The sequence below is a fragment of the Pseudomonas sp. H1h genome, from assembly GCF_000633255.1.
GTDB lineage: Bacteria > Pseudomonadota > Gammaproteobacteria > Pseudomonadales > Pseudomonadaceae > Aquipseudomonas.
Map to the genome: position 1 here is coordinate 115,343 of NZ_AYMJ01000014.1, position 57,671 is coordinate 173,013.

General features: G+C 57.6%; 49 protein-coding genes and 2 pseudogenes (2 of these 51 running past the window's edge). 23 read left to right on the forward strand and 28 right to left on the reverse strand.

Annotation, left to right across the window (positions count from 1 at the left end):
* A protein-coding gene (locus tag U862_RS0111285; RefSeq protein WP_025110494.1) for a GNAT family N-acetyltransferase crosses the window boundary here: on the forward strand, nt 1-441 show its 3' portion. The gene continues 60 nt to the left of window position 1, outside the view; 441 of the gene's 501 nt are visible here — the last part of the coding sequence; its start codon lies off the left edge, out of view; it ends in the stop codon at nt 439-441.
* A gap of 310 nt (nt 442-751) precedes the next feature.
* Here the strand turns inward: U862_RS0111285 and U862_RS0111290 are convergent, their stop codons facing one another.
* The 4 genes from U862_RS0111290 to U862_RS0111305 form a co-directional block, all read right to left on the reverse strand.
* A complete protein-coding gene (locus U862_RS0111290; protein WP_025110495.1) occupies nt 752-2,263 on the reverse strand; it encodes an efflux transporter outer membrane subunit in 1,512 nt (503 codons plus the stop codon).
* A gap of 14 nt (nt 2,264-2,277) precedes the next feature.
* Nucleotides 2,278-5,463: an efflux RND transporter permease subunit gene (locus tag U862_RS0111295; RefSeq protein ID WP_025110496.1), complete on the reverse strand. Its 3,186-nt coding sequence runs from the start codon at nt 5,461-5,463 to the stop codon at nt 2,278-2,280.
* A gap of 176 nt (nt 5,464-5,639) precedes the next feature.
* The gene (locus tag U862_RS0111300; RefSeq protein ID WP_025110497.1) at nt 5,640-6,815 is read right to left on the reverse strand and encodes an efflux RND transporter periplasmic adaptor subunit; all 1,176 of its coding nucleotides are present in this window, start codon (nt 6,813-6,815) and stop codon (nt 5,640-5,642) included.
* Nucleotides 6,816-6,978: 163 nt separating this feature from the next.
* Entirely contained in the window at nt 6,979-8,253 is a 1,275-nt protein-coding gene (locus U862_RS0111305; protein WP_025110498.1) for an MFS transporter, read from the reverse strand.
* 356 nt (nt 8,254-8,609) lie between these two features.
* On the opposite strand from U862_RS0111305, the gene U862_RS0111310 reads away from it, so the two are divergent.
* From U862_RS0111310 to U862_RS0111325, 4 genes are all read left to right on the forward strand, one after another.
* Nucleotides 8,610-9,599 carry a GlxA family transcriptional regulator gene (locus U862_RS0111310; protein WP_025110499.1) on the forward strand — a complete coding sequence of 330 codons (990 nt, stop codon included), beginning with the start codon at nt 8,610-8,612 and terminating at the stop codon, nt 9,597-9,599.
* A 263-nt stretch (nt 9,600-9,862) separates the two neighbouring features.
* Nucleotides 9,863-10,603, forward strand: coding sequence for an SDR family oxidoreductase (locus U862_RS0111315; protein WP_025110500.1), 741 nt, complete (start codon nt 9,863-9,865; stop codon nt 10,601-10,603).
* Nucleotides 10,604-10,970: 367 nt separating this feature from the next.
* Nucleotides 10,971-11,576 (forward strand): SCO family protein, encoded by a 606-nt coding sequence (locus U862_RS0111320; RefSeq protein ID WP_016973810.1) that lies wholly within the window; start codon nt 10,971-10,973, stop codon nt 11,574-11,576.
* Nucleotides 11,576-12,058 (forward strand): copper chaperone PCu(A)C, encoded by a 483-nt coding sequence (locus tag U862_RS0111325; RefSeq protein ID WP_025110501.1) that lies wholly within the window; start codon nt 11,576-11,578, stop codon nt 12,056-12,058. The genes U862_RS0111320 and U862_RS0111325 overlap by 1 nt, the downstream gene beginning before the upstream one ends.
* A gap of 337 nt (nt 12,059-12,395) precedes the next feature.
* Here the strand turns inward: U862_RS0111325 and U862_RS0111330 are convergent, their stop codons facing one another.
* The gene (locus U862_RS0111330; RefSeq protein ID WP_025110502.1) at nt 12,396-12,782 is read right to left on the reverse strand and encodes a nuclear transport factor 2 family protein; all 387 of its coding nucleotides are present in this window, start codon (nt 12,780-12,782) and stop codon (nt 12,396-12,398) included.
* 308 nt (nt 12,783-13,090) lie between these two features.
* Nucleotides 13,091-13,822, reverse strand: a complete 732-nt coding sequence (locus U862_RS0111335) for a DJ-1/PfpI family protein (protein WP_025110503.1) — start codon at nt 13,820-13,822, stop codon at nt 13,091-13,093.
* A gap of 54 nt (nt 13,823-13,876) precedes the next feature.
* Here U862_RS0111335 and U862_RS0111340 point away from each other — a divergent pair, with 54 nt between their 5' ends.
* The 6 genes from U862_RS0111340 to radC all read left to right on the forward strand — a co-directional run bounded on the left by U862_RS0111340 (nt 13,877) and on the right by radC (nt 19,431).
* On the forward strand, nt 13,877-14,890 hold the full coding sequence (locus U862_RS0111340; protein WP_225422449.1) for a GlxA family transcriptional regulator: 1,014 nt from the start codon (nt 13,877-13,879) through the stop codon (nt 14,888-14,890).
* Between the two features lie 486 nt (nt 14,891-15,376).
* The gene (locus U862_RS31145; protein WP_025110505.1) at nt 15,377-15,706 is read left to right on the forward strand and encodes a hypothetical protein; all 330 of its coding nucleotides are present in this window, start codon (nt 15,377-15,379) and stop codon (nt 15,704-15,706) included.
* 66 nt (nt 15,707-15,772) lie between these two features.
* On the forward strand, nt 15,773-16,741 hold the full coding sequence (locus tag U862_RS0111350) for a DUF932 domain-containing protein (protein ID WP_025110506.1): 969 nt from the start codon (nt 15,773-15,775) through the stop codon (nt 16,739-16,741).
* A gap of 111 nt (nt 16,742-16,852) precedes the next feature.
* Nucleotides 16,853-17,857 (forward strand): YqaJ viral recombinase family protein, encoded by a 1,005-nt coding sequence (locus tag U862_RS0111355; RefSeq protein WP_025110507.1) that lies wholly within the window; start codon nt 16,853-16,855, stop codon nt 17,855-17,857.
* 106 nt (nt 17,858-17,963) lie between these two features.
* Entirely contained in the window at nt 17,964-18,887 is a 924-nt protein-coding gene (locus U862_RS0111360) for a hypothetical protein (protein WP_025110508.1), read from the forward strand.
* Nucleotides 18,888-18,933: 46 nt separating this feature from the next.
* Nucleotides 18,934-19,431 (forward strand): DNA repair protein RadC, encoded by a 498-nt coding sequence (gene radC, locus U862_RS0111365; protein WP_025110509.1) that lies wholly within the window; start codon nt 18,934-18,936, stop codon nt 19,429-19,431.
* Between the two features lie 99 nt (nt 19,432-19,530).
* On the opposite strand, the gene U862_RS0111370 is transcribed toward radC, so the two are convergent.
* On the reverse strand, nt 19,531-20,187 hold the full coding sequence (locus U862_RS0111370) for an inovirus Gp2 family protein (protein WP_025110510.1): 657 nt from the start codon (nt 20,185-20,187) through the stop codon (nt 19,531-19,533).
* Between the two features lie 357 nt (nt 20,188-20,544).
* Nucleotides 20,545-20,745 (reverse strand): AlpA family transcriptional regulator, encoded by a 201-nt coding sequence (locus U862_RS29560; RefSeq protein ID WP_025110511.1) that lies wholly within the window; start codon nt 20,743-20,745, stop codon nt 20,545-20,547.
* Nucleotides 20,746-21,065: 320 nt separating this feature from the next.
* On the opposite strand from U862_RS29560, the gene U862_RS0111380 reads away from it, so the two are divergent.
* The 3 genes from U862_RS0111380 to ptuB all read left to right on the forward strand — a co-directional run bounded on the left by U862_RS0111380 (nt 21,066) and on the right by ptuB (nt 24,527).
* Entirely contained in the window at nt 21,066-21,917 is an 852-nt protein-coding gene (locus U862_RS0111380; RefSeq protein ID WP_025110512.1) for a hypothetical protein, read from the forward strand.
* A 512-nt stretch (nt 21,918-22,429) separates the two neighbouring features.
* The gene (locus U862_RS0111385; RefSeq protein ID WP_025110513.1) at nt 22,430-23,887 is read left to right on the forward strand and encodes an AAA family ATPase; all 1,458 of its coding nucleotides are present in this window, start codon (nt 22,430-22,432) and stop codon (nt 23,885-23,887) included.
* Nucleotide 23,888: 1 nt separating this feature from the next.
* Complete coding sequence (gene ptuB / locus U862_RS0111390; protein WP_025110514.1) at nt 23,889-24,527, forward strand: retron Ec78 anti-phage system effector HNH endonuclease PtuB; 639 nt, start codon at nt 23,889-23,891, stop codon at nt 24,525-24,527.
* 320 nt (nt 24,528-24,847) lie between these two features.
* Here ptuB and U862_RS0111395 read toward each other — a convergent pair whose 3' ends face one another.
* A complete protein-coding gene (locus tag U862_RS0111395) occupies nt 24,848-25,888 on the reverse strand; it encodes a DMT family transporter (protein ID WP_025110515.1) in 1,041 nt (346 codons plus the stop codon).
* Between the two features lie 261 nt (nt 25,889-26,149).
* On the opposite strand from U862_RS0111395, the gene U862_RS0111400 reads away from it, so the two are divergent.
* Nucleotides 26,150-27,556 (forward strand): DUF2252 domain-containing protein, encoded by a 1,407-nt coding sequence (locus U862_RS0111400; RefSeq protein WP_025110516.1) that lies wholly within the window; start codon nt 26,150-26,152, stop codon nt 27,554-27,556.
* A 90-nt stretch (nt 27,557-27,646) separates the two neighbouring features.
* Here U862_RS0111400 and U862_RS0111405 read toward each other — a convergent pair whose 3' ends face one another.
* Nucleotides 27,647-28,219 (reverse strand): GNAT family N-acetyltransferase, encoded by a 573-nt coding sequence (locus U862_RS0111405; RefSeq protein WP_025110517.1) that lies wholly within the window; start codon nt 28,217-28,219, stop codon nt 27,647-27,649.
* A 317-nt stretch (nt 28,220-28,536) separates the two neighbouring features.
* Between U862_RS0111405 and rimJ the strand changes: the two genes are divergently transcribed.
* Complete coding sequence (rimJ, locus tag U862_RS0111410; RefSeq protein WP_025110518.1) at nt 28,537-29,124, forward strand: ribosomal protein S5-alanine N-acetyltransferase; 588 nt, start codon at nt 28,537-28,539, stop codon at nt 29,122-29,124.
* Between the two features lie 69 nt (nt 29,125-29,193).
* A complete protein-coding gene (locus tag U862_RS0111415) occupies nt 29,194-30,633 on the forward strand; it encodes a glycosyltransferase family 39 protein (RefSeq protein ID WP_256214667.1) in 1,440 nt (479 codons plus the stop codon).
* Nucleotides 30,634-30,710: 77 nt separating this feature from the next.
* Here U862_RS0111415 and U862_RS0111420 read toward each other — a convergent pair whose 3' ends face one another.
* On the reverse strand, nt 30,711-31,382 hold the full coding sequence (locus U862_RS0111420; RefSeq protein ID WP_025110520.1) for a histidine phosphatase family protein: 672 nt from the start codon (nt 31,380-31,382) through the stop codon (nt 30,711-30,713).
* Between the two features lie 287 nt (nt 31,383-31,669).
* Here U862_RS0111420 and U862_RS31470 point away from each other — a divergent pair.
* Nucleotides 31,670-32,698, forward strand: a pseudogene (locus U862_RS31470) (methyl-accepting chemotaxis protein); the annotation flags it as partial.
* Nucleotides 32,699-32,959: 261 nt separating this feature from the next.
* Nucleotides 32,960-33,556, forward strand: a pseudogene (locus U862_RS31475) (methyl-accepting chemotaxis protein); the annotation flags it as partial.
* A 250-nt stretch (nt 33,557-33,806) separates the two neighbouring features.
* Here U862_RS31475 and U862_RS0111430 read toward each other — a convergent pair.
* From U862_RS0111430 to U862_RS0111460, 7 genes are all read right to left on the reverse strand, one after another.
* Nucleotides 33,807-34,232, reverse strand: a complete 426-nt coding sequence (locus U862_RS0111430; RefSeq protein ID WP_025110522.1) for a hypothetical protein — start codon at nt 34,230-34,232, stop codon at nt 33,807-33,809.
* Nucleotides 34,233-34,374: 142 nt separating this feature from the next.
* Nucleotides 34,375-35,748, reverse strand: a complete 1,374-nt coding sequence (locus U862_RS0111435; RefSeq protein ID WP_025110523.1) for a DUF1329 domain-containing protein — start codon at nt 35,746-35,748, stop codon at nt 34,375-34,377.
* Between the two features lie 150 nt (nt 35,749-35,898).
* Entirely contained in the window at nt 35,899-37,854 is a 1,956-nt protein-coding gene (locus U862_RS0111440) for a DUF1302 domain-containing protein (protein ID WP_029977618.1), read from the reverse strand.
* Between the two features lie 47 nt (nt 37,855-37,901).
* On the reverse strand, nt 37,902-39,197 hold the full coding sequence (locus U862_RS0111445) for a phospholipase (protein ID WP_025110525.1): 1,296 nt from the start codon (nt 39,195-39,197) through the stop codon (nt 37,902-37,904).
* Nucleotides 39,198-39,358: 161 nt separating this feature from the next.
* Nucleotides 39,359-40,927: an FGGY-family carbohydrate kinase gene (locus tag U862_RS0111450; protein WP_029977620.1), complete on the reverse strand. Its 1,569-nt coding sequence runs from the start codon at nt 40,925-40,927 to the stop codon at nt 39,359-39,361.
* Nucleotides 40,928-40,947: 20 nt separating this feature from the next.
* Nucleotides 40,948-42,543, reverse strand: a complete 1,596-nt coding sequence (locus U862_RS0111455) for a glycerol-3-phosphate dehydrogenase/oxidase (RefSeq protein ID WP_025110527.1) — start codon at nt 42,541-42,543, stop codon at nt 40,948-40,950.
* Nucleotides 42,544-42,548: 5 nt separating this feature from the next.
* A complete protein-coding gene (locus U862_RS0111460) occupies nt 42,549-44,144 on the reverse strand; it encodes an FAD-binding oxidoreductase (RefSeq protein ID WP_025110528.1) in 1,596 nt (531 codons plus the stop codon).
* Between the two features lie 211 nt (nt 44,145-44,355).
* Here U862_RS0111460 and U862_RS0111465 point away from each other — a divergent pair, with 211 nt between their 5' ends.
* Complete coding sequence (locus U862_RS0111465; protein WP_025110529.1) at nt 44,356-45,372, forward strand: AraC family transcriptional regulator; 1,017 nt, start codon at nt 44,356-44,358, stop codon at nt 45,370-45,372.
* A 175-nt stretch (nt 45,373-45,547) separates the two neighbouring features.
* Here U862_RS0111465 and U862_RS0111470 read toward each other — a convergent pair whose 3' ends face one another.
* The 7 genes from U862_RS0111470 to U862_RS0111500 all read right to left on the reverse strand — a co-directional run bounded on the left by U862_RS0111470 (nt 45,548) and on the right by U862_RS0111500 (nt 53,179).
* Nucleotides 45,548-45,916, reverse strand: coding sequence for a glyoxalase superfamily protein (locus tag U862_RS0111470; RefSeq protein ID WP_025110530.1), 369 nt, complete (start codon nt 45,914-45,916; stop codon nt 45,548-45,550).
* A gap of 118 nt (nt 45,917-46,034) precedes the next feature.
* Complete coding sequence (locus U862_RS0111475; protein WP_025110531.1) at nt 46,035-47,492, reverse strand: amidohydrolase family protein; 1,458 nt, start codon at nt 47,490-47,492, stop codon at nt 46,035-46,037.
* 1 nt (nt 47,493) lies between these two features.
* Nucleotides 47,494-48,354, reverse strand: a complete 861-nt coding sequence (locus tag U862_RS0111480) for a MurR/RpiR family transcriptional regulator (protein WP_025110532.1) — start codon at nt 48,352-48,354, stop codon at nt 47,494-47,496.
* Nucleotides 48,355-48,369: 15 nt separating this feature from the next.
* Nucleotides 48,370-49,719: a GntP family permease gene (locus U862_RS0111485; RefSeq protein ID WP_025110533.1), complete on the reverse strand. Its 1,350-nt coding sequence runs from the start codon at nt 49,717-49,719 to the stop codon at nt 48,370-48,372.
* A gap of 811 nt (nt 49,720-50,530) precedes the next feature.
* The gene (locus tag U862_RS0111490) at nt 50,531-51,424 is read right to left on the reverse strand and encodes an NAD-dependent epimerase/dehydratase family protein (protein WP_025110534.1); all 894 of its coding nucleotides are present in this window, start codon (nt 51,422-51,424) and stop codon (nt 50,531-50,533) included.
* Between the two features lie 103 nt (nt 51,425-51,527).
* A complete protein-coding gene (locus U862_RS0111495) occupies nt 51,528-52,439 on the reverse strand; it encodes a LysR family transcriptional regulator (protein ID WP_025110535.1) in 912 nt (303 codons plus the stop codon).
* A 149-nt stretch (nt 52,440-52,588) separates the two neighbouring features.
* Nucleotides 52,589-53,179: an NAD(P)H-dependent oxidoreductase gene (locus U862_RS0111500; RefSeq protein ID WP_025110536.1), complete on the reverse strand. Its 591-nt coding sequence runs from the start codon at nt 53,177-53,179 to the stop codon at nt 52,589-52,591.
* A gap of 182 nt (nt 53,180-53,361) precedes the next feature.
* Here U862_RS0111500 and U862_RS0111505 point away from each other — a divergent pair, with 182 nt between their 5' ends.
* A complete protein-coding gene (locus tag U862_RS0111505; protein ID WP_025110537.1) occupies nt 53,362-53,676 on the forward strand; it encodes a putative quinol monooxygenase in 315 nt (104 codons plus the stop codon).
* Here U862_RS0111505 and U862_RS0111510 read toward each other — a convergent pair.
* Nucleotides 53,666-54,430, reverse strand: coding sequence for a sulfite exporter TauE/SafE family protein (locus U862_RS0111510; RefSeq protein ID WP_025110538.1), 765 nt, complete (start codon nt 54,428-54,430; stop codon nt 53,666-53,668). The two genes, U862_RS0111505 and U862_RS0111510, sit on opposite strands and share 11 nt — an antisense overlap.
* Before the next feature lie 214 nt (nt 54,431-54,644).
* Between U862_RS0111510 and U862_RS0111515 the strand changes: the two genes are divergently transcribed.
* Both U862_RS0111515 and U862_RS0111520 read left to right on the forward strand, forming a co-directional pair.
* Complete coding sequence (locus U862_RS0111515) at nt 54,645-55,526, forward strand: LysR substrate-binding domain-containing protein (RefSeq protein ID WP_025110539.1); 882 nt, start codon at nt 54,645-54,647, stop codon at nt 55,524-55,526.
* A gap of 265 nt (nt 55,527-55,791) precedes the next feature.
* Nucleotides 55,792-56,142 carry a cupin domain-containing protein gene (locus tag U862_RS0111520; protein ID WP_003221437.1) on the forward strand — a complete coding sequence of 117 codons (351 nt, stop codon included), beginning with the start codon at nt 55,792-55,794 and terminating at the stop codon, nt 56,140-56,142.
* Between the two features lie 94 nt (nt 56,143-56,236).
* Here U862_RS0111520 and mmsB read toward each other — a convergent pair whose 3' ends face one another.
* The gene (mmsB, locus tag U862_RS0111525) at nt 56,237-57,124 is read right to left on the reverse strand and encodes a 3-hydroxyisobutyrate dehydrogenase (RefSeq protein ID WP_025110540.1); all 888 of its coding nucleotides are present in this window, start codon (nt 57,122-57,124) and stop codon (nt 56,237-56,239) included.
* A gap of 9 nt (nt 57,125-57,133) precedes the next feature.
* Nucleotides 57,134-57,671 carry the 3' end of a CoA-acylating methylmalonate-semialdehyde dehydrogenase gene (locus tag U862_RS0111530; RefSeq protein WP_025110541.1) on the reverse strand. 989 nt of this gene lie beyond the right edge of the window, so the window shows 538 of its 1,527 coding nt (coding positions 990-1,527); its start codon lies beyond the right edge, outside the window; the stop codon is at nt 57,134-57,136.

Below are 57,671 nucleotides of genomic sequence, written 5' to 3' on the forward strand. Positions count from 1 at the left end.
ACCTTTTCACTGGCGTGCCCAGCAGACACTCCAGCAGAAGAACTGGAGCGCTACATCAGCGAAAATCTGACCGCGCGTTGTTTTCAGATCGCGCTGGATACGTCAAGCCAAGAGGTGCGAGTGTTGGAGAAAGCCGGAGATATCGTGGGTTTCAGTTTGGTCGACTACAAACCAGATCGATTAAGCATCCCACTGGCGGATGGCATCCCTGAGTTGACGCGATGCTATGTCGATTCAAAACACCATGGAACCGGTGCCGCACAACTCCTCTTAACTGCGACGCTTACTGGTATTTCAGATCGTATCCGGCTCACGGTGAATGATCAGAATGCCCGCGCAATAGGCTTCTACCAACGTAATGGATTTTTGACAGTTGGAGAAACCAGTTTTCAATGCGGCGATGATGTCCACCGAGACTTGGTGATGGTACGTGAACTATAGGGTCGCGGTTTTTGCGTAAGCGTTCCGGGAAAACAGATTGCGAGACTCCTGCATTCAGGCAATCGGTGCCGAGTACCCAGGTCAGGTCGCCGGACGCTCACAATTAAGGTCAAATCGAATGCAAACACGTAGTCAACTGGAGTGCAATCTTACGACAGGTAGGCACCCGTCTAATTAGGCAAGGTGTGTTGAGCGGACGCTTAATGCGGTTTGGCTCTGGCCAGGAAATTTCCGTTGGGTTTGAAGCATAAAGAGCGGGTCAAGTTGACCCGCTCTTTATGAGCAATTCAAAGCTGTCCAGGCTACGTGATCACCGCTTACGGCCATTGGAGGCAATGCTAGTGTCGGCTCGGTTCCACCCACCACCTAGGGCTCTAATCAGGTTCACCGTTGCAATGGCCTGAGTACCCGTCAGACGGCTCAGTTGCAGTTCGGTTTGTAAGACTTGGCGCTGAGCATCGATAACGTCCAAGTAGCTGATCTGCCCCTCTTCATACTGAGTTTTAGAAAGTCGCTCTGTCCGTATTGATGCTGCAACAGCTTCGCTTTGATTACCTTTCTGATCATCGAGCAACCTCAGATCTGCCAGGTTGTCCTCTACCTCTCTAAACGCCACCAATACTTGCTCCCGATACTTCGCAACCTGCTCGTCGTATCGAGCCCTTGCAGAGGCGAGATCTGCTTTCCTCCGACCACCATCAAATATCGGTAACGTCAGCGCCGTTCCCGCAAGGGGGCCTAGTAGAAAAGACCGAGTCGACCAGTCGAACAGATTCCCCAGCGATGACGACTCGAAGCCGGCGGAGGCATTTATGTTAAGCCGCGGGAAAAATGCTGATTTCGCCAATCCGATTTGTGCATTAGCCGCGGCCATAGCTCTCTCGGCGGCAGCAATATCTGGACGGCGCTCCAGTAGGGCTGATGGTAACCCGATAGGCACCTGGGTCGCGATGGGCTCTATAGGTGAGTCAGGGAAGCCGAAGTCGGCAGGAGACTTACCCAACAACACGGCAAGACTATGTTCTGACGTCGCGCGAAGCCGTGCGATCCCTACCGAGTCCGCCCTCGCGGTCGATAGTTCGTTGCGAGCTCGCGAGAGGTCAAGTTCGCTTATGTCACCTTCTTTGAATCGCCCCTCTACTAATTTCAGGGTGTTTTCACGCAGGGTGACCGTGCGACGAAATAGTCGAAGTTGGTTGTCGTACTCACGCAGCTCGAAATAATTTTTAGCCACATCAGCTTGGAGGGCTAACAGCACAGAACGATACAGCGCCTCGTTCTGTGCTTGATTAGCGAGCGCAGTGTTCACTTGTGAATCCACCTTCCCGAACAGGTCTACCTCGTAAGAGGCCGTCGCCTGCGCCCGCCAAAGAGTCTGCGTGGACCCATTCGCATCGTCAGACAACAATTGTGAGGCAGGAGACAGGCGTTCACGCGTAGGACCAAATCCCGCATCTAGGGACGGGAACCATCCCGCTCGGGCTGATTGGGTCAAGGCTCTCGATTGCTGGACTCGTGCGGCAGCCGCCTTCAGATTCTGATTAGCCTCTGCGGCTTGCCGCTCCAGGTCGTTTAGCACCGGATGGCCAAAGACTAGCCACCATTCCCCACGATGCTCGGCATCGGCCGGTTCAGCGTTTTTCCAGGCGCTATCTTTAAGCAATGATGCTTGCTTCTGTTCAGCCGAAGCTTCCTTGAACGCCTGTGGAGTCGGGACGTCGGGGCGGTTGTATGTCGGCTCCACAGAGCATGCTGATAGAAGCGATAGCAGCGCTGAGGAAGTTAGCAGTCCAAAAATAGACTTTTTGGGTAATTGGATCATTCGTTTGGCTCCGATCATGAGTCCAATGCTTCCGTTGTCAGGTGAGGCGCGTCTTTTTGAGCCACGTGTATTTTGCCACCTGCCAGCGTACGCAGGACCACGTAGAAGACAGGTGTTAGTGCGAGACCGAACAGGGTCACGCCTAACATGCCGAAAAACACCGAGATCCCCATGGCTTGGCGCATTTCTGAGCCCGCCCCAGTGGAAAACACGAGTGGAACAACGCCCATGATGAAGGCGATCGAAGTCATGAGAATCGGCCGGAGACGCAAGCGGCTCGCTTCAATGGCAGCCTTCAGCGGCGAGTACCCGTCGTGCTCTAGTTCTCTGGCGAACTCGACTATCAAGATGGCGTTTTTGGAAGCCAATGCGACCAATACCATCAACCCGATCTGGGTAAAGATGTTGTTGTCTCCCTGCGTGAGCCACACCCCCGTGAGTGCGCACAAGATGCTCATGGGAACGATCAGGATTACCGCCAAAGGGAGGGTCAAGCTTTCGTACAGTGCGGCCAGTACGAGAAATACGAGCAAGACGCTGACAGGGAAGACCCACATACCGGCATTACCTGCCAAAACCTTTTGGTAAGTCAGCTCAGTCCACTCGAATTTTACGCCTTGAGGCAATACCTCGGCTGCAATGCGCTCTGCAGCTGCTTGGGCCTGGCCAGACGAATAGCCTGGCGCTGGGCTGCCGTTAATATCCGCTGCGGTGTAGCCGTTATACCGAACCACCATGTCCGGACCGTAGGTTGGGGTGATACGAACCAGAGACGATAGGGGCACCATTTCTCCACGGTCGTTTCTGGTTTTTAGCTGAAGGATGTCATCTGCTCGCTGACGAAACGGTGCGTCGGCCTGCACTCGTACCTGATATACACGGCCAAAACTGTTGAAGTCATTCACATACAAGGAGCCAAGGTATACCTGCATGGTCTTGAATACATCGGTAACAGACACGCCCAGCTGTTTGGCTTTCACACGGTCTAGCTCGACGTTTAGCTGCGGGAAGTTGATCTGATAGTTTGTCAGTGACCCACCAAGCTCCGGGGTCACTGCAGCCTTGGCCATGAATGCTTGAGCGGCCTTGTTAAGCTCCTCATACCCGAGGCTACCTTGATCTTCCAGCTGCATTTTGAAGCCACCTAGTGTGCCAAGCCCGAGTATTGGAGGCGGTGGAAAGGCTGCGACATAGGCTCCTTTGATACTGGCGAACTTTTGGTTAAGGGATGCGACGATGGCCGCGGCGGACTCATCTTTCGATGTACGCTCGCTGAGAGGCTTGAGGGGGACAAAGACAATCCCTGCGCTAGAACTGTTCATGAATCCGTTAACGGACATGCCAGGGAAGCCGACTGCGTGAGCAGCGCCCGGCTGCTTCATGACTATTTCGCTCATCTGGCGAATCACTTCTTCCGTTCGGTCAAGAGAAGCGCCATTGGGAAGCTGGGCGATGGTGACCAAGTACTCCTTGTCCTGCATGGGAATAAACCCAGCAGGCACAACGTTCCCCATAACCGCAGTGAGACCCAGAAGAACCACATAAACAACCAGCATGCTGCCCTTGCGCTTAAGGATGCCTGTTACCCCTTTCGAGTAGTGCTCCGAGCCACGATTAAAAACCTTGTTGAAGGCTCGAAAAAAACCGCCCAGTAGCTTATTCATCACCCGCGTTAAGGCGTCTTGCTTAGCGTCGTTGCTACGCAAAAGTAGTGCGCTGAGGGCTGGAGAGAGCGTGAGTGAGTTGAAAGCAGATATCACTGTAGAGATCGCGATGGTCATGGCAAACTGCTTATAGAACTGGCCCGTGAGACCGCTCATAAATGCCAACGGTACAAACACAGCCACCAACGTGAGTGCGATGGCAATGATGGGGCCGCTGACCTCTCGCATGGCTTTATACGTGGCGTCCCTCGGGGTCAGACCGCTGGCTATGTTCCTCTCCACGTTTTCAACCACAACGATGGCATCGTCAACGACGATACCAATGGCTAACACCATTCCGAAAAGCGACAGGGCATTGATTGAGAAGCCGAAGGCCAGCAATAGCGCAAAGGTACCGATGATGGACACCGGTACAGCGATTAAAGGGATGATCGCTGTACGCCATGATTGGAGGAACACAATTACGACCACGACTACCAGTGCGATGGCTTCGAGCAGTGTTTCTATAACCGCCTGAATGCTCGACTTCACGAAGCGAGTGGGGTCGTAGATAAGCCTGTAATCCAGGCCTGGAGGAAAATCAGCGCTGAGATCTTTGAGTGCGGCGCGGATTTGATCAGAGATCTCCAGCGCGTTAGCGCCAGGCAATTGGTAGATGGCGAGGGAGACGGCGGGTTTGTTGTCCAGCAGCGCACGCAATCCGTATTCAGCCGCAGAGAGTTCGACTCGGGCGACATCCCGCAGATAAGTAACTGCGCCATTGGGGCTAGTTTTGAGAATGATGTCGCGGAACTCGTCGACGGTCTTCAAGCGACCCTGGGCATTGATTGTCAGCTGTACCGCAGTACCCGGCGAAGAAGGCGCAGCACCAACGGCACCCGCAGCAACCTGAATATTCTGTTCTTGAATGGAAGTGACAATCTCCGAGGCGGTGAGATTACGCTGTGCCACCTTTTGCGGATCAAGCCACACACGCATTGCGTAGTCACCTGCCCCCCACATATCGACACGGCCAACGCCAGGTATCCGCTCAAAGCGCGTTTTGACGTTCCGTAGGCCGTAGTTTCTCAAATACGTTGTGTCGTACCGATCATTCGGCGACACGAGGTGCAGAAAAAGAACTAATGAAGAAGAGCTTTTGAGAGTAGTAACACCCAATCGTTGTACATCTTCGGGCAATCGTGGCAATGCTTGATTGACTCGGTTCTGTACCAACTGGGTAGCCAAGTCCGGGTCAGTTCCTAATGCGAAAGTTACAGTGATGGTCAGGTTACCGTCACTGTTCGCTTGGGACTGCATGTACAGCATATTCTCAACGCCGTTAATTTTTTCCTCAAGCGGCGCAGCGACTGTCTCGGCAATGACTTTTGGGTTCGCTCCAGGATACTGTGCGCTGATTGTGACCGAGGGCGGAACGACCTCTGGGTACTCAGAAATCGGTAATTTAAATATTGCTATCAACCCTGCAAGCAGGATCACCACGGATAGTACGCCCGCAAAGATCGGACGATCAATGAAGAACTTTGATATGTTCATTAATGACTCTTTAAGTGAGGCGGCTACTTGCTCTCAGCGCTGCTTGAAGGTTAAAAAAGACAACAGGACGCTTAAGGATGCACTCTGTTTTACAATCAATGCATGGATCAATAAATCCTAAGTGCCTGAGGGACACTCATTATTTACTGGTGAATTTTAGTTAGTGCTGTCGTGGGTCAGTGAGCGTTTCTAGCCTGAGCGTCATTTTGGGGAATTATCTTTCCTAGAACCTGCTCCCCTGGACGGACTCGCTGAATACCGCCTACCACCACCCGTTCGCCCTCTTCGAGTCCGGACGTGATAATGCGATAATTGCCTTGTAGATTTCCCAGCGCTACCGGGCGATAAACAATATGGTCATCTTTTCCCACGACCAAGACAAATCGCTTGTCTTGATCGGTGCCAATTGCCGCATCATCAATAAGAAGGGCCGCGTATGGTTCACTGCCGCCCACTTTCACACGCGCATATAGCCCCGGGACCATGGTGCCATCAGCGTTGTCAAACCGTGCACGCATGCGGATAGTGCCTGAGGTAGTGTCGAGTTCATTGTCTACGGATTGGATGACTCCCCGGCGCGAATACCCTGTCTCATCTGCAAGTCCTAGATCAACCGGAACAGTAGCCTTATTGCCGAGTCTGTTGATGTACTTAAGATAAGTCTGCTCATCAGCGTTGAACTCTGCGTAAATGGGGCTAACAGAGACAAGCATCGTTAAAGGTGCCGCGCCTGCCCCGGCGTTTACGATGTTTCCAAGTGTTATTTCTGCCCGCGATACTCGACCAGAAATTGGAGCTGTAATCTGGGTATGGCCGAGATCAATTTTAGCTGCATCCAGCGCCGCTTCAGCAGTCTTAAGATTGGCACTGGCCTCCAATGCCGCGTTGTTTTTTTCATCGTAGTCACGTTTCGCTATTGCATTTTCGGCAATCAGGCGCTGTGCCCTCTCCCAGTCGCTTTTCGTGTACGCGGCGCGAGCCTGAGCTGCTGCAACCTGCCCCTTAGCTCGTTCGACTTGTGCTTGGTAAGGTCTTGGGTCGATGACGAACAGAGTGTCCCCTTTTTTTACCAATTGGCCATCATGTATGTTGACGTCCGTTATGGTTCCTGCAACCAGCGGCCTAACCTCAACTTTTTCCACCGCTGCTAATCGGCCAGAGTAAGTTTGCCAGTCGGTAACCGTTTCTTTTTTAACGACCACGACATCTACCTCTTGGACTGGGGGCGGGCCGTCCTGTGCTATAGCTTTCTCTGAGTTATCGACCACGCCAAAGGCAACGACTCCGAAAATAATAAGTATACCTGCGGAATAAAGTGCCAGCCTAGTGCGGGGTTTGGAATTAGCGCTCATCATGACTCCAAGATTAATTCTGTTCTAGCTTAGCTGTTGTGTGAATGAAAAGTTCCGATGGCTCATTCACAGCAACATGAGGTGGCGTTTCTTAAAGCGCCAAGCTTTTTGGATCCCCAGCGATACCGTTTTTTTTAAAACGGTGTGCGGCACGCCCGGATAATTATGTCGCCGATCGGTTTTCGCTGCCCGAGACGTGTTCACTGGTTGCGTTTTTTATTCTGCGCTCGATACATACCCACCACAAGGTAATAACAGCGCATACCGCTAATAGTGGGAAAATCATATCGTTCATACCCTTCCAGCCAAGTGATTGCAATAGAGGGCCGGCGGCCAAAGTTGCAAATGCAGTGAACGTGTATCGAATAAACTCTGCCACTCCCTGCACCCTAGCCTTCTCGGAGGGATGATGCGAAGCAGTCAGTAAGACTGTGCCGCCCACAAACATAAAATTCCATCCCACGCCTAAAAAAAGAAGTGCAATATAGAATGCCGCCAAGCTGTCCGAACAATGTGCAATCAATCCGCAAGCTGCACTAAGTGCAATTCCCAAGAACAAAATCGAAGGCAATCCGAATCGGGAAATCAGGCGTCCCGCAAATAGTGACGGCGCGTACATACCTACTAAATGCCATTGAATAATGCTGGCGCCATCATTTATTGAGTGATTGCTGGCGACAGCCGCCAGCGGTGTTGCAGTCATGATGAACATCATCACCACGCCGCCTATCACGTTATTCGCGAGTGCCGCTAGTGAAACTGGCTGTCGAAATATTGTAAGTAACTTGCGTGGCGGCTGTTCGTGGCCATGCAGCTCCATGGATTCTGGAAGTGCATCTTCATAGCCTAACCAAAGTAATGCTGCCGAGGCAATGCCGAGCAGGCATACCATCAAATAAGAACCGGCGAATAGGGTAGCGAATAAATTCGTGCTCCAACTCGCTAACAAAGGCCCAAGAATAGCGGCGATCACTCCGCCCGCAAGCACCAACGAGATTGCGCGTGCTTTGCGGTCGTCAGGTTCCGAATCTGTCGCCGCCAAACGGTAATACTGGGCGAACGCTTGAAAGATACCGACGGCCGCTGTCCCGATGCAGAATAGCCAGAAAGAGTTCAGGAAGACCGCCCATACGGAAATCGATCCGCCTATTGCGCAGATGAAGGCACCTAGCACAAATCCACGCCGTCTTCCGATCGTCTGCATCAGAGTAGAAGCGAAATATGTCGAAATGGCGCCTGCTACGGTGATCAGTGCAAAAGGCAGAGTCGCGAGCGATTTATCAGGGGCAAGCTGATATCCCGTCAAACCGGTCAATGTGAGATCGATCGCGATGGCCGCCGTGAATAATCCTTGGGCTATGGCCAACACAGCCACATTCGAGCGACTTGACGATTTTTCTGGCGCTGGAATGTCTTCCGACGACTTTGATGTACTCATTGCACCCGCCTCCAGCCAAGCAGATTTGAGGTGACAGCCCTTACAGCCATGACGACTCTCCCGTTGAGAAACGGGAGCATTCTCTATGTCACTTATGGCGGGAGAAAGGACTTACTTCCCTCCTTTTTGGCCGTCATGCTGCATTGGCCAGCGGATGTCACAGACAGGAACGCAAATAGCGAAGCGGGACTACGAGGCGAAAAATGAGGATGACGTTTTTCGAGGGTTTTTCGCTCTTTTCGCCATACGACTTTTAGAGGATCATCCGAGGCAAGCAGTACGAAAATCGCCAACAGGAGGCTGGCAGGGAATAGTAATTGTGAACAGGATCAATGATTTTTGGAGAAGGTAATTCCATGCGTGACATCGCTTTCCTGGTCTTTCCCGAGTTTCAGATTCTGGACCTTAGTGGTCCGCTGGCCGCCTTTGAAATCGCTAAAGAGATCGGGGTATCAGATCCCTACTGCTGTTCGGTAGTCTCGTTGTCGGGCGGTCCCGTTATGAGTTCGTCTGGTCTGGAAGTAAGGAGTCAGAAGATCAGATCAAGCCCGTACGATACGTTGATAGTGGTCGGCGGTAAGGCTTTTTCCAAACCCTATGACCTTCCCATGGTGTCGGACCACCTCGCTAATGCGGCCGCGAAAGGTACCAGGCGAGTTGCGAGTGTTTGCACCGGGGCTTTTCTATTGGCTTCGGCGGGCCTGTTAGACGGTCGCAGGGCTACTACACACTGGAGGCAGACCGCACGACTGCAACGCAATTTTCCGAAGGTGCGGGTACAGCCCAATCATATATTTACGAAGGATGGTGGCATCTGGACGTCTGCTGGCATCTCTGCGGGAATCGATCTGGCGCTGGCCATGATTGAGGAGGATCTGGGAAATGCTGTTTCCCATGAGGTCGCCCGCGCCATGGTCGTGTACCACCGTCGGCCAGGAGGGCAGTCACAATTTTCGGCCATGGCCGATATGGAGCCGACGACGGATCGCATGAGGGAGGTGCTTTCCTACATGCGAGAGCATCTAAACGAACAGCTATCAACAGAGCATTTGGCATCAATTGCTTGCCTCAGCTTGCGCCAATTTGGTCGAGCCTTTCTGCTGGAAACGGGGGAAACACCCGCTAAAGCTGTGGAGCGTTTGCGTGTCGAGGTCGCGAGGCTGCGCGTTGAACGTGGGGCGGAACCGATCGAACTGATAGCACACTCGGTTGGCTTCAAGGATCCGGAGCGGATGCGCAGAGCCTTCATCAGAGTTATCGGGCACCCTCCTCAGAGCATCAGACGTCTGGCCGCACATCAGGGTGTTAGCGCTTATGAGGTTACGGTTGAGGCTGAAGTGTCTTAACTGCCCGCTCAGTGTTCATTACGCTCGGCGCAATCCCCTTTGCAACGGCGTATTTGAGCGCTGTACCGAAAGTCTATTCCTCTTAAAGCCGCCTCATCAGTAGATTCTAATTTCGGAGGGGAAACAAGTTCGACTAAACCGTATGGCGTAAATCGAGGGGACTAAGTCGTTTTGCAAAGCGCTAGTGACGCTTAAGCTTCAGCTTCTGGGTTTAGTGACCCCGAATGGTCGCGGTAAATCTCAAATCTACTAATGGGACAGTCATGAAAGAACTTTCAGGCAAACGTGCATTCATCACTGGCGCTGCACGTGGTATTGGCGCAGCTATCGCTATCGAGTTGGCAGAAAAAGGAGCTGATATTGCTTTCAGCTATGTTCGCTCTGGAGATGCGGCGGAGGAACTGGCCAGAGAAATTGAGGGGTTGGGTGTTAAAGCCTTCCCTATCCAGGCCGATAGTGCGGATCCCCAAGCAGCTACGCGTTCTGTACATGAGGCAGCTAGGCTTTTAGGAGGGTTGGACATACTAGTAAACAATGCGGGCGTCGCTTTTATTTGCCCGCTAGAGACAATGCCGCTGGATCAGATAGACCAGATCATCGCCGTAAACATTAGAGCAGTGATCTTGGCTTCTCAAGCAGCCATTGCCTATATTGGAGAGGGCGGAAGAATCATCAATATCGGTTCCTGTCTGGCGGAGCGTGTGGCCTTCGAATCGGTCACAGTCTATTCCATGTCCAAGTCCTCCCTACTTTCCTTTACAAGAGGACTTGCTCGTGAGCTAGGACCGCGTGGCATCACCGTTAATACTGTGCATCCTGGACCTACGGACACTGATATGAACCCAGCCGATGGTGATGGTGCCGATGCGATGAGGGCTCATTCAGCATTAGGCCGATACGGTACTGGGAAGGATGTCGCAGTGGCGGTCGCGTTCATCGCGAGCCCAAGCGCTAAACACATCACCGGCACCGGGTTAAGCGTGGACGGGGGCGTAAACGCGTAGTCCTGATTTATCTACCTACAGACTCTCTGACTAGTTACCTCAGGCACCTTGCTAGTAAGACTGAACGCCATTACGGGGCTAAAGAACTTGGTAGTTCGGGCTGATTTCCAGCAGTCATTCTAGTTGGGTGGCCGGGGAACTTAAATCTTCTTTTCGCGAACACCTAGTTAGACGAGCCATGTTTTACAGTTGAGGCGCTGTCAAAAGTATTAGAGACAACACCCTCAATTCAATCGCACTAGTGATCAGCTCAACCTGAACCGATGTATTTATCCATCGGCAGCACATGATCAATGTATGAAGTAATAATTCAAAGAAGACTTGCTAATCCAATTTGTGGTTTTTTCGTATAAAGAGGCTTGAATCAATGAGCGTTTTGTTGACTCGCCGCAAGGTGATTTCAGGTATGGGACTTCTAGGTATTGGCATGCTGGCAGGATGCGATACCCGAGGTGAGCTATCGTACAAATACGGCAAAGACTTAAGCAATAAAATTCTTGGGCGCACGTTCCGGCTAAAAGACACCGACGGCGAGGTAAGAACGCTTTCAAGCTATCGAGGCGTGATGCCCATGATTTTTTTTGGATTCACTCAATGTCCGGCAGTCTGCCCCACCGCCTTGGCTCGTGCAGTTAAAATCAAAAAAATGATGGATAAGGACGGCTACTTTCTTCAGGTTATCTTTATTACGCTCGATCCCGAGCGGGATTCACCAGCCGTCCTAGACGCCTATGTAAAAACTTTTGATCCGTCATTTATCGCTCTTTACGGAACGCTAGAAGAAACAGCGGCTACAGCCAAAGAGTTTGGCGTGTTTTACGAGAAAGTACCGATTGGGTCAACATATACACTTACTCATTCATCGACGAGCTATGTGTATGACTACCAAGGAACGCTACGCCTTGGATTTTCTCAAGCACTTTCGGCACAACAATGTGCAGAAGATCTGATTACACTCATGGAGATTTGCTAATGTATTCAGGTCAAAATTTTACCAGTATAAATCAACACGTTAAACAGATCGTACTTGGGATTTCTCTACTAGGGCTGGCTTTCCAGATTTCAGCCCAAACGCAGGTAGAGGGCGCCTGGGTTCGCGCGACAGTGCCAGGACAACAAGCGACTGGTGCGTTCATGACGATAACTGCAAGCAGCGACAGCAAGCTGCTCAGTGCCCAGTCACCGGTGGCGAAAATCGTGCAAGTTCACCAGTCGACAATCAAGAACGACGTGATGCGCATGCAACCAGTAGAGTTCGTCGCCTTGCCTGCTGGCAAAGCAGTCATCCTGGATCCCCACAGCTATCACATTATGCTTATTGACCTGATGAAACAGGTAAAAGAAGGTGACCAGGTGCTTGTGAATCTTACGGTAGAGAACGCCAAGGGCGAGAAGGAATCGATCAAGGTTGAGGCCACCGCGCGAGCTTTAAATATGGCTGATGACGCAAAATGAATCGATAGTTTCAACGATGAGGCGCCAGTAGAAGAAAGTGGCTGACCGTGACGAGCGTTTAAACTGGGCGACGCCGCCAGCCACGTCGTCGGATTCGCTGGCCGCGTTTATCGAGTAGATTCGGCATGAAGCTAAGGCAAAGAATTTTTTTGCCTTAGCTACCTTCGTGCGTGTAACACAAAAAAATTGTTGGCTTATCTCAGGTGACCTCGCGCGCGCCCCCTGTCTGGTTGCGATGCACCTCAGGTTAGCGCGCTCAAGCCTTTTAGCATCGGCTTAGAGGAAGAGGATCTTGCATCTGACGGGCTAAATTTAGCCGATGCGGCTCGTCGCTTGCTTAGGCGTATCGTTGGAATATCTTCGAGATTATTTTCCACTGACCGTCGATCTTGAGCAGCGAAAGAAAGTCGTGGAAGCTCGCGCCCAAAACGTCATTCTCCATGTCCACTCGGACAACTGCAGCTGTGGGTGCGATAGCCAAGATGTCCAGGCGACTGCGGGTGTTCGGTGAAGCGCCCAGTGCTTTGAAGAAACTCGCAAATACCGGAACAGCTGGACCTTGAAGCAGCTCATCGCCGGTGTAGCCCCACATTATCGCGTCTTCGTGGAAGGCTTTCTCAATTCCAGCGATGTCCCCAGAGCGATAACCGTCAATATAAGCTTGAGCTGCCTGAATTACATCGTCGTACTCAGTCGTGGCGACTGGTTTTATATGCGAAGTCATGTTGAATCCTCGAGAGCTACTTAGTGAAATGTGCAAGTTTTAGAGCCGCTCAGCACCACGTACTGCGATCACCACAATGGTTATTAAAACGAGTGCTCGCTCCCTGGCGTAGGATCGATGCATTCAGATCTAGCTGCGCGAGCCCCCAATTTTCAGGTACTCCCACGGCAAGTCCCCTGCGTGTAGGAGTGCAGGGGCTTTTTGTTTGGCGATGACTACTGCTCAGGACCTGCCCCTAGAGCGACCCCGCGGCACGGCGCAGAAATGACTGACCAAGGTCCGCCGAGAACAACGTTACAGAGCAACGATCACGCGGGAGCTAGTTTTGATAACTGCGCTCGACGCTTCATATGCTCACTCGCGACTCTCACAGCCTCGTCAGTTCGCCCCCACAGACCCTTTATCTGTGCGACGATCTCCGGCCGCGCGGTACGTGGATTCCCCGAGTTCATTGTCGGCTGCGGGTCGTACTCGAGCACCAGCTGCGTAAACTCTGCCGCATCCTGGCCTTTAAGCTCGGCGATGACCTTCAGCGCAAAGTCGATACCTGCCGTTACACCGCCACCTGTGATTCGGTTCCTGTCGACGCATACCCGTTCGTAGCTCGGTTCGATACCCAGTGCGATGAGGGGTTCGTAGAAAGGCCAGTAGGTTGCTGCACGGTAGCCCTCCAATAGTCCCGCCATAGCAAGAAGTACAGAGCCTGTGCATACGGCGGTTACATAGGTGGCAGTCTGTCCTGCGCGAGCAATAAAATCGAGCAACTCCCGGTCCTTCATGATTTCAGGGGTTCCTCCGCCACCTGCGACAAACAGCACGTCTAGGTTATCTGGAACGTCATCAATCGTGATCGTGGGGTTCAGGGTGACGCCCATATCCGTGGGAACGGGCTCCAGCGTCTTCCAGATGATGTGAGTTTTGGCATGAAGGCCGAACGCCGTCTGTGGGCCAGCCAAGTCCTGCAGAGTGAAACCAGGAAAAATTACCATGCCAATCTGCAGTTGTCGGTCTTGAATCTTATTGCTCAGCTCATCAGACATTACCGTCTCCTCTCGTCGTAGTTGACGAAAGAGTATTCCTGCTAGACGCTACACGTGAGTGGCTTAAATGACATCAAGCGATCGTTTTCTGCCAGTTATTTGATTTTGAGAGCGGGGGTCAACGCCGTGCATAAAATTGCGGTTCTGGTATTGAATGACGTGGTGCCGTTGGACTTTGGTATCGCCTATCAGGTTTTCGCTTTGGCTTCTCAGGTCGATGGCAGCAACGCATACGAGGTTGAGGTGTGCGCACCCGAGCGGACAATTCGGTCTGCTGGTTTTGATATGCAGGTGCGGTACGGCCTCGACCGTCTTGAGCTAGCCCACACTATCGTCGTTCCAGGGTGTGAAGACCCGTTTGGAGAGGTTCCAGAGGCAGTAAGAATCGCCCTTCGCGAGGCATATGTTCGTGGTGCACGATTGGCTTCAATCTGCACGGGGGCTTTTATCCTTGCCGCGAGCGGTCTTCTTGATGGAAAACGCGCTACCACCCATTGGCGTTTCGCCGAGGACTTGGCCAAGCTTCACCCAGAGATACAAGTAGAACCTAACGTTCTGTTCGTCGATGAAGGAAGCATCGTGACTTCGGCCGGCGCGTCAGCAGGATTAGATATGTGTTTGCATCTCGTGCGACGCGATTTTGGTCAGACTGTTGCGGCAAACACTGCCCGTCTAGCGGTCGCGCCACTGTACCGTGACGGTGGTCAGGCCCAGTTCATTCGTCAGGAGCTTCCAGGCTCTTCAACGAGCTTAATGCCCTTGATCGAATGGATACGGGACAATCTGAACAGTTCGCACACGGTCGACAATCTTGCGGCGCGGGCCAACATGAGCTCTCGCACCTTCGCTCGGCGATTTCAAGAACAGACCGGGACTACACCTCTACAGTGGCTTCTCACCGCCCGTATTGATCGAGCGCGTGCATTGCTTGAGGAGAGCGAGACGTCGATTGATCAAACGGCACTTCTTTCCGGATTCGGGTCTGCGGTGACCTTCCGGTCGCGATTCCGAAGGGTCGTTGGCCTGACGCCGACGGAGTACCGTCGTCGTTTCAGCTCAGCAAACTAAAATCCAATACCCGCAGACCATGGGTTTGGATTTTCAGGACGACCGACACGCTCACATCGATGCGTCAGTCGCCAATTCCGCTGGCGATCAATGACAGTACCTCGCTCGGCGCATTTTTCGGGGCACAACAAATTCTGGATGGGAGGGCTGTAGTTTCACTACGGCGAAGCCAAGAACTTCTCATGGACAAATGCTAGAAAATCTTGCCCTTATGCCAGCACCTTAGCCTGAGTCTTTACTGTCGTATAGCTGGGCGCTATCAATGGATTTCTGGTCCGAGACCCGATAGGCGGTCAGTTGTAGGCCGGGTTTGCCTCATACTCCCTCCGGCTCGAGTGTCATGACCATTGGCTATGCGCCCGTGGATAATCAAAAATATTTCAGACCTATATCACCTCTATGAACGCCCACCTGTATCGACTGCAGTTGGGATTTTGGCGTGCCTGCACTTCGCTTAGCACGCTCATCATTTGAGAGGATCTGCGTATGTATAGCCCTTGCCCAAGTTGTAACTCTGGACGCATCGTCACGAAAAATATCGGCAAACAAGCAGGCGGTTTGATCGGTGCCGCAGGCGGCGCCGCTAGTGGTACAGCTGGCGCTCTGTCCGGCGCTGAAGCTGGAGCTGTTTTAGGTGTCGCCGGAGGCCCAATAGGCATCGCAATCGGGAGCGTCGCTGGGGCGATTTTAGGGGGGTTGTTTGGAGGGGTCGCTGGCGGTATCGCCGGGGCCACGCTCGGTGAACAGATCGATGACAGGGTACTGAATAACTATCAATGCCTAGAGTGCGGTTACAGCTTCAGCGCTAATCGCTAACTCATCGAGTCAGCCCCTGTTTCTCATGCAAACAGGGGCGCCCCTTTTGTAAAAGGACCTATTCCCATGGCTCATCTCATTGAACAAATGGCTTATGTTGGCGCAACTCCCTGGCACGGTCTGGGTAGTCGCCTTTCTCCGAAACAACCCATCGAAATCTGGCAGCGCGAAGCGGGTATGGACTGGAAGATCCAGGACAGCCCGGTGCATTTCAAATCCGATAGCATCGGTGCACTTGGCTCAATTCACACCTTCCCTGACCAGAAGGTTCTCTACCGCTCCGATACTAAGGCCCCGTTGTCCGTGGTTTCTCAGCGCTACCAGGTCGTGCAGCCGCGCGAGGTCTTGGAGTTCTATCGGGACCTCACTGAAGTATCGGGCTTCGAGCTGGAAACGGCCGGCGTACTCAAAGGCGGTCGCAAGTTTTGGGCGCTGGCCCGCACTGGCCAAGGTACGACCTTGAGAGGCAACGATCAGGTCAATGGTTATCTCCTGCTGGCCACCTCCTGTGACGGTACCTTGGCTACCACGGCCACACCTACAACTGTGCGGGTAGTTTGCAATAACACGTTGACTATTGCGCTGGACGGTTCGGCCAAAGCGATCAAGGTGCCGCACAGCACGCGTTTCGATCCACAGGCAGTTAAAAAGCAACTCGGTATCGCCGTCTCGCAATGGGACAACTTCATGCACCGGATGCGAATGCTGTCTGAACGCAAAGTTCAGTGGCATGAAGCCATGGGATTCTTCATGAACGTGCTGTGTGATGCCAATCCGAACATGCCACTACCGGCAGTACTTCCCAACGAGCGGGCGCTACGCAAGGTGCAATGCCTGTATGAAGGTCAGGGCCGCGGGTCAACCCTGGTGTCAGCTCAAGGAACCGCCTGGGGCCTGCTCAACGCCGTGACGGAGTACGTCGACCACGAACGCCGTGCGAGAAGCATCGAGTACCGTATGGACTCTGCCTGGTTCGGGCAAGGAGCACAGCTCAAGCAACGGGCGCTGGAGGCGGCGCTACAACTTGCAGCTTAGGCCTAGTTTTCACTGTCCTCATAAACCCCTTCCCCATTCTGTTCTTCCACTCCCTAAACGCCTGACCAGCTTCGTGCTGGTTGGGCGTTTTTATGCCTCAAGGAAATGATTATGAGCTCTCAATCCCTACTACATCTCAGAACTAAACCCAGTCCTGCCTTACGCTTGGTCGGCACCAAACAACTGCCGCGTGAGGACTGGTTGGCCGTGCGCAAGCAAGGCATCGGCAGTTCGGATGCCGCCGCCGCTGTGGGCCTGAACCCTTATAAATCACAGCTGGAACTGTGGATGGAAAAAACCGGGCGTGACACCTTACTAACCATGCTCGATCCGCAGGATGAGGAAAGCCCCGCGTACTGGGGCAACATCCTGGAGCCGATTGTCGCATCCCATTACACCCGGCGCAGCGGTCATCGGGTCCGCCGAGTCAATGCGGTTCTGCAGCATCCTGATCCCAAACTGGCCTGGATGCTGGCCAATATCGACCGTGAGGTTATCGGTGCGTCAGAAGTGCAGATTCTCGAATGCAAAACCGCCGGCATAAACGGCGCACGTCTCTGGAAAGAAGGCGTGCCCGAGTATGTGCAGTTGCAGGTCATTCACCAGTTGGCCGTGACTGGCAAGCAGGCGGCGGATGTGGCGGTACTGCTCGGAGGTCAGCACCTGGAAATCCATCGCATTGAGCGCGATGAGTCACTGATAGCTCGGCTGATCGACCTGGAACGGCTCTTCTGGGATTACGTCGTCAGTGACACCCCACCGCCGGCAGACGGTTCGGCCTCAGCGGAGCAAGCTTTGCGCTGTCTGTATCCGCACGACAATGGACAAACCCTAGACTTTAGCCAGGACACACTGCTCTGTACGGCCTTTACAGAGCTGCAGAACGTGCGCAAGTCGATTGCTCTGCAGGAGGCGCAGGAAGCTCAACTTAAGCAAACACTGCAACAGGCCATAGGCGATGCCAGTCGGGCGACCTTCGCAACCGGCAGCATCACGTGGAAGAAAGCCAAAGACAGCTTGGCTCTGGATATCCCACGCCTGCTAAAAGAAAAGCCTCATCTGCAAGTTCGCTACTCGACCACCAAAGTCGGTAGTCGACGTTTTCTGCTGGCTTAAACGATCGTTCACTCCTCCCCTATCCCCGTGTCCTTTCCCTTCAATGCCACCCTGGTCGCTCGTGCGGTCTCGGTGGCGTTTTTATTTCAATGACAGGAGAACTCCCATGCTCAAAGGTTTAGCCATCACACCGCCGGTTTTAGGCCGAATTTCCATCGGCAAAGTCGTCGAAAAGAACGGTAAGCGTCTGCCAGAAAAGGACGATCAATTCACCCTCACCTCCCAAGTGCAGAGCCGTGACGGCTGGTTGCTGCACCCCCTTAACGAAGAATTGCGCAATGGCCAGGACGGCAAACTGCGCAGCATTCCGATTCGGCTGCTCTTCAACGAGCCGGACCTCAACTTGCGGGCTGACTACAACCTGTTCGACCGTAACACCGGCCGGCCGCTGTGCGTCGGCAATGGTGAGACCTGCAAGCGTCTGACCAAGGATGGCATTCAGTCGTTGCCCTGCCCTTCACCGGATGGCTGTTCACTGGCTCAAGGCAATGCCTGCAAACCTTACGGCCGGCTCAACGTGGTGATTGGCGATGACGATCCACTGGGCAGCTTTGTCTTTCGCACCACCGGCTACAACAGCATCCGCACCCTCGCAGCGCGACTGCATTATCTGCAAGCCATCTCTGGCGATCGACTGGCCTGCCTGCCGCTGGAGTTGCGTCTTCGCGGTAAGTCCACTCGCCAAAGCCACGGTGCACCGATTTTCTACGTAGACATCACGGTACGCAGTGGTCTGGGCATGGAGGATGCCTTAATCGCAGCCAAGCAATTGGAGGAGACCCGCCAAGCCGCAGGCTTTGACCAAAGCGCCTTGGATCAAGCGGCACGGCAGGGTTTTAACAACGGGGCCTTTGAGGACACCGTGGAGGACACCGGTGCCATCGTCGAGGAGTTCTTCCCTCTCATTGAAGATCAGCCCAGCCGTATAGAACTCACCCCCCCTCCACTGGCAGCGCCTGCCAAACCCTCACTTGCCCAGAAGCTGGAATCGCGAGCCTCGCAGCACAAAAGCAGGTATTCGGTTCAGTAGCCACCAACTCTTCTGCGTTCTTCCCTATTCGCTCAGGAATACCTGAATGAAATATCACAAGCTGATAGCCGGTGAAACAATCGGTACCTATGTCATGGAATCCCCGGTTACCGAGGCTGACATCCTGCAGATGGCACAACAATTGGCAATGAGCCGTCTGTCTAAAGGCCGGGCATTGACGGAGCCAAAGCAGGTTTTTAGCCACCTGCAAACACTGCTGCAGTACCACGAGCACGAGGTCTTTGCGCTACTACTGCTCGACAGCAAACATCGAGTGATTGCCTTCAGGGAGCTATTCAGAGGCACGCTGGATGGCGCCAGCGTCTACCCGCGAGAAGTGGTCAAGATTGCGTTGGAGCACAATGCGGCAGCGGTAATTCTGGTACATAACCATCCATCCGGCGATCCTGAACCTAGTCAAGCCGATCGCACGCTAACCCTGGCGCTCAAGAACGCCCTCAGCATGATTGGCACCCAGACGTTGGATCACATCGTTGTAGGTCATGAAGGCTGCGTATCGCTGGCTGAACGAGGTTACCTTTAACTCCAATGTACACACCGTCCGATGGACCGCCTTTGGCACTGCCAGGGTGGTCGTCGGCACGGTGTCCTTCTATTTTTTTGTCGTGATTCAGCGTTGTGCTCAGGATCTGCTGCACCCGAAACCATGGGAACCATCCCCAAAAACCTTCGTGCTCGACTTACACAGGTAGCTCGCACGATGGAAGAAGGCTGCCTGTCCGGCTATCTCGTCGCGATACAAGTGATAGTAAGGATTTTGTGGAATCTCGACCAATCCCCTGACAGCCTCTACTGATAACCCTAAAGCGCTTGCCCACGCTCCTTCCAAGCGATTAAACATGTTGTCTCTGCCTGATTCGATCTTCCCCAGCGCATTGAAGGCATCGTAGTTCAGCAAGATCGCAAAGTGATAATGTGGCCGCCCGCGCTGCCCTTGTTCCCTAGCCCAGACGTAACGCACCTTGGTGTCGTGAGCGTACTTATTCACAAGTTTCGCCATTTGGCGATTGTGCTTGATCTTGGCTTTAAAGGATTCGATGAAGCGGTCGATAACTTCGTTCGTGAAAGCGTAATCGGGCAATTGGTTATTAGCTGGTAGCCGCAGGTCAAACCTGAATGCAAACACACGAGGGTACTGATTAAGCGCTCGAGATACCGTCTGATGAAGACGATTTAGGTACTCTTGGATGAAAGGCCCCTTATCCACTTGTACGGCCAAGCCTTGATAGTGGCCTTCGTAATGAAGGGTTAAGTTTGTGTTATCTGGATGTCTAGCCATGATGGAGCCCCGAGTATTGGTTTCATATAGTCAGGACTCCTAGTACATTTTTACCTTACATCTTAGAATGCAGAGCACAGTACTGCTCTGCTCAGAGTGCCTACATTCCCTCCGACACACCCCTACACCTAACCAGTACAGACAAGCCAAACTCACAATAGAGATACTATATAAGCATAGTACCAATACCGAAAATCCCTGGCGGCACAACACCAGATAAAACACCCACAAACCCCGGTAAAACCTAACATCACATAGACCACAATCACTCTGGAAAAACACCACCAAGGAACTAATCCTTGATGGTGTTAACTGAACCTAGCTAATCAAACTTCAAAAGCCAGCCACAGCAGAACCTCAAGTACTCTTGCTCACCAATTGATCCCGCTCTTTAACCTTATGCAGTATCCAATCGTGAACTTCACTTTCCAGCCAACCCACGCAACGATCACCCAAAGAAATAGGTTTTGGAAATGAATTCCCGGAAATAAATTTGTAAATCGTAGATCTAGCGAGGCCAGTTAGATCCATGACCTCTTTCAATCGAATTATCCTCATGAACGCAGCTCCTGTATTCGTCCAGAGGATTGGCAAGCCCAGTAAAAATTAACGTGTTACCGACTCTACCCCTCATCAAAAGGCAACGCCTGGCGAGGTAACCCTGGCAGAGCAGGGCACCAAATTTAATCAGACGGAAAATTTGCCCGTGAAATGGCGTTACCTTATTTCGCCATATTGCTGCTATAAACAGGTACAGTTCCCCAGTAAAGACTGAGAAATCTATTTTTTTTAACTACTAGAGATGCTCTTGGTTGACACGTGAGTGATGGTAGAGTAAATCTATATTCTTACTTTATTTACGCTAGAAGGAATCTACAGTGGCACTACACCTTGAAGATGCTCTTTCCCAACTTCTCGGCGAAACGGAATACAGCAATCGCCACGATATATGGCTGTGGTACACACTTTCATTCTACGAAACTAGATTTAACCCCAATGATTACTCAGATACTGGCATGAGAGACAAAATGGCCAGATACCTACAAACTAGGACATGGAGAGTCGACGAACTACTGAAAGAAAGACGCAAGCAACTTGTTCACAAAAGAGATATTGAGTGGATAACGGAAGACCGTCGAGTAGCAGAGTGGATGACAAGAGAAATTCAAAACTCCACCGGGCACAGCCAACTCAACAACTACTTCGACTTAAAAGAAAAAGATCTGCCTATCGCAATCCTCGACGTATGGCAAAGAGACATAACTCAAAAAACAAATCTACTTAGAGATCTTGAACAAAGATGGAAAAGTCACAAAACAAACGACAAAGTGTATGCCTGGTTTAAAGATGACGACCAGAAAAGCCAGTTCGCTTGGGACTGGCTAGAAAAGAACTCCTTCGTCGTCACAATCGGATCAACTCCTTTCGAAACATTCGAAGACGTATTGATATTTTTTGACAAAGCGAATTACTCACGAGAACAAAAAGAACTTTATATAGGAAAAATCAAAAAAGGATGGACCCAAAAAAAATATAGAGAAAACCTAAAAGGAAAGGCTCAGTACAACTTTGTTCTTTCAGACAAGGCAATTGAAAGCCTCGAAAAGCTGGCGAGCCGCTATGAGATTAGCCGAGCAAGGCTCTTAGAGATACTGATAGAAATGGAAGCAGAAAAGAATGATCACATACCTGAAAGAATCAGAACATTACAACTACTAAGAAACCCATAAAACCAAAACAGCATCCAACTTACATGCGCTCGCCCTCGACTGGCGGCGCCCCCCTTAAAACTGTAATTCGAATGGGACTCCTCGATTCATCATCAGTACCTTGTCTAATGATAGAAGGGAAACGCCCAACTAGAACAGCACCACCTTTTTTCAATCTACCCTTTCTTAAGTGGTCTAAGGATATAAAAATCACTTTGTGCTTCTTTAAGTCACTTTGACTTTCGAAGATTTCCTGTTACCTAAACCCAATCGGGACTTGAGCTTAGGGTTCGCGGCCCCCGTCTAGGGTGCGTCTGATTGAGCGCAGTTAGAACAAATCTACAGTGACCGCTCCATGAACACGGCATTCAAGGCCGCCATGTAATTCCCGATATGCCCCCCTCTCACTAGACTAGAAGTTTGAAGGGGAAAACAGTCAAAATCAGGAAGGCTTTTTCAGCCACTCCAAGAGGCTGCGCTGGGAGCAGGTCAACAGGTAGACTAGCGTTTTTAAGCGTCGGCTGGAGTTACGCATGGGCACGCAGGAAAACATGACGAGTGCCGGAAGAAATTCGCTACGGCTTTCCCGGTTGCGGCTGCGTGATTTCCGCTGCTTTGAAACGATCGATATCGACTTCCACCCGCAGCTGACAGTGCTGGTTGCGGCCAATGGTACGGGTAAAACGTCCATTCTCGACGCCATCGCCATCGCATTCGGTCCGTATGTAGGGGCGTTTGACGAGGCTGTGGGCAAGCATTTTGAGCCGAGTGATATTCGCCAGTTTCGTGCCAGGCAAACCGCTACAAACGAAATGGAATACGCCCCCCAAGGGGCTAGGCTCGAGGCTACGGGTTTTATTCCCGGCAGCCTGCTGGATCAGTTGTCCGATGATCAACTGCCCACTATTTGGCGCCGTCATCTTTCTAGTACGACCAAGACCAAGACCTCGATCAAAGACGCCAAGGAGTTGGTGAACTACGGCAAGCGCATGCAAGAAGCTTCGCGCACACCGGACACTGAAGTCGTTCTGCCACTAATCGCGTACTACGGCACTGGCCGGCTGTGGCAGCAGAAAAAACTGACGGATGCGAAGAACATCCAACGCACCTCACGGACCGTGGGCTACACCGACTGCCTCGACCCGGCCTCCAGCTATAAATCGTTTGTGCAGTGGTTTCGCTACTGGAGCCTGAATGCCAAGGAAGCCCAACTCAAGGCGCTTGAAGCAGGGGCCAAGTTTTCCAAAACTGAATTCGACACCTACATCCAGTCAGTGAGTCGCGCCGTGAACGCTTGCATTCAACCGGCAGGCTGGAGCGGCATCGAGTACTCCTTCACCCGCGACGCACTGGTTGCCCGTCATGAGCAATTGGGCGAACTCCCAGTGGATTGGCTCAGCGACGGTATTCGCAACATGATCGGCATGGTTGCCGATATCGCATTTCGCGCAACCAAACTCAACGGCCACCTTGGCATGCAGGCGGCGCAAGAGACACCAGGCCTGCTGCTTATCGACGAAGTCGACATGCACCTGCATCCGGAATGGCAACAAGTGGTGCTGCTCAACCTGGCCCAGGCGTTCCCGGCCATGCAGCTTATCGTGACCACCCACAGCCCCCAGGTATTGAGCACTGTCTCCGCGGCCTGTGTACGAATCCTACGCACTGAAATCGATCCCGAGACCACCAGCCGGGTCACCACCGTCAGCGAGCCACAATGGCAAACCCGCGGCGTCGCCAGCTCCGACCTGTTGGCCCGTATCATGGGCGTCGATCCGGTACCTCATGTGCCTGAGGCCATCTGGGTTTCTGATTACCAGGCACTGATTCAACAGAACCTTCATGAGCAGCCTGAGGGACGTATATTGAGAGACAGGCTGGAAGCCCATTTCGGGGCTGAACATCCAGTTGTGCACGAACTTGATCGGCTGGTTCGTTTACAGGGAATCAAGCAGCGCCTGCCCCGCGAACTTGGCAACAGGGAGCGTTGAGGTGCGGCGTCTGAATAGACAAGACGAACCTCCGGCGGGCCTGAGACGTTACCGGCATGGCCGGGATGCCTGGAGTGCTGTGACACCCGAAGAGCGCATGGCTATCTGGCTGTCGCTGGACTTAATGCAAGGGCCTCGATGTGCTTACTGCGATGGGCCAATGGGTGATGGAAATCGTCATATCGAACATTTCCGCCAGCGCGGGAGATACCCCCAAGGTACGTTTGATTGGAGCAATCTGTTTGGCTCCTGCAACCGTGCCGGAACTTGCGGAATGGCCAAGGACCAGTGTGGAGCTTATCCCCCAGAAGCACTGATCAAGCCTGATATCGAAGATCCTGACGTATTCTTGCTCTTCACGCCCGGCGGCACCGTGCGGCCACGTGCGGGGCTGACGGCAAACAACCATCTTCGTGCCACAGAAACCATCCGCATTCTTGTGTTGGACGGAGCCTTAAACCAGATTCGTCGCGCGCAGCTCTGCGGCTATATTCAGACCATGGAGATTTTTGCAGACTACGCCGAGGCTTATCCCGACGATGATAGTTGGGTTGAGGAGTTGGAGCGGGAGGTACGCGACACCGCGCATTTGCCGTACGCGACAGCCATCAGACATGTGCTGACTCGTCAGAGCGAGTGAAGGTAAGAACGAGCGCCGCCATTTGCTTTCAGAAGCCATTGCTTGAGCTCAAAATAGAGATCCGAAATACCGATATGGAATTCAGCTCTGACCGACTAAAGGCGGCAATTTAAGTAGATCCGCGTATGGTATTCCAAATGGTATTCCAACGAAAAAGTTAACCAAAAATAATCTATAAAAATCAATATTTTAAGAATTCAGTTCAAATTACCCCGGCCCACCAACTCTCAACGACAAAGCCCGCCTAGTGCGGGCTTTGTCGCATCTGACCGTCCCACTCCAGCGCTTACCGCCGAAAACCCATCCCCCGACACACCCGATCAATGCTCATGCCGATGATGCACATCCGGAAAATGTGCATGACTGTGCCGCATCGGCGTATGCACATGCGGATGGCTATGCGGCTCCACCCCATCCCACTCAAACCCATGCGTATGCTGGTGATGCTCATCGTGTGTATGCCGATGATCGTGTTCAAGCGTTTCGTGTTGATGCTCATGAGCATGGTTTTCCATCAGGTGAATCCATACCCCGACGACCATTAATGCGGCCGCGAGCAGGAACATCAGCGATACCGACTCGCCGAGCAGCAGAATCGAGATGCCTGCCCCCAGGAATGGTGCGGTGGAAAAGTACGCGCCGGTGCGCGCGCTGCCCAGTCCGCGCAGGGCGAGGACGAACATCACCAGGCTGACGCCGTAGCCGAGAAAGCCGACCAGCAGTATCGGCACCAGCGAGCTGGCGGCGGGCAGTTGCGTGCCGATGAGCAAGGCCAGGGCGCAGTTGACCAGCCCCGCCACCAGGCCTTTGCTACCGGCGATGAACAGTGCATCCGAGGCAGAGACTTTGCGCGTCAGGTTGTTGTCGATGGCCCAGCAAAAGCAGGCGAAGGCGACAGCCAGCGGCCCGCTCCAGTCATGCGCCGACACCGCCTCCTGCGGCCATGACAGCACGACACCGCCGGCCACGATGGCAAGCATGCCGATCACGATGCGCCGGTCGGCGTTCTCCTTGAACACCACCCACGCCAGCAGTGCCGTGAGCACCGATTCCAGATTGAGCATCAGTGACGCGCTGGCGCCGGACGTTCGGGTCAGACCGAACATCAGCGCCACCGGTGCCAGCACCCCACCGAAGCCGATGGCGCCGATCAGCCACGGCCATTCGCCAGCCCTGAGTCCGGAAGGCTGCCAGCCTCGATCGCGGGAAAAACGCAGGACGGTCAAGCCCAGACCGCTGCCCAGATAGAGCAAGCCGGCGAGCAGAATCGGCGACGTCTGTAGCCCCAACAATTTGGCGAGTGGCGTACTGGCGCCGAACAGCGCCGCCGCAATCAGAGCGTAGAGAACACTCATATTCATGATGGGATCACTCGCTCAGGCCGATGGAATACCGGCAGTCATCATCGCGCCACACAGGTGAGAATTATGTGAACAGCTCCCTGAAGATCGGACATCCAGGAAGCCGAGACCAAACAGGCGTAACCCGAATACCGCCAAGAAGCCCGGCTGAATGCCGAGCTTTTATATGTCTGCTCTGTTGCCTACATCGTGCAACGTCTGCGGATAAACCCCCAAAGCACTTCTACACTCACACCGCCCCCACTGCCACGACGAGTCCCCATGACCACCCTCCAAGACCGCATGAAGCAAGGCAAGGACGCGCGCAAGCAATGCTCGCGCGGTTCGCAGGCGACCACCGGCAAGATGAATCGCGATCCGATTCCGCTGATCAAGGCCTCAAGCCAGGGCCGCGTCGCGTCGTTGGTGGAGCTGCGTTATGGGCGGATGCTGGTGTCGCCCTTCACTTTCTTTCGCGGTAATGCGCTGGTGCAGGCGCATGACTTGTCAGGCACGGCGAACATGGGGCTGGTCGGGCCAATCTGTGGTGATGCGCATTTGATGAATTTCGGTGGGTTTGCCACGCCGGAGCGCAATCTGTTGTTCAGCGTCAATGATTTCGACGAGGCGCATCCCGGCCCCTGGGAATGGGATGTGAAGCGCCTGGCAGCAAGTTTTGTGGTGGCGGCGCGGGATCTGCGCCATGGTGAGTCGGTTGAAGAGGACGTCTGTCGGCAGATGGTCGGCGCCTATCAGGCAACGGTGTTGGAGTGCGCCGAACAGAGTGCGCTGGAAACCTGGTACGAATCGATCAAGTACGAAGACTTGCTCGATCAGGCGCGCAAAAGCGCGCTGGAACATGTGCAGCGTGCCGTCGACAAAGCCGAGCGGCGGACCCATGCCGAGTTGCTGCCGAAAATCAGTGAGCGCGACGCCAACGGGCGGCTGATCATTCGCGACGACCTGCCGGAAATTTTCCACCTGCACAAGAACACCACGCTGCTCGACGCCGATGATGACTGGTTGCGGCTGGCGGACTGGCGGCCGTTGTTCGACACGTTCATGCGGGATTACCGAACCACGCTGCAGGCTGACCGGCGGGAATTGCTGTCACGGTTTCACGTGCAGGACCTGGCGTTCAAGGTGGTGGGTGTCGGCAGCGTCGGCACGCGGTGTCTGGTGGCGTTGCTGACCGACGATCAGGAGTTCCCGTTGTTTCTACAGTTCAAGGAAGCGCGGCGCTCGGTGCTCGCGGATTATGTGAAAGCCAAATCCCGAACCCGCCATGAAGGTCAGCGTGTGGTCGAAGGACAACGCCTGATGCAGTCGGCCAGCGATCTGTTTCTCGGGTGGACCACCGGCCCCAGCGGTCGGCATTTCTATGTGCGGCAATTGCGCGACATGAAGATTTCCGCCGAGCTGGAAAACTTCGACGCCGAAACGTTCGCCGCTTATGCCCGGGTCTGCGGTCGCGCGCTGGCCCGCGCTCACGCCAAGGCCTCGGGGAATGCGGCGCTGATCAGCGGCTACATCGGCAAAGGCAATGCCTTGGCCGACGCGCTGTTCAAATATGCGCGCAGTTATACCGCGCAGAACGAACGCGACTTCGAACGTTTTCAGGAGGCCTGTCGCAAGGGCCGCTTGCGGGCACGTTCGGAAGCCGATTTTGCCGCGGACCACTTGCCTTGAAGGGTTCCAGCGCCGTCGCCGCCGAGATGAATTTTTCTTCACTGCTCCGGTTCGATCAACACGGTACAGTCCGCTCGCTCATTCAAGAAACTACGGTTCGCCCGCGCTCTCCCGCGGGCTTTTTTTTGCCCGTCGTTCGGCGCCGAAGCGATACACCCAGGTGTCCTGCACGCCATGCTGTGGCGACTGCCGCGCCCGCCGGTGAACCCTGATCAGCGCAAACCCCGCCGCTTCAGCCAGCCGCTGACTGCGGGTGTTGGCCGATGAGGTGGTCAGGTAAAAGGTGAAATCAGGCCAGCGCCTGACCAATTGCGTCAGCACTTCGCGCATATAGCCCTTGCCGGCAAACGCGCTGTTGGCCCAATAGCCGACGACGTAGCGCTGGCGCCGACGCGGTATCAGACCGATGCAGCCAACGACGGCTCGACCGTCTTCGGTCACGATGAACAGCCGCCGCTCACCGGACTCGCTGGCGAAATCTTCCCGTGCTTGCAACATCGACGACAGCGCCCGCTCTTCACTGGTATGTTCGACCGCCCACTCCAGAAAGGGCGCATGCTCGCGGTAACTGGCGTTCAACGCCTCGCGCACCGGGGTGACCAGCGCGGGGTCCGGCGAGCGAACACGCAGCGCCAGCCCGTGCACCGTCAATGCAAATTCCATTGCTTGTTCCTCCAATTGCAGAAATGCCGCACTCGATACCACCCTGTGCACTCAACCAGAGAAATTTACAGGGCGCCAGCGCGGTTAATGCCGATCAGTTAAACGAACTCAATGCTCAAAGCCACGAAGATCAATAGCGGGCTTGCTCGCGAAGACGTCGGCCCAGCAAACATTGATGTTGACTGCCCCACCGCTTTCGCGAGCAAGCCCGCTCCCACAGGGGATCTGCGCTTAACTGATCGGCATTAGCCAGTGCGGTTTGTTTTTTTCCACCCTGTGGGCAATCCTTTCCCTGACCTTGCCAACCGGAGCGCCCGATGTCGCTGCTGAGCCTGCCCTGCCAACGTCTGACGCTCGCCATCCTGGCCCCGGGCCAGGCCGAACTGGAAAGTGACTTCTATGCACGCAACCAGCGCCACCTCGCGCCTTGGTCGCCGATTCGCACCACCGAATACTTTTCCACCGAACAGATTCGCCGACGCCTCGAGGTTCAGGCCAGTGCCTACGAGGCCGGGCTGGCGATGCATTTCGCCCTGCTGACGCCGGACGGCCAACAGATGATCGGCGCGTGCAACTTCAGCGGGATCATTCGCGGTGCGTTTCAGGCCTGTTATCTGGGTTATCACATCGACCACGCGCATCAGGGCCAGGGCCTGATGCAGGAAGGCCTGGAAGCTGGCATCGGCTACATGTTCGACACCCAGAACCTGCACCGGATCATGGCCAACTACATGCCCGGCAACGAGCGCAGTGCGCGCCTGCTGGAGCGCCTGGGTTTCGAGCGCGAAGGTTACGCCAAGGCCTACCTGAACATCGCCGGCCGCTGGCAGGACCATGTGCTGACGGCGCTGATCAACCCGTTGTTCGAAACGCCGGACAAGCGTTGGTCGCGACAACTGGCGTGAGTTTCACAATTTGTTAAGCATTGGCGAAGTATGCTCAAGGCTCCTGCCCTTTCCGGTTGCCTGAAACCCATGCCGCGTGCCGCCACTTCGCTGTTTCTACTTGCCGCCCTGCTGTTCTTTTTCGCCCTGGGCAACCACCAGTTGCAAGGCTCCACCGAGGCCCGCGTGGCCGGGATCGCCATGGAGATGCACCTGGACGATGACTGGGTGACGCCACGCCTGTTCGGCGAGCCCTTTCTGGAAAAACCACCCCTGAGCCTGTGGCTGGACGCCGGCGCCATGCGCGTATTTGGTGTTTCGCCGTGGGCGGTGCGGCTGGCGTCGGCGGTGGCCGGGCTGCTCAGCGTGATGCTGCTGTACGGCATGCTGCGCCGCTTCGGGCGCCCGAAGGCGCTGGCCTGGACAGCGGGGATTCTGCTGGCGACCATGGCCAGCTACTGGAGCAATGTGCGCGGGGTCGGCGAGGATGCGCTGCTGGCGCTCGGCGTGACCACGGCGCTGCTGGCGTTCTTTCAGGCGCAACGCGCACCGAACGCGGGCAACTCGCTGCTGTTTATCGTCGGGATTGCCATCGCCACCTTGAGCAAAGGCGTGCTCGGACTGGCAATGCCGGGAGTGGTGATTTTCGCCTATCTGCTGGCCGACAACCTGATCGACAAACGCCTGAAGATCGGCGCCTGGCTGCGTCCCGGCCTGCTCACGGCCGTGGGCCTGATTCCGTTGCTGATCTGGCTCGCCGTGCTCTATCAGCGCGGAGGCTCGCACGCCGTCGCTGAAGTGCTGCTGACCAACAGTGTCGGTCGCTTCAGCGGCTCGTTCGTCGAAGCCGGCCATTACGAGCCGTTCTATTACTACCTGGCCAAACTCCCGGAAGCGTTCCTGCCGTGGAACATTCTGGTGTACCTGGGCCTGTGGCATTTTCGCAAGGAACTGAAAGCCAACCGTTACCTGCTGTTTTTCAGCCTGTGGATCGTGGCGCAGTTCATCATGCTGACGCTGGCCTCCAGCAAGCGCACGGTGTACCTGATGTCGATGACCCCGGCCGCTGCGGTGATTGCCGCCGAGTATGCGCGGGTGTTGTTCGATCGCTTGCAGGCGCATGAAACGGCCAACCGGTTTATCGGAAAAGTCGCCCGCCATCGTCAGGCGATTGCTGCTGGCTTACTCACCGTGGTGATCGCCAGCTACCTGGGCGCCGCACAGTGGGCCTTGCCCAACGCCGACAAGGAACTGTCGTTCCTGCCGCTGACCGAACACATTCAGACCCTGCAAGCCAACGGCCAGCAGGTGGCGCTGTTCCAGGCCAATGAGCGGGTCGGCGGCGCCAGCGTGTTCTACACCCAGCGCGTGCTCAAAGGGCTGGATACCGACGCGCAACTGCACGACTTCCTCAGCGCCTCACCGTCGAACGTCGCGGTGATCTCGGCAGACAGCGAACCCGCCGCGCCACTCAAAGTGCTCAAGACCATGATGGTCGGACGGCAGGCGTACTACTTCGTCGGCTACTGAAGCCCTAAGCGCCAGACAATAAAAAACCCGCCGTCACTGGCGGGTTTTGTTTGTGCTGACGGGATGGAAACGTCAGTTCATCGGGTGGTGACTGAGTGCCAGTCAGAGGCTTCGATGAAACCCAGCATGCGCGGGGCCGCTTTATTCGCGGCGGAAATGAACAGCGAAGAACCGTAGCCAGGGTCAGAAACCGGTACGTCCAGGTCCTTTTCCAGCTCCGCCATGCATTCGCTGTGGGTCACCAGAATCAGATTGCGGCCCGGGAGCTTGTGCACCAGCGCTTCCTGCAAGATGCGGCCCTTGCAGCTGATCAGCCAGTCTTCGCCGGTGGCCGCACGGTTGAACATGTAACCGGCGGTCTGCACGGTGCGCAACATCGGGCTGTTATAGATATCGGCGTGGTCCAGGCCCAGATGCTCGAACTGCGCGCCGACACTGACCGCAACACTGCGCGAGCGGTCGGTGATGCCGTCATCGCCGCTCAGGCACGGCGCCGGGGAGTGATCGCAGCGCTCGACATGACGCACCAGCACGATCATGTCGCCCTTGGCCCACCCGGCCGCCAGCGCCTTGGCACCGGAGATGTTGCCATGGGCCAGGTCCGGCACCGCTGCCGGGGCGAGCAGCCACAGGGTCAGCGGAATCACCAGCAGCAAGGCGCCGAGCACGACCCTGGTATTGCGATATCGGGTCAATCCGCTCAGGGAGATCGAGCGTTTGACGCCGAACAGACTCAGTCTCAATTCCACATCGGGCCGCCTCGCCGGCATGCATCACAGTCAATACGATGCGGCGAGGGTAGAGAAGCGCACGTAAGTGGTCGGTGAAACGATTGTGAAAAAAGTCTTGAGGAGCCTTGTTACAAATTCCGTCGGACAAAATCCTTTCAGCTCTCGTGTTTGCGGCCGATACAGTCCTGCTAACACCCTTGCTGGCTCAAAAAAACAACAATCTTCCAGCCTGACCGACGATCAAGAAGCTCTACGTTCCTGGAGGAATTGTGATGAATAGCTGGTTCGGCAACATCAGCGTGAACATGAAATTGGGTCTGGGCTTCGGCCTGGTACTGGCCCTGACCTGCGTCCTCGCCCTGACCGGCTGGACCAGTCTCGGCGGTCTGATCGACCGCAGCAACTGGATGAGCGACATCACCCAGCTCAACGCCGGCCTGACCAAGCTGCGCGTAGTCCGCCTGCAATACATGCTGACCAACGGCGACGAAACCGCCGCGCAGAATGTACAAACCACCCTCGAAAGCTTTGCCGCGCAACAGCAAGCGCTGATCAACAAGTTCAAGAGCCCGGAAAACGTCAAACTGCTGAAAGAGCAGGCGGCGACCATCGCCGAATACCAGACGTCGCTGAACAAGATGCGCAACGCCTACCGCACCGGCAACAGTGCGCGCGACGTCATGAGCACCAATGCCGAGACCGCTTACAACCTGATCGAGTCGATCAGCAACCGCGTCCGTCAGATGGACATGAGCGAACAGCGTTTCGAACAGTTCCAGGCCATCACCGAAGCCAAGGAAGCGTTCATCCTGGCGCGCTATGAAGTGCGCGGCTACACCGCAACCACCAACGCCGAAACCGAGCAGAAAGCCGTCGGCCAACTGGACGTGGCGATTGCCAGCCTCAAGCAACTGAACGTGCATTTCGCCGCGACTCAACAAGACGCCCTGCGTCAGCTGGAAACCGCCCTGAGCAACTATCGCAGCGCGTTGCAGGCGTACAAGAACGCCAACAGCGAAGCCGTGCAGGCGCGTAAAGAGATGACCGATCAGGGCGCCGCGATCGTCACCACCAGCGAGCAGCTGTACCAGATCCAGCTCGACCGTCGCGACATCGAAAGCGCACAGGCCCGTACTTTCCAGTTGATCAGCACCCTGCTGGCGCTGCTGGTCGGTGTAATTGCCGCCGTGATCATCACCCGTCAGATCACCCGTCCGCTGCAAGAAACCCTGGCCGTGGTCGAGCGCATTGCCAGCGGCGACCTGACCCAGAACGTCACCGTCACCCGCCGCGACGAACTTGGTGTGCTGCAACAAGGCATCGCACGCATGGGCGTGACCCTGCGCGATCTGATCAGCGGCATCCGCGACGGCGTCACCCAGATCGCCAGCGCCGCCGAAGAACTCTCCGCCGTGACCGAGCAGACCAGCGCCGGCGTGAACAGCCAGAAGGTCGAGACCGATCAGGTTGCGACCGCGATGCACGAGATGACTGCCACCGTGCAGGAAGTCGCGCGCAACGCCGAGGAAGCCTCGCAAGCCGCTGCCGCCGCAGATGGCGAAGCCCGTGAAGGCGACAAGGTGGTGAATGAAGCCATCGCGCAGATCGAGCGTCTGGCCAGCGAAGTGGTGCGTTCCACCGAAGCCATGAGCGTGCTGCAGCAGGAAAGCGACAAGATCGGCAGCGTCATGGATGTGATCAAGGCCGTGGCCGAACAGACCAACCTGCTGGCGCTCAACGCGGCGATTGAAGCAGCACGCGCCGGTGAAGCCGGTCGTGGTTTTGCCGTGGTCGCCGACGAGGTCCGTGGTCTGGCCCAGCGCACACAGAAGTCCACCGAGGAAATCGAAGGCCTGGTCGCCGGTCTGCAGAACGGTACTCAGCAGGTTTCGGCCGTGATGAACAACAGTCGCGCCTTGACCGACAGCAGCGTGGCCCTGACGCGCAAGGCTGGCTTGTCACTGGAAAGCATCACCCGCACGGTGTCGAACATCCAGTCGATGAACCAGCAGATCGCCGCCGCTGCCGAACAGCAAAGCGCCGTGGCCGAAGAGATCAGCCGCAGCATCATCAACGTGCGCGACGTGTCGGAACAGACCGCCGCTGCCAGCGACGAGACCGCAGCCTCCAGCGTTGAACTGGCGCGCCTGGGCGGTCAGTTGCAGCAGATGGTCAGCCACTTCCGCGTCTGACCTTCGCTTTGCGGTGAATAAAAGATCGATTCGCGAGCAGGCTCGCTCCCACAGGTACGGCGTTGATCACAGATTATGTGAACAACGCCAATCCCCTGCAGGCCTTCGCCGGCTCGCGATGGCGTCAGTCCAATCCCCCCAGACTCACAGCCCTGACGCTCCCGCCTCCTACGGACTAATCACTTCCATCCCTGAAAGCTGAAAGTCCTTCACATGTCGAGTGGCAGTGGCAGCAATAGCATCAGTAAATTCAGGTCATTTCACCCATGCCATCGATTGCATAAGTGACATCGACCTTGAAGTAACTGCCGTCAAACTGATCTGTGGTGAACGTCAGTTTACCGTTGATCCTCACTTCAGCCGGCGCATGGTTCTGCAGCACCACGACACCTTGGCGAGCAGGATAAACATGGCCACCCAAAGTATTGGAATACCAGATTCTTTTGACTTGTCCTCCATCCTTCGGGAATTCAAAGGTGCCACTTGGCTGGTCTTTATCAACCAGGTTGAAGCCCATGCCTATCTGCCTGGGCGAGGTCATATCGCCATAGACTTGCATGTCTTCGTAATCGAGTCGCCCCACTCGACTCGACACAAAATCGAATGTGGCAATCAGCTCATTATCAGTAAGTCGATATTCTTCGATCCGGCCCTTCATGGTGCCATTGACGGCCATGATGCGTACCTCCCGTTGACTCTCAACCGAATGGTTGGAATCGGCTAAGCATGCAACAGGCCCCTTCATAAAAGACCTGTCATAAATGACAGGTCTTCAGACTCGATAGCAATTAAAGCGCTCGTAATAGGCTCATTCTGGATTAGCGCGTGCCGCGCTGGCGCAACGCCGACGGCATGAAGTACGCGTCTTCCGGCACCGGTTGCGAGAAGTCCACGGTGGAGGCTTCTTCGTTGTCGAGGTTCTGCACGTAGTAACGACGAGCCTGCAGGTCGTGGAACACGTCCAAAGCACTCCAGGTGGTCGGCAGGTCATAGAAGTTTTTCAGGTAGGCCATCGACACCCGCCACAACTCCCCGCGCCCGTCGTATTGATCGACCAGCGCCGCGCCCCAGCTGTCCTCGTCGAGAAACAGCACGCGCCTGGAATAGATATGCCGCGCGCCCGGCTTGAGGTTGCCTTCGACCACCCATACGCGGTGCAGCTCATAGCGGGTGAATTGCGGGTTGAGGTGGCCCGGGGTGAGCAGTTGCGCGTACTTCACGTCGGGGCTGCCGACCTTGTAGTTGTTGTAGGGGATGTAGATTTCCTGCTTGCCCTTGAGCTTCCAGTCGTAGCGGTCCGGTGAGCCGTTGAACAGGTCGGTATCGTCGGCGGTACGCAGACCATCGGACGAGGCGATCGGCGTGTCATACGCAAGGTTGGGGGCGCGGCGCACGCGGCGTTGGCCGGCGTCGTAGACCCAGGCCTGACGCGGGTCCTTGAGCTGATCGAGCATCTCGTGCACCAGCGCCGCACCGCCGGCCAGTCGCGCCGGGCTTTTCACGAAGGCGAGGTAATAGAACAGGATGTTCTTCAGGTCGGCGTACTGGCCGCCGGGACGGTAGAAGTTGAACAGCGCTTCCTGCTGCGAGGTGACCAGCGCAAAGCTGCCGTTGCGCTGCACCGGGGCTTCGGACGCGCGGCGTACCACGTAGATGCCGCGATAACGGGTGATGTGGTTCCACAGCACTTCGACGCCGTCCTTGGGCACCGGGAACGGCACGCCGCCGTAGGCATCGGCGAACCCGCTGCCGCCCTCCAGCAGCTTGGCCGAGGTCGCGTTCTTGAGGGTGTTGTCGTACAGCCACTGCGGAGCCGAACCCGAACGACGCGACGGATAGACCGGCATCTGGAACGTGTCGGGGTAGCTGTTGAACAGCGCGATCTGCCCGGGACTGAGATGGGCTTTGTACTGATCCAGATTGGCCTTGGTGATGACGAACAGCGGCTTGTCCGCGGCGTACGGGTCCGGGTGGTGCTGACCGGGTTTGTAGCCGGCCGGCGCCTGAGTGATGCCACCGGTCCAGGCCGGAATGGTGCCGGCGGCGTTGCCCGCACGCTCGGCGCCCATCGGCGTGAGGGTGGTTTTCAGTTGTTCGGCTTGTTGCGGGGTGATCGCGGCGAGGGCGCTGCCGGCGGTCAGGCCCAGAACAAGCGCCAGCGAAATCCGGGTCATGCTTGAAGTGTGAAACATGATCTTCTCCAAAGTACAAAAACCTGTGGGAGCGAGCCTGCTCGCGAAAGCGGTGTATCAGTCGACATCAATGTTGAATGTGCCTGCCTCTTCGCGAGCAGGCTCGCTCCCACAGGGGGGATGAGGTGTTGCTGAAATCTCGTGTAGAACTCACAAGAAATACTTGAGGTTGAACCCGACGTTGTCGCGGTCACGAATGCCGTTGTTCTGCCCGCCGCCCCAGAAGTTGGTGTATTGCACCTCGGCCTCGAGCTTGTTCTGGTAGTTGGCCTTGACCCCCAGGGTGTAGGCCTTGCGCCCTTCGATGGTGTTGCCGGCCTGATAGCTGTTGCCCTTGAAGTCGTCCTTGTAGACGACGTAGGGCGAGACGTTGACCCCGGCATACACGTCGTTCCAGGTGCCGTTGAACATCACCGTGTAGCTGTAGGAGTTGCGGTTGACCTGATCGTCACGATCACCGCCAGAGACATATGAGGTGTTGCCGGTGCCCGCGTAGTAACGCGTGCTGCCGTCATAGGCGGTGTATTGCAGGCTGCTGCCGCGCAGGTGTTCGGAGGCCAGTTCGAAGATGCCGAACATCGAGTCAAACGACAGCGTCGGGCCGAAGTTGTAGATGCTGCCCAGCGAGGTGTTGAATGCTTCGACGCGTTCGGCGTTGTTGATCTCGCTGTCGAGGGTGACCATCTGCCCACCGACATTGACTGCCTTGCCGGTCACCGCTGTAGCCGCGCCGTTGGCCAGGTCGCCGATCAGATCGTTGGTCGCGGCAATGCCGATCGGCAGGTTCGGTCGATAGGCAATTTCGCCGAACACCGTGGCCTGGCCCAGGGTGGTGTTGAAGCTGAAGCCGTACATGCGGATGTCTTCGGCATAACGCCGATGCGCCTGGATGTTGCCCATGACGTCGGCGGTGGCGAGACCGTTGGCCAGTGCCCCGGCCTGACTGCCGGCAACGCTGGACAGCATGTTGGTCAGGGCATTCATGTCGATACCCTTGTAGCCACCGAGGTCAGCGGCGATGGTCGGTTCCTTGGCATGGTAGTTGACCATGTACAGACCGAACTCGGTGCTGTTGAGTTGCTCGGCGATGTAGCGAAAGGCAAAGCCGAACTGGCCATCGTTGCGCGCGTTGTAGTCCTTGCCGATCGACGCCACCTTGAGCGTGTTGCCGTAGGCCGGGGTCACGCCATTGGCGTAGAGGCCGGTGCTTTTCAGCGCCGGACCGAGCAACGGGTTGTTGCCCAGTGCGCTGTACAGGCCGATGACGTTGCCAAAACCCGGCACCGGAGTATCGAGCGCCGTGCCGCTGAAGTTGTTGTAAGCGGTATTGCCGCCATCGGCGAACAGGTCGCTCTGCGAGTAGAAGGTGCCGACCGGATCGATGCGGGTTTCCTTCCAGTTGGTCTGGTAGAAACTTTCCATGGTCAGCGAATCGGTGAGGCCGATGTTGAAGCTGAGCGCTTCCACCGGCATCAGCACTTCCTTGACCTCGGCGCCCGGCAAACGGTACTTGGCGGCGTCCACCGGGTTGGTGGTGTTGATCCCGCCGCGATAGAAAATCCCCTCGCCCCAGTTGAACACCTGGCGCCCGACCCGTGCGGTGACCGGCATCTGCGCGACGTCCCAGTTGCCGTAGACATAAGCGTCGAGCATCTCGATCCGGCTGCCGGCGATGTCACGGGTCTGGCTAGTGAAGCGATCGTCCTGCGGGTAGCTCTGGCTCGGTTGCGACGGGTTGTTGTTGCGGTAGTAATCGTTGCGCTTATCCATCAACTGCGTGTCGTAGAACGCAGTGCCGCGCAGGAACATCCCATAGTTCTGATAGTTGGCTTCCAGCTCCGAGGTGATCTTGTACACCTCGGAAACCAGCCCGGTGTCGAAGTTGCGATTGCCGTCGTTGGTGTTGACGTCATCGTTGTTCTTGTCACGGCCCTGCACCCGCCACAAACGGCCATAGGACAGGGTCGTGTCGATCGAACCGGTGACCTGATTGTCCAGCACGCTGAACTCCTTGGCCTGCACGCCATCGACTGCGCACAGTTGCAGCAGCCCTGCCAGACCGACGCCGGGGAGCGCTACGCCAGACAGGCGAAATCGAGCTTTCATGATCTGTTCCTCTTTCCCTGGTTTTATTGTTGTGGGGTGCAATACCGCTATGGCCGGGGCGCCAGTCCGGCGCTCACATACATCCGGCTGTGTGCGCCGAAATGCCCGAGCAATCTGAACAACCGCTGATTGAGCGCCGGATGCTCGAACGACTCGCGCTGCAACTGATTGCCGCTGCTGAAATCGCTGGTCACAGGCGCCGTCTCCAGCCATTGACCGATGGCTGCATCAAACGCGGCGGCGTCGTCGACCGACTCGGCGCTGACCACGTCGCGCAAGTAGTCCACCGAGTACGGCGGATACCTTTTGTCCTGCGCCACATCGGCGTAGGCAGCGAGCATCGGATGCGGCTGACCGGCTCGTAGCAGGCGCCGCAGCCAGGTCGCCTGGTACTTCTCGATTTCCATGTGGCGGGTGGCGACGCGTTCGATGGAGGCTTGTTTGTCATCCGCAAAACCGGCCAGCGCCTTGCCTTCCAGCAACAACAGGCTGGGCAGCTCGACCCCGGGCAATGGCTTGGCGTGATAGGGCTGAGTGAGGTCCTGCACGTGGTGCACGCCCCAACCAAGAAAGCGGTAGCCCCAGTAGGGATGACCCGTGGCAAAGGCCAGTCGCGCCAGGCCCATGTACTGATAGGCACGCCAGTCGGGCCAACTGCGCTGAAGAAATCCGGCGGCTGCATACACCACCGGGCTCTCATGGAAAAAGCCCATGTGGAACGGCGCCTGCGAGCTGTACTGAAAACGCGCATCGCCAAACGGCTGCGCGCCGAAGCCGTACAGCGCGCCGACCTCGCCGGGGTTGTCACTGAACAGGTTGATGTCGTGGCCGTAGTCCGGCTCATCGGCGGCACTCGCCAATACCGCCAGCGCCGCGACTTTTTCGCCGTCCACCACGCGAATAAAACGCTGACGATTCCATGGCGAAAGCGTCTGCTCGACCATCACCTGATCGGCACTGAGATGTTCGCGCTCGGGCATGTCTTGACCCGGCAGCGGCTGAATGACCATCGCCAGATAAATGCGCGGATTGAGCCGCAACGCAGTGAGAAAGTCGTGGCGCAGATTGTCACCTGGCACGGCGGGCAACTTCAGATTGTCGGGGCGCGGCGGGTACTGGGCGAAGTGCTCACGGGCGAAGCTTTCCTGCTGCTCCAGCAGCGCCACCACGGCCGGATACTGCTCGGCCAGAAACCGCTCCAGCGGCTCAACCTCTACCGGCGGCGCATCACGCAAGGCCGGCAGTTCCTGCAACGCCAGATAGCTGCCCACCGTGTGGTTCGACCAGCCCCACGCCGTCGGGGCCACTGCACAAAGCAGCAACAGGAGAAATGTCAGCTTCATTGCTTTTAGTTCTTATTGGATGTGCTGTAGGGGTTGAGCCTAACAACCACCCCCGGCGCTGGCACTGTCCAATCTCACCAGAAAAAGTCTCCGATAGCGCCACGCCTCGATCCGAAAGACACCACTGTGCCCGCTCCCACAAGGAACTGCGTGGTGTTTTGTCAAGCGGGGTAACCGGTGATCTTGCGGATGCTCTGGTACAACGGTTTGAGCTGGCGGTACATGCGCAGGTAGACGTCTTTGTACAGCTGCTCGTAGATTTTTTGCGCCTCGGGTTGAGGGGTGAACACCGCGCCGACTCGAGTCATCGCCGCGATCGCGCTGGGGAAATCCGCGTACACCCCCAACCCCACCGCACAGCAGATCGCCGCGCCCAGCCCCGACGCCTCATACACATGCGGACGCTCCGCCGGCAGGCCGAAAATATTCGCCGTGAGCTGCATCGCCGCATCGCTCTGCGAGCCGCCGCCCGCCACCCGCAGACGCTTGATCGACACTTTCGAGCGCTTCTCGATCTTCTCCATGCCCTGACGCAACGCATACGCCAGTCCTTCCAGAATCGCCCGGTAAATGTGTGCGCGGGTGTGCACATCGCCAAAGCCGATCATCGCGCCCTTGGCTTCCACGCCCGGCTCACGAATCCCCGGCGACCAGTAGGGTTGCAGCATCAGGCCCATCGACCCTGGCGGTACTGCCTCGACCAGTGCATCGAACAGTTGCTCGGGTTCAATGCCCTGCTCTTTCGCCTGCTGCATCTCACGCAAGCCGAACTCGTTCTTGAACCAGCTGACCATCCAGTAACCGCGATAAATCATCACCTCGCAGTTGTACTGATCCGGCACCGCCGACGGATACGGCGGAATCAGCGGGACGATTTCCAGATAGCGCGAGCGGGTGCTGGTGATCGTCGCCGTGGTGCCGTAGGACAGGCACACGGTGCCCCCATCGACTACGCCGGAACCGACCACTTCGCAAGCCTTGTCGGCGCCCGCCGCAATCAGCGGCAACCCTTCGGGAATCCCGGTGTGGCGGCTGGCCTGCGCGGTAATGTAGCCAAGGGTTTCACCGGGCTTGTGCAGGCTCGGCAACTGCTCGGGACGCACCGCCAGCGCCTGCCATTTCCAGTCACTCGGCGCGGCCCATTTCAGGCGTTTGAAATCGAACGGCAAGTAGCCGACGCAACACCCCACCGAATCGACAAAGCGTCCGCACAGACGATGGGTGAGAAACCCTGAGAGCAGCAAAAACTTGTCGGTCGCCGCCCATACCTCAGGCTGATGTCGCGCGATCCAGTTGGCCTCGGCCTGGGCGCGAAAATAATCCACCGTGGCCTGCGCGCCGACCAGTTTGAACAGCCAGCCCCACGGCCCCTTGATCCCGCCTTCGACTTCGCTCTGGCGCTGATCTAGCCACAGAATCGCCGGACGCAACGGCGTGCCCTCGGCATCGACATTGATCACCGTGCCGCGTTGAGTGGTCAGCGACACCCCGGCAATCTGCGCGCGATCAATCCCGGTTTGCGCCCACACCTGCTGACAGGCCTCGCCGAGTTTCGCCCAGTAATATTCCGGATCCTGCTCGGCCCAACCCGGCTGCGTCGAGTAATAGGCCTGCAACTCGACCTTGCCTTTGCCGAGCAGATTACCCTGCAAATCGAAGAGCAGCGCGCGCACGCTCTGAGTGCCATTGTCGATCGCCAGCAGGTAACGCTTGTTCGGGTGGTTATCCATGGAGCTCTCTTCAAGGGGCATCAAGGCGTGGCATCCGGCAAACCGTGATGGCGTTGCCACAACGCCCGGTAACGCTGCAGCTCTTGCTGCCAGTGTGCATCGTCCCAGCCCAGCCGTGGCTGGCAGAGTTGGCGGATGGCTGCGAAGTGATCTTCGCTACCGCGCGCCAGCAACAGACCCAGACGGGTGCGACGCAACAGCAGATCATCGAGGTGCAGGACCATTTCCGCTTCACAGGCAAAGGCCAGTTCTGCCCACAAAGTGTCGGTGTGGCCGACGGTATCGTGGCCCAACTCGGCGATCAGTTGCGCCAGCCTCGGCAGGTCACGGCCATGTCGTCCGGCCAGGCGTCGCCATTGCTGAGGGCTGAGTCCGGGAATGCTCAGCGGCGCAACGCCAGCGAACACCGGCGCCGCATCATCCTCGAAATGACGGCCGAGCATGCCGGCACAAGCCTTGAGCACTTCGATGGCTTGCGGGCGAAAGGTCGTCAGTTTGCCGCCGGCCAGGGTCACGCAACCCGGCTCCTGCCACAGCACATGTTCACGGGTTTCGTTCGACGGCTTGCCTTGCTGCTCACCCGCCGCGCTGCCCACCACCGGGCGTACGCCCGACCAGGTCGACAGCACATCGGCAGCGCTCACTTCGGCTCCGGGAAATTGTTGCTGGCAAGCGGCGAGCAGATAGTCCAGTTCTTCTGCGCTGATGCTCGCACTCTGATCCAGATTCTCGCGGTGATCGAGATCCGTAGTGCCGACCACTGTCGCCCCTTCCCAAGGGAAAACGAACACCGGCCGCCGATCCCGCTCATGCAGAAAGGTAAACGCCTGCGCCACCGGCAAGCGCCAGCCCGGCAGCAGCAGATGGCTGCCACGCAATGGCCGCAGTTGTCGCGGCGACTCAGGCAAGCGCAGGCGTTCGGCCCACGCACCGGTCGCCACCGCCAGCACGCCGCAGCGCAATTGCAGCGATCCACCGGCTTCGCAGTCCTCGATCTGCACCCCGCACACGCGCCTGTCTTCGCGCCGCAACTGTTCAACGCGCACCCCGTTGAGCACCACCGCGCCATCGGCCCGCGCTTCGCTCAGCACGCGCATCACCAGCCGTGCATCATCGGTCAGCGCATCGACAAAACAGGTGCCGCCGAGCAGGTTGTCTTCCTTGACCCCCGGCGCCATAAAACGCAGTTGTTGCGCGTCATGAAAACGATGGCTGCGCCGTCCGGCCAACGCGTCGTAAACCGACAACAAGCCACCGAGCACACGCGGCCCGGGAAAGCCGCCGCGATAGTGCGGCATCATGAAACTCATCGGTTCCACCAGTCCCGGCGCTTCGTCGAGCAGGCGTTGACGTTCGCGCACCGAGTCGCGGGTCAGGCGCCACTGGCCCTTGGCGATGTAGCGCAAACCGCCATGGACCATTTTCGACGATCGACTGGAGGTGCCCCAGGCGAAATCCCGTTGTTCCAGCAACAGGCAGCGCCAGCCACGCCGCGCAGCTTCGCGCAGGATGCCGGCACCGCTGATACCGCCGCCAATCACGATCAGGTCCCAGGTTTCGGCGCCCAACGTTGGCAGAATTTGCTCGCGCCACGCGGCGTTCCAGTCAGGATTCATGGTGGTCACTCCGGCAACAGCGTGCCGGGATTGAGGCGCCCGGCCGGATCGAAGTGCTTGCTCAGCGCCTGCAAAGTGTCCATCGCCAGCGCACCTTTTTCGCGCAGCAGATACGGCGCGTGATCCTTGCCGACACCATGCTGGTGACTGATGGTGCCGTGGTTGTCGACGATGGTCTGGCTGGCCGCATGCTTGAGGGCCTTCCAGCGGGCTAGCGTCGCGGGATAGTCCGCCGCCGGGCGAAACACGTAGGTGGTGTAGATGCTCGAACCTTCGCCGTAGACGTGGGACAGATGGGTGAACACGTGCACGCGTTCGCCTTCGGCGGCCAAGGCATCGCGCAGGCTGTTTTCAATCAGGTTGAGCAGGTGGTCGACGTTGCTCCAGTCGGTGGCGGTTTCGAGGGTGTCGACCACGTAACCGGCGTTCCACAGGTTCTCGCGCAGGTAGGGGAAACGGAAGCGGTTCTGCGCCCACTTCTTGCCAAGCAAAGTGCCGGTGAACACGCCGCCAAAGGCTTTCAGATGCTGCCGGGCTTGCGTCAATGACAGCGCGTTCTGCCGACGATTGCCGGTCACGCCGAAGGTCAGCAGGCACTTGCCCTCACCGGCGCCGCGCAGGCTCAGATACTTTTCCAGCCAGGCGATCTGCTGCGGATGGCCGGCCAGCGCCAGCTGAGTTTCAGTCTCCACTGCATTCGACAGACGCAGCATCGACAGCGGTACCCGCGCCTGCGCCAACTGGCGGATCGCTTGCAGCGCCTTGCTCCAACCGGGCAGGAACACGCCGTAGAAACGCTCATCGGCGGGCAGCGGACTGACCCGCACCTTGACCTCGGAAATGATCCCGAAACGGCCTTCACAACCGAGCACCACTTCACGCAGATCAGGCCCCGCCGCCGAAGCCGGAAAGGTCGGGATTTCCAAGGGGCCGGCGAAGGTTTCCAGCGTGCCGCCGGCGAACAATTGCTCGATGCGCCCGTAGCGCAACGACTGCTGACCACTGGAGCGACTGGCGACCCAACCGCCGAGCGTCGACAGTTCCCACGACTGCGGGAAATGCCCGAGCGTGTAACCCTTGGCGCGCAGTTGACTTTCGACTTGCGGGCCACTGGCGCCGGGGCCAAACGTCGCCAATTGGCTGGCCTCGTCGAGGTCGGTCAGGCGATTCATCCGCGCCAGCGACACCGTCACCACCGGCCGCGCCGAATCCGGCGGGTTGATGTGCCCGGCCACCGAGGTGCCGCCGCCGTAGGGAATCAGGCACAGGTCCTGCTCATGGGCGAGCGCCAGTAATTGGCGGACCTGCTCAGTCGTTTCGGGAAACGCCACCGCGTCGGGATAGTTGCCCGGCACGCCTTCGCGCAGTGCCAGCCAGTCCGGCAGGCTCTGGCCCCGCGCATGCAACAGACGGTCATGGGCGTCGACGCTGTACAAGGCGTGCTGCCCCAGCCGCGAGACCGGCACCCGCGCCAATGCCTCTTCCAGCGTGGCATCAGGCAGCGCGCGCCCGCCCCCCAACCGTTCATGGAGAAAACTCGCGCCCTGGGCCGGCAGTTCGACCACCGTGGTTGCATCTCCCCAGCCGTTCCAGCGTCGCATGCGTGTGTCCTTCTTATGCAGTCTGATCAGTGATGTGGCAGGCCTCCATACTAGTCAGCGGCCGAAAAGTGTCACGGTCGCATCCGGCCAGTTCGAGTAGCCAATTGAGTCAAACGTCGCGCAAGTGCCAGCCATTTACTTTAGCCGTGGTTTCAAATTACCTTTCAGGCATTCATTCGCTCATGCAGGCCTTGATCAAGGGATTTGGATCATGCAATCGCTCGGCTTCACCTCCGTTCCGCCGCTGCTCAAATACGTGCGCCATGCCGAACAACTGGGCATGGCCATCGAGCCCGCGTTGGCGGCGGCCGGATTGCAGGCGCAGCAACTGAGTGACAACAGCCTGCGTCTGCCGGGCGAAACCCATGAACGCCTGCTCGATTACTTCTGCGAGCACTCGGGCGATCCGCTGTTCGGCCTCAATGCCGCGAACTTCGTCTTGCCCAATTCCTGGAGTGTGCTCGGTTACATCACCATGAACTGCGCAACTCTGGGCGATGCCATGAGCCGGATCATGCCGTTCGAAAAACTGGTGGGGGACATGGGCGTCAGCCGCGCCGAGGTGCAGGACGGTCACGTGCATCTGATCTGGAGCTGCCGCTACGAGCGCCCGCGGATCCGTCGGCATCTGGTGGAAAACGTCCTCGGATCATGGCTGCAATATGCACGCTGGATCGCCGACACGCAGATGTCGCCCGCCGCCGTGTGGCTGGAACACCCGCGTCCGGTGGATACCACGCAGGCGCAGTACGAACGGTTTTTCGATTGCCCGGTGCTGTTCGAGCAGCCGTATTCAGCGCTGATCGTGCCGCTGCCGTACCTGCAATTGCCGTTGCGCCAGGCCGATGCGCAATTGCTGCGCACCCTGGAAGAACACGCGATGGGCCTGATGGCGACGCTGGAGGACGCATCGTTGGAGCAGAGGGTCAAAAGCATCCTGCGCCAGTTGCTCAAGGAAGGCTTGCCGCGCAAGGAACAGGTGGCCGAGCAACTGGCGGTGTCGGTGCGTACGTTGCAGCGCCAGTTGCATCAGGCGGGGACGTCGTATCAGCAGATTCTCGATGACCTGCGTCAGGAGTTGGCCGAGCATTACCTGTTGAACAGCACACTGCCGATTCAAGACATTGCGCAGTATCTGGGGTTTACCGAGCCGAGGTCGTTTCACCGCACGTTCAAGAGCCGGCGCGGGATGCCGCCGGGGGAGTTTCGGCAGACGCATCGCGGGTGATGGTGCCGGCCTCTTCGCGAGCAAGCCCGCTCCCACAGGGAATTTATGTCGTACACAAAATCCATGTTCGCTGACGATCCAATGTGGGAGCGGGCTTGCTCGCGAAGGCGTCAGCAGCCGCACAACGTCCCACAGATAAATCGCGCTGACTGGGCCGCGACTTGTTCAGCTCGATTCAGAGACTGATCGCGTTGGTAAACACCAGCCGATTGCCGAACGGATCCGTGATCGTCATGTCCTGACTGCCCCATGGCATCGCCTGAATCCCCGGGTGCGAGAACTTGTAATCCTTGGCCACCAGCTGCTGCTGAAACGCCTCCAGCTCATCGGTCTCGATGCGCAACGCCGAACCCGGCGTTGCATCGCCATGATGCTCGGACAAATGCAACACGCACTCGCCACGCGACACCTGCAGATACAACGGGAAATTGGCCTCGAAACGGTGCTGCCAATCGACCTTGAAGCCGAGGAAGTCAACGTAGAATTCCAACGCCTTGGCTTCATCGAAGATCCGCAGGATCGGGGTGGTTTTACCGAAGCTCATGGGGTGCTCCCTGACTGTTTGGCCCAAGAGTGTAGCTGGGCTGGATGTCAGCAATTCGGCTTGGCGATGGCTTTCTTTAATTGCAATGTGCCATCACTGTGACGCACTCCGCGAAATGTCAGCGAAAGTTGTTGCGCAAATCACCCTGCCGCGCCAGAAACCGCCCTTCCCGGCAGCCATTCGCCTGGCCGTCGCGATAGCTCAACACACCGTTGATCCACACGCCATCGATGCCCTGCGCCGCCCGCTGCGGGTCATTGAAATCCGCCACATCACGCACGGTCGCTGGGTCAAACAACACCAAATCGGCCCAATAACCTTCACGAATCTCGCCGCGCTCCGTCAAACCGAAACGCGCCGCCGACAGCCCGGTCATTTTGTGTACCGCCGTGTGCAGCGGAAACAGCCCGACATCGCGACTGAAGTGTCCGAGTACCCGTGGGAAAGCGCCCCACAGGCGTGGATGCGGGAACGGGTCTTCCGGCAGTCCGTCAGAACCGACCATCGACAATGGATGCGCGAGGATTTTTCGGACATCCGCCTCGTCCATGCCGTAGTACACCGCGCCAGCGGGTTGCAGGCGTTTGGCCGCTTCGAGCAGGGGCACGTTCCATTCGGCGGCGATGTCGATCAGGTCGCGCCCGCTGACGTGCGGGTGCGGCGTCGACCAGGTGATGGTGATGCGGTGGGCATCGGTGACTTGCTTCAGATCCAGCGTCGACGAGCTCGCCGCGTAGGGATAACAATCGCAACCCACGTGCTGGGTTTTCGCTGCTTCTTCCAGCGACGCCAACAATTGCGGACTACGCCCCCAGTTACCGACACCGGCACATTTGAGGTGGGAAATGATCACCGGAGACCGTGAATGGCGTCCGATGCTGAACGCCTCCTCCATCGCCTCCAGCACCGGTTCGAACTCACTGCGCAGGTGCGTGGTGTACACCGCACCGAACGCGGTCAGCTCTTCGGTCAATTGTTTCACTTCATCAGTGGAAGCATTGAACGCGCTGGCGTACGCCAGCCCTGTGGATAACCCGAGCGCACCCGCTTCAAGGCTTTCGCGCAATTGCTCACGCATCGCGCCGATCTCGTCTGGCGTGGCGCTGCGGAACAAGTCGTCGAGGTGATTGCTGCGCAGCGCTGTGTGACCGACAAGCGCGGCGACGTTCAGCGTGGTCTTCGCCGCTTCGACCGCCGCGCGGTAATCGCTGAAACGCGGGTAAACGAACGCGGCCGCCGTACCTAGCAGGTTCATCGGATCCGGCGGATTGCCCTTCAACGTCACCGGCGACGCACTGATCCCGCAGTTGCCGACAATCACCGTGGTCACGCCTTGACTGAGCTTGGGCAGCATTTCGGGTTGGCGGATAACCACGGTGTCATCGTGGGTGTGCACATCAATGAAACCCGGCGCCAGCACGCGACCGGCGGCGTCGATTTCCTCAGTGGCACGAGCATCCTGCAGGTCGCCAATGCGCTCGATGCGGCCATTGAAAATCGCCACATCGGCGCGGTAACCGGGCGTGTTGCTGCCATCGATGATCAGGGCGTTGCGAATCAGCGTGTCGTACAGCATGTCAGTCTCCCAGCGGCAGGTGATCGTCGCCGCCACGGTATTCGTCGAGGGCGAGTTTGATCCGCCGCAGACGCTCTTGATTGTCTTCAGGGTTGGCCAGCGCCAGCTCGGTGGCGAGCACGTCGATGGCGAGCAGCATGCCGTAGCGCGCCGCGGTCGGTTTGTAGATGAACGAGGTTTCCGCGCCTTGCAGCGGCAGGACGATGTCGGCCAGTTCGGCCAGCGGCGAATCGGCGCGGGTGATGGCAAGGATGCGGGCGCCGTAGTTGCGCGCCAGCTCGACGGTTTCCAGCAACTCCGGGGTGATGCCGGTCAGCGAGCAGACGATCACCACTTGTTCGGCATTCAGGCTGGCGGCGGTGACGCGCATCATCACCGCGTCGTGGCACACCGCAATCGGGTAGCCGAGGCGCACCAGCCGTACCTGCAACTCGTCACTGCACAGGGTCGAGCAACCGCCCATGCCGAACGCATGAATCATCCGCGCCTGGCCGAGCAATTTCACCGCGTCGGCGAAGCGTGATTCGTCGAACCCGGCCAGATGCTGACGCAGGGTGGTTTCGATATCACCGACAATCTGCCCGTAAAACGCTGACTGCTCAGGCTTGCCCGCCGGGTCGAGAAAACGGCTGCCGACGCCGCTGGCCTGAGCCAGTTGCAGGCGCAGATCACGCAGGTCGCGGCAGCCCACCGTACGAGCAAAACGCGATAGCGTGGCGGTGCTGACTTCGGCCCGTTGCGCCAGATCTTCAAGGCTGGCCGAAGCGGCAAAACCGACATCGTCGAGCATCAGCCGGGCGATACGCCCTTCGCCGGCGCTGAAGGAGTCCTGACGGGCGCGGATCTGATAAAGGATGTCCATGGCGACTGGCTCCGGTTACAACAGGTATGAAAGGCCGACGGTCAGACCGAAAGCGACCAGCGAGATCAGCGTCTCGAGCACGGTCCAGGTCTTGAACGTCTGCGCGACCGTCATGTTGAAGTATTCCTTGATCAACCAGAAGCCGCCGTCGTTGACGTGGGAAAAGATAACCGACCCTGCACCGGTCGCCAGCACCAACAGCTCCGGGTGTGGATAACCCAGACCAATGGCCACCGGCGCAACCACGCCCGAAGCGGTGGTCATCGCCACGGTTGCCGAACCGGTGGCGACCCTCATCAACGCAGCGAACAGCCAGCCCATGATCAGCGGCGACAGGTGAAATTCGTGGGCCAGGCCGACGATCTGATCGGTGACACCGGCGTCCACCAGAATCCGGTTCAGACCACCGCCGGCGCCCACCAGCAAGGTGATGCTGGCGGTTGGTGCCAGGCACTCGTTGGTGAACTTGAGGATCGATTCACGGTTGAAACCCTGGGCGATGCCCAGCGTCCAGAAACTCAACAGCGTCGCCAGCAACAGAGCAATCACCGAGTTGCCGATGAACAACAGAAACTGGTTGAAGCCGCTGCCCGGCGTGGATATCAGGTTGGCCCAGCCCCCCATCAGCATCAGCACCACCGGCAACAGAATGGTCGCCATGGTGACGCCGAACCCCGGCAGTTTGTCGCGGGGTTCGCGGTCGAGGAACTGCTTTTCCAGCGGGTTATTCGCCGGCAACTGAATACGCGGCACGATGAACCTGGCGTACAGGGGGCCTGCGATGATCGCCGTCGGAATACCGATGGCAATCGCATACAGCAAGGTCTGCCCGACCGATGCCTGATAGGCCTGCACCGCGAGCATCGCCGCCGGATGCGGTGGCACCAGCGCATGCACCACTGACAGGCCGGCGACCATCGGCAAACCGACCATCAGAATCGACACGCCCACCCGCCGCGCCACGGTGAAGGCGATCGGCACCAGCAACACAAAACCGACTTCGAAGAACAGCGGCAAGCCGACCAGAAACGCGATGCAGACCATCGCCCAGTGTGCATTCTTCTCGCCGAACCTGGCGATCAGCGTGCGCGCCATCTGCTCCGCGCCGCCGGACTCGGCCATCATCTTGCCGAGCATCGTTCCCAGCGCCACCACCAGTGCAATATGCCCCAGCGTCTTGCCCACCCCGGCCTCATACGCCCCCACGACACCTGACGGCGGCATCCCCGCCACCAACGCCAGACCAATGGAAATCAGGGTGATGACAATGAACGGGTTGAGGCGGTAACGAGCGATCAACACGATCAGCGCGATGATGGCGACGGCGGCATAAACCAACAGCCAATAGCCGAAGGAAGGCGTCATGCGGTACTCCTCGAAAGGGTCACGTTCGAATGGGTTGTGAAACTCATAAATCATTTCGAGATCGAGTTTTCAAACCGCATGAAAGTAATTTTCGTGGAGAGGTAAGGCGTGTCGCTGATGGGTATGTCTTGTCGCGATTAATGAAAATCGTGGGGCTGGATTTACATCCCGCTCAGGCAAACACAAATCAACCTGTGGGAGCGGGCTTGCTCGCGAAAGGGCCGATACATTCAACATTTCTACCAACTGATCCAGCGCTTTCGCGAGCAGGCTCGCTCCCACAGGTTGATTGCATTCCGTCAGTCAAGATGCGGTCAAACTGTGGGAGCGGGCTTGCTCGCGAAGGGGCCGATACATTCAACATTTCTACCAACTGACCCAGCGCTTTCGCGAGCAGGCTCACTCCCACAGGTTGATTGCATTCCGTCAGTCAAGATGCGGTCAAACTGTGGGAGCGGGCTTGCTCGCGAAGGGGCCGATACATTCAACATTTCTGTCAACTGACCCAGCGCTTTCGCGAGCAGGCTCGCTCCCACAGGTTGATTGCATTCTGTCAGTCAAGATGCGGTCTAACTGTGGGAGCGGGCTTGCTCGCGCAGGGGCCGATACATTCAACATTTCTACCAACTGACCCAGCGCTTTCGCGAGCAGGCTCGCTCCCACAGGTTGATTGCATTTCGTCAGTCAAGATGCGGTCAAACTGTGGGAGCGGGCTTGCTCGCGAAGGGGCCGATACATTCAACATTTCTGTCGACTGACCCAGCGCTTTCGCGAGCAGGCTCGCTCCTACAGGTGTTGGGTGTTCGATGAGTTACACCATTTCGTTACGAATCCAATCCACCACCGACGTGCGCTTCGGCGCCCAGCCCAGCAGTTCACGGGCGTGTTTGCCGCGTACACGGCTGTTGGAGCCCAGACCGTAGTTGGCCATTTCGTAGCCCCATTCGGCTTCGGCGTCTTTGAGCGGCCAGTCTAGTGGCTCGCCGAGGTTCAAGGCTTGGGCCATAGCGGTGGTCATGTCGATGAACGAGGCTTCGCCGCTTTCGACGAAGTAGAAGGTGCCCGGTATGTTCCTGGTCAGCGCCAGCAAATACAGCGCGACGACGTCTTCGATGTGAACGTTGGACCATATGTTCTGCCCAGTGCCGACGTGGCGCACCACACCGCTTTTACGTGCCTGCTTCAGCAAACGCGGCAACTGCACGCTGTCGCGATGCACACCCAGGCTGTGGCCGTAGATCAGGGTGTTGCAGATCACCGCCGAGTTCACCCCGTCCTTCGCCGCTGCGAGGATCAGGTTGTCGATCGCGACGCGGGCAGCCTTGTCGACAGTCGGCTCCGGCAGATTGTCTTCGTAGTAGATGACGTCGCTGGACTTGCCGCCCGACGCATCGCCGACGATGCTCGAACCGCTGGTGTGCAGGAACACCTTGTTCGAACCGCGCAGGGCATCGAGCAACGCTTCGACCGCACCGCGATGGTCACTGCTCGCAGCATTGATCACCGCATCAGCGGCGCGGGCCTGATCGGCCAGCAGCGCACTGTCTTCGAGAGTGCCAATCACTGCGTTGATGCCCAATGCCTTGAGTTCATCAGCCTGCTCGGCGCTGCGCACCAGGCCCGTGACATTGTGCCCGGCCTGGACCAGACCGGTGGCGATCGAGCCGCCGATGAATCCGGCGGCGCCGGTGATGAATACGTTCATGAAGAAACTCCCTGCGTGAGTAAGTGATGCAGCGAGTATCGACCGCTGACCCGAGTGGAAAAACCCGTCCTCACCCAATTCACTATTGCGCAGAGGTCACGAATCAACCCTTGAAATCAGCGCTGGCGTAAGCCGCGAGTTTGCTCTGGATGAAGTCGAGGAAGCACTGAATGCGCAGCGCCAGTTGCGAGTTACGGTAGTAAACGGCGTTGATCGGCTGGCGATACCCGCTGTTGAACTCCGCCAGCAGCACCTTGAGGCGTCCGGCGCGGATGTCATCGATGGTCATGAAATGCGACAGGCAGGCGATACCCTGCCCTTCCAGCGCCAGATGGCGCACGGTCTCGCCACTGGAGGCGCTGATCGCCGGGGTGATCGGCCAGCGGTCACCGTGCACGTAACGCAGCGGCCACTGGTTGAGGCCTTCGTTGTGGGTGAAACCGAGCAGGGTGTGTTCGCTCAGCTGCGCGACTTGCTGCGGCGCACCGTGCTTGTGCAGATACGCCGGACTGGCGACGATCAGCAGCGGACTGCAACCCAGTGACCGCGCATGCAACGTCGAGTCGGCAAGGGTGCCGATGCGGATGGCGACGTCGGTGCTTTGTTCCAGCAGGTCAATGATCAGGTCATTGCTGTTGAGTTCAAGCTGGATGTCCGGATATAGCCGCCTGAACTCGTCGATGTACGGCACGATGGCGTGCAGCATGAAGGGCGATGCGGCGTTGATCCGCAGGCGTCCGGACGGGGTTTGCTGGCGTGACGACAGACGCTCTTCGAGCGCGTCCATCTGATCGAGAATCAGCTTGGCCTGCTCGAAGAAATACTTGCCCTCTTCGGTCAGGTCCATGCGCCGTGTGGTGCGGTTGATCAGCGTGGTGTCGAGTTTGGCTTCCAGCCGCGACAACGTGCGGCTGACCGCCGACGGCGTCTGCCCGACCTGCTCGGCGGCAGCGGAAATAGAACCGCACTCGATCACGCAGACGAAAATCTGCAACTCATCGGATCTGGCTTTCACGGATATTCTCTAATCGAATGCATATTCATTGTGGTGAGGGAGCTGCCCCCGCTTTACCTCAAACGTAGGGGCGCGCTGCGCACTCCAGCGCGAGCAAGCTCTTTCGCCACAGGATTTGTCGAAGCTATTCGATAGTAGCTTGAATCACTTCAAGCCTTGAGGCCGAACACCTCTTTCAGATGCTGCTCATAGCGCGCCACATCGTTCTCGATGTTCGGACGCTTCATCACATCCACACAGAGGAACGTCGGCAAACCGCTCATGCCGAGGAACTCGTTGGCCTTGTGGAACGGGAAATACACCGCGTCCACACCCTTGGCCTCGAAAAAGTCTGTCGGGTCATCGAAGGCTTGTTGCGGCGCATTCCAGGTCAGCGACAGCATGTATTGCTTACCCTGGATCAGGCCGCCGCTGCCGTACTTCTGCGACGAGTCGGAACGGGTACGACCATCGCTGGCGTAGAGGCTGCCGTGGCCTTCGGTGAAGACCTCGTCGAGGTACTTTTTCACCGTCCACGGCGCGCCCATCCACCAGCCTGGCATCTGATAAATGATCACGTCGGCCCAGAGGAACTTGGCGACTTCTTCAGCGACGTCGTAGCCCTCGTCGATGAAGGTGGTTTTGACATCAACGCCGCCACGATCGAGCACGCTCAGCGCGGTTTCGTGCAGGGTGGCGTTGTAACGACCGTCGGAGTGGGCGAATTTTTTGCCACCATTGAGCAACAACACTTTTTTCATGAGAACGCCTCGGTGCAGCCTGGGGCTGGAGGAAGATGGGAAAAGGAATGGCGGCAGGTTAACCACCCATCTCGCGCGGAATAAGCCGCGCCGGCGCAAAATACATTTGATCAAAAAGCACGAATCAAATGCCGATTGTTGCAATAGCATTCCCGGCGATCTGCATTTGAGGAGTTGTTTCGATGAGTGAACGCTACGGTTTCATCCTGCACGCCAAGACCCGCCCGGAGAAATCCGAGGCCTTCGAGGCACTGTTCCGCGCCTGCGTCGAGCCGAGCCGCGCCGAGCCCGGCTGCATCGAGTACCACATGCTGCGCGACAAGGAAGACCCGACGTTGTTCATCTTCTACGAGATCTGGGAAAGCCAGGCGCATCTGGACGTGCACTCGAACCTGCCGCACATGCGTGAATTTTTCGAAAACCGCATGGCGTACCTGGAGCGCGATTTCGATATCCGGCAGATCGACATGCTCAGTGCGTCGTCGGCTAACCGCTGATCAGCAGATGGGCGCCGAGCGCGCCCAGTCCGACAAAAAACACACGCTTGAACAGCACGGCGCTGATCCGCTGCCGCAGCCACTGCCCCAGCCACATGCCCAACATCGCCGGGATCAGCGCCAGCAGCGAGGCGCTCAATTCGCCCCCGCCCAGCGCGCCGCGCCAGAACAAACCGGCGGCCAGCGCCAGGGTCGAAACCGTGAATGACAGACCCAGCGCCTGCACCAACTGATCGCGGTTCAAACCCAGCGCTTGCAGATACGGCACTGCCGGGATCACGAACACTCCGGTGGCCGAGGTGATGACGCCGGTGATCACCCCGCACACCGGACCGAGCCACGCTTCATGCCGAGGATCGACCTGCAGCGTCGGCAGCAGTAATCCACTCAACGCATAGAGCAGCAACGCCGCCCCCAGCCCGCGCACCACCCAATGCCCGCCCGCCATGCCGATCGACAACGTGCCGAGTGCGGTGCCGAGGAAGATCATCAGCAGCATCGGCCACAGGCGCTTGATCAACCCGCGCAAATGTCCGCCGAACGCCAGTTGCCAGACGTTGGTCAACGTTGCCGGAATGATCAGCAGTGCCGCTGCCTGTGACGGTGCCATAGCCAGACCGAGCAGACCCATGGCGACAGTGGGCAGGCCGAGGCCGATCACACCTTTGACCAAGCCGGCCATGACGAAGGTAGTCAGGACCAGCAAAGACAAGGCCAGGCCGAGGTTTTGATAGAAATCTGCGAGTGCGTTCATGGCGCTACTGTGCGCCTTGGGCAGAGGGTTGAAAATCTGCCATATACTGAGGTTGCCTCTGCCAATGCAAGAGGCTGACAACAATTTTGCGGCTGATGGCCCTTTCGCGAGCAAGCCCGCTCCCACACTGGATCGGCGGCGAACACTGAACCTGTGGGAGCGGGCTTGCTCGCGAAGAGGCCAGTCCAGACATTACAAAAACCACAGGCTGCCCATGCACTTCGACCTCACCGACCTGCGCCTCTACCTGCACATCCTCGACACCGGCAACATCACCGCCGGCGCCGCCCGCAGCCATCTTTCGCTTGCCGCTGCCAGCGCGCGCATTCGCGCCATGGAGGCCTCGCTGGGCACTGACTTCCTGCAGCGCGGGCGCCGTGGCGTGACCCCGACACCGGCCGGCAAGGCACTGGCGCAGCACGCACGCATCCTGCTGCAACAGGCCGAACGCATGCAGCAGGATCTCGCCGACTACGCCCAGGGCGTCAAAGGTCAGGTGCGGCTGTTGTGCAACACCACGGCAATCACCGAATACCTGCCGGAGGTGCTCGCCGACTTCCTGCGCAGCCATCCCAACCTCGACATCGATCTGCAAGAGCTACCCAGCGCGCGCATCACGCATGCCTTGCGCCAGGGCGCAGCGGATCTCGGGATCGTCTCAGATGCCGTGGACACCACCGATTTGCAGACTCAGCCGTTTCGCGACGATCCATTGCTGCTGATCGTGCCGCTCGCTCATCCGCTTTGCGACGCCGCCGACGTCAGTTTCAGCGACGCTCTGCACCACGACTTCGTAGGTTTGAGCACCGACAGCGCACTGGCGATTTATCTCGAAGAACAGGCGTTGCACAGTGGCTCGCGGATGCAGGTGCGCATTCGTGCTGACGGTTTCGACGGGGTGATGCGCATGGTCGCGCGGGGTGCCGGGCTGGCCATCGTGCCGCTGGCGGCCATCGAGCGCGCGCCAATGCGCTCATTCAAAAGCGTTGCCCTGAACGAGCCATGGGCGCGCCGTACCCTGATGCTCTGCGCCCGCGATTTCAGCGCTCTGCCGGGTTATGCCAAAGCCTTGTTGCAGGCCTTGACCCTTCCCTGAGGGGCAGACTTCATCCTTGGCGTTTTCAGCGGCAAGGAACATGACCATGGGCAAACGCATTCTGCTGATTCTCGGCCACCCCGGCGCAGCTGGAAGGTTTCGAAATCGAGCTGGAGCGGGCGCGGGTCGAATGTCCGCTTAAGAGTCTGTAACGGTTTGCGCGTTTCTGAGCAGCTCGATGTCGAGTACAGACAACTGAGCGGCGACCGGGCGCTATAGGGTGTGACTTGGTTTCTTTGCCATCCGCCCAATGCCCGGAGTTCTCATGACCGCGACCGCCCCCATCACCGTTCTGCGCGACACCCACCCGCTGCCGGTACTCGATGCCTGTAAATGGGAAAAACTCGAAGGCGATCCGCACACCGTCAACCTCAACGCCTACACCAGCGAAGACGGCAGCAAGATCATGGGCACCTGGATCTGCACGCCGGGCAAGTGGCGGGTCGACTACGTGAAGTGGGAGTACTGCCACTTCCAGGAAGGCTACTGCATCATCACCCCGGACGGCATGGCGCCGATTCACCTGCGCGCCGGCGACATCTTCGTGGTTGAGCCGGGGATGAAAGGCACTTGGGAAGTGGTCGAGACCGTGCGCAAATATTTCGTCTTCGCCTGATGCAAAAAAGCCGGGAAACCACCCGACGTGATTTCCCGGCAACACCTGCTGCATTCCGATTGGCACCACTGCTGTGGTGCCGGTGAAACTGTGATTACTGCGGCTTGCGATAACTGTTGATGATCGCCGAGAAATCCTTGCCACCTTCTCCGCGCTGGCTCATCGCCTGATACAACTGTTGCGCCACCGCACCGAGCACCACCGGTTGGTGCGCCTGACGCGCCGCTTCAGTCGCCAGCCCCAGATCCTTGAGCATCAGTTCAGCACCGAAACCGCCGGTATACCCGCGCGAGGCCGGCGCCGTTTCGACGATGCCCGGCCACGGGTTGTACATTTCCGAACTCCAGCAACGCCCGGTCGAACTGTTGATGATGCCGGCCAGCACCGAGGTGTCGATCCCCAGCGCATCGCCCAGCGCCATGGCTTCGCTGACGCCGACCATCGAGATCGCCAGCAGCAGGTTGTTGCAGATTTTGGCGATTTGCCCGGTGCCGACTTCACCGCAATGCACGATGTTGCGCCCCATCTGTGCCAGCACCGGTTGCAGGGTGGTGAACAGCGCTGGCGTCGCGCCGACCATGAAGGTCAGCGTGCCCGCGGTCGCGCCACCGGTGCCACCGGAGACCGGTGCATCAGCCATGGCCACGCCTTGGCTGGCTGCTGCGGCCGCGACATCGCGGGCAGTCTGCGGATCGATGGTGCTGCAGTCCACCGCCGGCACGCCTTTGCCGATGCCGGCGAGCACACCGTCCTCACCGAGCCAGACGCTGCGTACATGCACCGCCGCCGGGAGCATGGTGATCACCAGTTCGGCGTCTTCGGCCGCTTCACGGGCCGAGGCGCGAATGGTCCCGCCCAGTAGCTCCAGCTCGGCCAGCACAGTATTGTTCAGGTCCACCAGGTTCAGCGAATGGCCGGCCTTGATCAGGTTGCGCGCCATCGGCGCCCCCATGTTGCCCAGACCGATAAATGCGATTTTCATGGCCAGTCCTCAGCGCAGGTTGATGGTGGTGTTCACGCCGTCGTTGACGCTGTCGTCATCGAACCAGCGCGCCGTGACCGTCTTGGTCTGCGTGTAGAACTGCACCACTTGCTTGCCATACGGACCGAGGTCGCCGAGTTTCGAACCGCGCGAACCGGTGAAGCTGAAGAACGGCACCGGCACAGGGATCGGAATGTTGATACCGACCTGGCCAACATCGATTTCGCTCTGGAATTTACGCGCCGCTGCACCGCTCTGGGTGAACAGGCCCGTGCCGTTGCCGAACGGGTTGGCGTTGACCAGTGCAATCGCCTGATCAAGGGTGTCGACTTCCAGCACCACCAGCACCGGGCCGAAGATTTCCTGGGTGTAGATCTGCATGTCGGTAGTCACGCCCGAGAACAGGGTCGGGCCAACGAAGTTGCCTTGCTCGTAACCCGGCACCTTGATGTCGCGACCGTCCAGCTCAAGCTTGGCGCCTTCCTTGATGCCGCTTTCGATCAGGTCGAGAATCCGCGCCTTGGCTTTCTTCGAGATCACCGGGCCA

Coding starts and splice junctions, on each gene's coding strand:
- U862_RS0111290 (WP_025110495.1), bottom strand. CDS start 2,263: ATGATCCAATTACCCAAAAAGTCTATTTTTGGACTGCTAACTTCCTCA.
- U862_RS0111295 (WP_025110496.1), bottom strand. CDS start 5,463: ATGAACATATCAAAGTTCTTCATTGATCGTCCGATCTTTGCGGGCGTA.
- U862_RS0111300 (WP_025110497.1), bottom strand. CDS start 6,815: ATGAGCGCTAATTCCAAACCCCGCACTAGGCTGGCACTTTATTCCGCA.
- U862_RS0111305 (WP_025110498.1), bottom strand. CDS start 8,253: ATGAGTACATCAAAGTCGTCGGAAGACATTCCAGCGCCAGAAAAATCG.
- U862_RS0111310 (WP_025110499.1), top strand. CDS start 8,610: ATGCGTGACATCGCTTTCCTGGTCTTTCCCGAGTTTCAGATTCTGGAC.
- U862_RS0111315 (WP_025110500.1), top strand. CDS start 9,863: ATGAAAGAACTTTCAGGCAAACGTGCATTCATCACTGGCGCTGCACGT.
- U862_RS0111320 (WP_016973810.1), top strand. CDS start 10,971: ATGAGCGTTTTGTTGACTCGCCGCAAGGTGATTTCAGGTATGGGACTT.
- U862_RS0111325 (WP_025110501.1), top strand. CDS start 11,576: ATGTATTCAGGTCAAAATTTTACCAGTATAAATCAACACGTTAAACAG.
- U862_RS0111330 (WP_025110502.1), bottom strand. CDS start 12,782: ATGACTTCGCATATAAAACCAGTCGCCACGACTGAGTACGACGATGTA.
- U862_RS0111335 (WP_025110503.1), bottom strand. CDS start 13,822: ATGTCTGATGAGCTGAGCAATAAGATTCAAGACCGACAACTGCAGATT.
- U862_RS31145 (WP_025110505.1), top strand. CDS start 15,377: ATGTATAGCCCTTGCCCAAGTTGTAACTCTGGACGCATCGTCACGAAA.
- U862_RS0111350 (WP_025110506.1), top strand. CDS start 15,773: ATGGCTCATCTCATTGAACAAATGGCTTATGTTGGCGCAACTCCCTGG.
- U862_RS0111355 (WP_025110507.1), top strand. CDS start 16,853: ATGAGCTCTCAATCCCTACTACATCTCAGAACTAAACCCAGTCCTGCC.
- U862_RS0111360 (WP_025110508.1), top strand. CDS start 17,964: ATGCTCAAAGGTTTAGCCATCACACCGCCGGTTTTAGGCCGAATTTCC.
- radC (WP_025110509.1), top strand. CDS start 18,934: ATGAAATATCACAAGCTGATAGCCGGTGAAACAATCGGTACCTATGTC.
- U862_RS0111370 (WP_025110510.1), bottom strand. CDS start 20,187: ATGGCTAGACATCCAGATAACACAAACTTAACCCTTCATTACGAAGGC.
- U862_RS29560 (WP_025110511.1), bottom strand. CDS start 20,745: ATGAGGATAATTCGATTGAAAGAGGTCATGGATCTAACTGGCCTCGCT.
- U862_RS0111385 (WP_025110513.1), top strand. CDS start 22,430: ATGGGCACGCAGGAAAACATGACGAGTGCCGGAAGAAATTCGCTACGG.
- U862_RS0111395 (WP_025110515.1), bottom strand. CDS start 25,888: ATGAATATGAGTGTTCTCTACGCTCTGATTGCGGCGGCGCTGTTCGGC.
- U862_RS0111400 (WP_025110516.1), top strand. CDS start 26,150: ATGACCACCCTCCAAGACCGCATGAAGCAAGGCAAGGACGCGCGCAAG.
- U862_RS0111405 (WP_025110517.1), bottom strand. CDS start 28,219: ATGGAATTTGCATTGACGGTGCACGGGCTGGCGCTGCGTGTTCGCTCG.
- rimJ (WP_025110518.1), top strand. CDS start 28,537: ATGTCGCTGCTGAGCCTGCCCTGCCAACGTCTGACGCTCGCCATCCTG.
- U862_RS0111415 (WP_256214667.1), top strand. CDS start 29,194: ATGCCGCGTGCCGCCACTTCGCTGTTTCTACTTGCCGCCCTGCTGTTC.
- U862_RS0111430 (WP_025110522.1), bottom strand. CDS start 34,232: ATGGCCGTCAATGGCACCATGAAGGGCCGGATCGAAGAATATCGACTT.
- U862_RS0111435 (WP_025110523.1), bottom strand. CDS start 35,748: ATGTTTCACACTTCAAGCATGACCCGGATTTCGCTGGCGCTTGTTCTG.
- U862_RS0111440 (WP_029977618.1), bottom strand. CDS start 37,854: ATGAAAGCTCGATTTCGCCTGTCTGGCGTAGCGCTCCCCGGCGTCGGT.
- U862_RS0111445 (WP_025110525.1), bottom strand. CDS start 39,197: ATGAAGCTGACATTTCTCCTGTTGCTGCTTTGTGCAGTGGCCCCGACG.
- U862_RS0111450 (WP_029977620.1), bottom strand. CDS start 40,927: ATGGATAACCACCCGAACAAGCGTTACCTGCTGGCGATCGACAATGGC.
- U862_RS0111455 (WP_025110527.1), bottom strand. CDS start 42,543: ATGAATCCTGACTGGAACGCCGCGTGGCGCGAGCAAATTCTGCCAACG.
- U862_RS0111460 (WP_025110528.1), bottom strand. CDS start 44,144: ATGCGACGCTGGAACGGCTGGGGAGATGCAACCACGGTGGTCGAACTG.
- U862_RS0111465 (WP_025110529.1), top strand. CDS start 44,356: ATGCAATCGCTCGGCTTCACCTCCGTTCCGCCGCTGCTCAAATACGTG.
- U862_RS0111470 (WP_025110530.1), bottom strand. CDS start 45,916: ATGAGCTTCGGTAAAACCACCCCGATCCTGCGGATCTTCGATGAAGCC.
- U862_RS0111475 (WP_025110531.1), bottom strand. CDS start 47,492: ATGCTGTACGACACGCTGATTCGCAACGCCCTGATCATCGATGGCAGC.
- U862_RS0111480 (WP_025110532.1), bottom strand. CDS start 48,354: ATGGACATCCTTTATCAGATCCGCGCCCGTCAGGACTCCTTCAGCGCC.
- U862_RS0111485 (WP_025110533.1), bottom strand. CDS start 49,719: ATGACGCCTTCCTTCGGCTATTGGCTGTTGGTTTATGCCGCCGTCGCC.
- U862_RS0111490 (WP_025110534.1), bottom strand. CDS start 51,424: ATGAACGTATTCATCACCGGCGCCGCCGGATTCATCGGCGGCTCGATC.
- U862_RS0111500 (WP_025110536.1), bottom strand. CDS start 53,179: ATGAAAAAAGTGTTGTTGCTCAATGGTGGCAAAAAATTCGCCCACTCC.
- U862_RS0111505 (WP_025110537.1), top strand. CDS start 53,362: ATGAGTGAACGCTACGGTTTCATCCTGCACGCCAAGACCCGCCCGGAG.
- U862_RS0111510 (WP_025110538.1), bottom strand. CDS start 54,430: ATGAACGCACTCGCAGATTTCTATCAAAACCTCGGCCTGGCCTTGTCT.
- U862_RS0111515 (WP_025110539.1), top strand. CDS start 54,645: ATGCACTTCGACCTCACCGACCTGCGCCTCTACCTGCACATCCTCGAC.
- U862_RS0111520 (WP_003221437.1), top strand. CDS start 55,792: ATGACCGCGACCGCCCCCATCACCGTTCTGCGCGACACCCACCCGCTG.
- mmsB (WP_025110540.1), bottom strand. CDS start 57,124: ATGAAAATCGCATTTATCGGTCTGGGCAACATGGGGGCGCCGATGGCG.